General features: G+C 67.2%; 57 protein-coding genes and 2 pseudogenes (2 of these 59 only partly in view). 24 read left to right on the top strand and 35 right to left on the bottom strand.

All coding sequences use genetic code 11. The annotated features are described in order from the left end of the window. Together ACQCSZ_RS21380 and ACQCSZ_RS21375 are read right to left on the bottom strand one after the other, a co-directional pair. Positions 1-147, bottom strand: the start of a protein-coding gene (locus ACQCSZ_RS21380) for a Gfo/Idh/MocA family protein (protein WP_427008414.1). 924 nt of this gene lie to the left of the window's left edge; 147 of the gene's 1,071 nt are visible here — the first part of the coding sequence; the start codon lies at positions 145-147; its stop codon lies off the left edge, out of view. 342 nt (positions 148-489) lie between these two features. Then, entirely contained in the window at positions 490-1,425 is a 936-nt protein-coding gene (locus ACQCSZ_RS21375; RefSeq protein ID WP_427005624.1) for a diacylglycerol/lipid kinase family protein, read from the bottom strand. A 220-nt stretch (positions 1,426-1,645) separates the two neighbouring features. Here ACQCSZ_RS21375 and ACQCSZ_RS21370 point away from each other — a divergent pair, with 220 nt between their 5' ends. Next, positions 1,646-1,876 carry a hypothetical protein gene (locus ACQCSZ_RS21370; RefSeq protein WP_427005623.1) on the top strand — a complete coding sequence of 77 codons (231 nt, stop codon included), beginning with the start codon at positions 1,646-1,648 and terminating at the stop codon, positions 1,874-1,876. A gap of 18 nt (positions 1,877-1,894) precedes the next feature. On the opposite strand, the gene ACQCSZ_RS21365 is transcribed toward ACQCSZ_RS21370, so the two are convergent. From ACQCSZ_RS21365 to ACQCSZ_RS21310, 12 genes are all read right to left on the bottom strand, one after another. Beyond that, positions 1,895-2,698 carry an IclR family transcriptional regulator domain-containing protein gene (locus tag ACQCSZ_RS21365; RefSeq protein WP_427005622.1) on the bottom strand — a complete coding sequence of 268 codons (804 nt, stop codon included), beginning with the start codon at positions 2,696-2,698 and terminating at the stop codon, positions 1,895-1,897. Between the two features lie 118 nt (positions 2,699-2,816). Continuing rightward, positions 2,817-3,500, bottom strand: a complete 684-nt coding sequence (locus tag ACQCSZ_RS21360; protein WP_427005621.1) for a 3-oxoacid CoA-transferase subunit B — start codon at positions 3,498-3,500, stop codon at positions 2,817-2,819. A gap of 1 nt (position 3,501) precedes the next feature. Continuing rightward, positions 3,502-4,161 carry a 3-oxoacid CoA-transferase subunit A gene (locus ACQCSZ_RS21355; protein WP_427005620.1) on the bottom strand — a complete coding sequence of 220 codons (660 nt, stop codon included), beginning with the start codon at positions 4,159-4,161 and terminating at the stop codon, positions 3,502-3,504. A 3-nt stretch (positions 4,162-4,164) separates the two neighbouring features. After that, positions 4,165-5,379 (bottom strand): thiolase family protein, encoded by a 1,215-nt coding sequence (locus ACQCSZ_RS21350; RefSeq protein ID WP_427005619.1) that lies wholly within the window; start codon positions 5,377-5,379, stop codon positions 4,165-4,167. Positions 5,380-5,477: 98 nt separating this feature from the next. Then, the gene (pcaC, locus tag ACQCSZ_RS21345; protein ID WP_427008413.1) at positions 5,478-5,945 is read right to left on the bottom strand and encodes a 4-carboxymuconolactone decarboxylase; all 468 of its coding nucleotides are present in this window, start codon (positions 5,943-5,945) and stop codon (positions 5,478-5,480) included. 26 nt (positions 5,946-5,971) lie between these two features. Beyond that, positions 5,972-6,775, bottom strand: a complete 804-nt coding sequence (locus tag ACQCSZ_RS21340) for an alpha/beta fold hydrolase (protein ID WP_427005618.1) — start codon at positions 6,773-6,775, stop codon at positions 5,972-5,974. Next, complete coding sequence (locus ACQCSZ_RS21335) at positions 6,768-8,240, bottom strand: lyase family protein (protein WP_427008412.1); 1,473 nt, start codon at positions 8,238-8,240, stop codon at positions 6,768-6,770. Before ACQCSZ_RS21335 ends, ACQCSZ_RS21340 begins: the two co-directional genes overlap by 8 nt. Positions 8,241-8,308: 68 nt before the next feature. Then, the gene (pcaG, locus tag ACQCSZ_RS21330) at positions 8,309-8,905 is read right to left on the bottom strand and encodes a protocatechuate 3,4-dioxygenase subunit alpha (RefSeq protein WP_427005617.1); all 597 of its coding nucleotides are present in this window, start codon (positions 8,903-8,905) and stop codon (positions 8,309-8,311) included. After that, a complete protein-coding gene (gene pcaH / locus ACQCSZ_RS21325) occupies positions 8,898-9,806 on the bottom strand; it encodes a protocatechuate 3,4-dioxygenase subunit beta (protein ID WP_427005616.1) in 909 nt (302 codons plus the stop codon). Before pcaH ends, pcaG begins: the two co-directional genes overlap by 8 nt. A gap of 38 nt (positions 9,807-9,844) precedes the next feature. After that, entirely contained in the window at positions 9,845-11,848 is a 2,004-nt protein-coding gene (locus tag ACQCSZ_RS21320; protein ID WP_427005615.1) for a bifunctional sugar phosphate isomerase/epimerase/4-hydroxyphenylpyruvate dioxygenase family protein, read from the bottom strand. Further along, entirely contained in the window at positions 11,848-12,729 is an 882-nt protein-coding gene (locus ACQCSZ_RS21315) for a shikimate dehydrogenase (RefSeq protein WP_427005614.1), read from the bottom strand. Before ACQCSZ_RS21315 ends, ACQCSZ_RS21320 begins: the two co-directional genes overlap by 1 nt. Before the next feature lie 162 nt (positions 12,730-12,891). Continuing rightward, positions 12,892-13,776, bottom strand: a complete 885-nt coding sequence (locus ACQCSZ_RS21310) for an IclR family transcriptional regulator (protein ID WP_427005613.1) — start codon at positions 13,774-13,776, stop codon at positions 12,892-12,894. Between the two features lie 223 nt (positions 13,777-13,999). On the opposite strand from ACQCSZ_RS21310, the gene ACQCSZ_RS21305 reads away from it, so the two are divergent. Continuing rightward, entirely contained in the window at positions 14,000-15,319 is a 1,320-nt protein-coding gene (locus ACQCSZ_RS21305) for an MFS transporter (protein ID WP_427005612.1), read from the top strand. 72 nt (positions 15,320-15,391) lie between these two features. Here ACQCSZ_RS21305 and ACQCSZ_RS21300 read toward each other — a convergent pair whose 3' ends face one another. Next, positions 15,392-16,468 (bottom strand): ATP-dependent DNA ligase, encoded by a 1,077-nt coding sequence (locus ACQCSZ_RS21300; RefSeq protein ID WP_427005611.1) that lies wholly within the window; start codon positions 16,466-16,468, stop codon positions 15,392-15,394. A 189-nt stretch (positions 16,469-16,657) separates the two neighbouring features. Between ACQCSZ_RS21300 and ACQCSZ_RS21295 the strand changes: the two genes are divergently transcribed. Next, on the top strand, positions 16,658-16,894 hold the full coding sequence (locus ACQCSZ_RS21295) for a hypothetical protein (protein WP_427005610.1): 237 nt from the start codon (positions 16,658-16,660) through the stop codon (positions 16,892-16,894). 4 nt (positions 16,895-16,898) lie between these two features. On the opposite strand, the gene ACQCSZ_RS21290 is transcribed toward ACQCSZ_RS21295, so the two are convergent. The 6 genes and pseudogenes from ACQCSZ_RS21290 to ACQCSZ_RS21265 all read right to left on the bottom strand — a co-directional run bounded on the left by ACQCSZ_RS21290 (position 16,899) and on the right by ACQCSZ_RS21265 (position 20,948). Continuing rightward, positions 16,899-17,177 carry a MoaD/ThiS family protein gene (locus ACQCSZ_RS21290; RefSeq protein WP_427008411.1) on the bottom strand — a complete coding sequence of 93 codons (279 nt, stop codon included), beginning with the start codon at positions 17,175-17,177 and terminating at the stop codon, positions 16,899-16,901. An 18-nt stretch (positions 17,178-17,195) separates the two neighbouring features. After that, complete coding sequence (locus ACQCSZ_RS21285; protein ID WP_427005609.1) at positions 17,196-18,329, bottom strand: WD40/YVTN/BNR-like repeat-containing protein; 1,134 nt, start codon at positions 18,327-18,329, stop codon at positions 17,196-17,198. A 157-nt stretch (positions 18,330-18,486) separates the two neighbouring features. Continuing rightward, positions 18,487-18,740: pseudogene (locus tag ACQCSZ_RS21280) on the bottom strand (transposase); the annotation flags it as partial. Positions 18,741-18,837: 97 nt separating this feature from the next. Then, positions 18,838-20,010, bottom strand: coding sequence for an exopolysaccharide biosynthesis GT4 family glycosyltransferase EpsE (gene epsE / locus ACQCSZ_RS21275; RefSeq protein ID WP_427008410.1), 1,173 nt, complete (start codon positions 20,008-20,010; stop codon positions 18,838-18,840). Then, positions 19,979-20,664, bottom strand: a pseudogene (locus tag ACQCSZ_RS21270) (hypothetical protein); the annotation flags it as partial. The pseudogene ACQCSZ_RS21270 and the gene epsE, both read right to left, overlap by 32 nt. A gap of 83 nt (positions 20,665-20,747) precedes the next feature. Next, positions 20,748-20,948 (bottom strand): hypothetical protein, encoded by a 201-nt coding sequence (locus tag ACQCSZ_RS21265; protein WP_427005608.1) that lies wholly within the window; start codon positions 20,946-20,948, stop codon positions 20,748-20,750. Between the two features lie 140 nt (positions 20,949-21,088). Here ACQCSZ_RS21265 and ACQCSZ_RS21260 point away from each other — a divergent pair, with 140 nt between their 5' ends. From ACQCSZ_RS21260 to ACQCSZ_RS21245, 4 genes are all read left to right on the top strand, one after another. After that, positions 21,089-21,607, top strand: coding sequence for a universal stress protein (locus ACQCSZ_RS21260; protein ID WP_427005607.1), 519 nt, complete (start codon positions 21,089-21,091; stop codon positions 21,605-21,607). Positions 21,608-21,880: 273 nt separating this feature from the next. Further along, on the top strand, positions 21,881-22,225 hold the full coding sequence (locus ACQCSZ_RS21255) for a metal-sensitive transcriptional regulator (protein ID WP_427005606.1): 345 nt from the start codon (positions 21,881-21,883) through the stop codon (positions 22,223-22,225). 66 nt (positions 22,226-22,291) lie between these two features. Then, positions 22,292-22,522: a heavy-metal-associated domain-containing protein gene (locus tag ACQCSZ_RS21250; protein WP_211877338.1), complete on the top strand. Its 231-nt coding sequence runs from the start codon at positions 22,292-22,294 to the stop codon at positions 22,520-22,522. Positions 22,523-22,599: 77 nt separating this feature from the next. Continuing rightward, the gene (locus ACQCSZ_RS21245) at positions 22,600-24,933 is read left to right on the top strand and encodes a heavy metal translocating P-type ATPase (protein ID WP_427008409.1); all 2,334 of its coding nucleotides are present in this window, start codon (positions 22,600-22,602) and stop codon (positions 24,931-24,933) included. A 119-nt stretch (positions 24,934-25,052) separates the two neighbouring features. Here ACQCSZ_RS21245 and ACQCSZ_RS21240 read toward each other — a convergent pair whose 3' ends face one another. Together ACQCSZ_RS21240 and ACQCSZ_RS21235 are read right to left on the bottom strand one after the other, a co-directional pair. Beyond that, the gene (locus tag ACQCSZ_RS21240; RefSeq protein ID WP_427005605.1) at positions 25,053-25,325 is read right to left on the bottom strand and encodes a DUF2277 domain-containing protein; all 273 of its coding nucleotides are present in this window, start codon (positions 25,323-25,325) and stop codon (positions 25,053-25,055) included. A 78-nt stretch (positions 25,326-25,403) separates the two neighbouring features. Next, complete coding sequence (locus ACQCSZ_RS21235; RefSeq protein WP_427008408.1) at positions 25,404-26,387, bottom strand: EamA family transporter; 984 nt, start codon at positions 26,385-26,387, stop codon at positions 25,404-25,406. A 159-nt stretch (positions 26,388-26,546) separates the two neighbouring features. Between ACQCSZ_RS21235 and ACQCSZ_RS21230 the strand changes: the two genes are divergently transcribed. After that, positions 26,547-27,089 (top strand): CGNR zinc finger domain-containing protein, encoded by a 543-nt coding sequence (locus ACQCSZ_RS21230; RefSeq protein WP_427005604.1) that lies wholly within the window; start codon positions 26,547-26,549, stop codon positions 27,087-27,089. A 58-nt stretch (positions 27,090-27,147) separates the two neighbouring features. Here the strand turns inward: ACQCSZ_RS21230 and ACQCSZ_RS21225 are convergent, their stop codons facing one another. From ACQCSZ_RS21225 to ACQCSZ_RS21215, 3 genes are all read right to left on the bottom strand, one after another. Beyond that, positions 27,148-27,516, bottom strand: a complete 369-nt coding sequence (locus ACQCSZ_RS21225; RefSeq protein WP_427008407.1) for a hypothetical protein — start codon at positions 27,514-27,516, stop codon at positions 27,148-27,150. Positions 27,517-27,601: 85 nt separating this feature from the next. After that, on the bottom strand, positions 27,602-28,195 hold the full coding sequence (locus ACQCSZ_RS21220) for a hypothetical protein (protein ID WP_427005603.1): 594 nt from the start codon (positions 28,193-28,195) through the stop codon (positions 27,602-27,604). 80 nt (positions 28,196-28,275) lie between these two features. Further along, on the bottom strand, positions 28,276-29,619 hold the full coding sequence (locus ACQCSZ_RS21215) for an MATE family efflux transporter (RefSeq protein WP_427005602.1): 1,344 nt from the start codon (positions 29,617-29,619) through the stop codon (positions 28,276-28,278). Positions 29,620-29,816: 197 nt separating this feature from the next. On the opposite strand from ACQCSZ_RS21215, the gene ACQCSZ_RS21210 reads away from it, so the two are divergent. Next, the gene (locus ACQCSZ_RS21210) at positions 29,817-30,251 is read left to right on the top strand and encodes a DoxX family protein (RefSeq protein ID WP_427005601.1); all 435 of its coding nucleotides are present in this window, start codon (positions 29,817-29,819) and stop codon (positions 30,249-30,251) included. A gap of 89 nt (positions 30,252-30,340) precedes the next feature. Here ACQCSZ_RS21210 and catC read toward each other — a convergent pair whose 3' ends face one another. Continuing rightward, entirely contained in the window at positions 30,341-30,619 is a 279-nt protein-coding gene (gene catC / locus ACQCSZ_RS21205) for a muconolactone Delta-isomerase (RefSeq protein ID WP_427005600.1), read from the bottom strand. Positions 30,620-30,701: 82 nt separating this feature from the next. Continuing rightward, positions 30,702-32,090: a short-chain fatty acid transporter gene (locus ACQCSZ_RS21200; RefSeq protein WP_427005599.1), complete on the bottom strand. Its 1,389-nt coding sequence runs from the start codon at positions 32,088-32,090 to the stop codon at positions 30,702-30,704. A 214-nt stretch (positions 32,091-32,304) separates the two neighbouring features. On the opposite strand from ACQCSZ_RS21200, the gene ACQCSZ_RS21195 reads away from it, so the two are divergent. Together ACQCSZ_RS21195 and ACQCSZ_RS21190 are read left to right on the top strand one after the other, a co-directional pair. Continuing rightward, on the top strand, positions 32,305-33,234 hold the full coding sequence (locus tag ACQCSZ_RS21195) for a LysR family transcriptional regulator (protein WP_427005598.1): 930 nt from the start codon (positions 32,305-32,307) through the stop codon (positions 33,232-33,234). 97 nt (positions 33,235-33,331) lie between these two features. Next, positions 33,332-34,330 carry an acyl-CoA thioesterase gene (locus tag ACQCSZ_RS21190; RefSeq protein ID WP_427005597.1) on the top strand — a complete coding sequence of 333 codons (999 nt, stop codon included), beginning with the start codon at positions 33,332-33,334 and terminating at the stop codon, positions 34,328-34,330. A 55-nt stretch (positions 34,331-34,385) separates the two neighbouring features. Here the strand turns inward: ACQCSZ_RS21190 and dnaB are convergent, their stop codons facing one another. Both dnaB and ACQCSZ_RS21180 read right to left on the bottom strand, forming a co-directional pair. Continuing rightward, complete coding sequence (gene dnaB / locus ACQCSZ_RS21185; RefSeq protein WP_136321266.1) at positions 34,386-35,765, bottom strand: replicative DNA helicase; 1,380 nt, start codon at positions 35,763-35,765, stop codon at positions 34,386-34,388. Between the two features lie 345 nt (positions 35,766-36,110). Further along, positions 36,111-36,374 carry a hypothetical protein gene (locus ACQCSZ_RS21180; RefSeq protein ID WP_427005596.1) on the bottom strand — a complete coding sequence of 88 codons (264 nt, stop codon included), beginning with the start codon at positions 36,372-36,374 and terminating at the stop codon, positions 36,111-36,113. Between the two features lie 114 nt (positions 36,375-36,488). Between ACQCSZ_RS21180 and ACQCSZ_RS21175 the strand changes: the two genes are divergently transcribed. Both ACQCSZ_RS21175 and ACQCSZ_RS21170 read left to right on the top strand, forming a co-directional pair. Beyond that, entirely contained in the window at positions 36,489-36,956 is a 468-nt protein-coding gene (locus tag ACQCSZ_RS21175) for a hypothetical protein (protein ID WP_427005595.1), read from the top strand. A gap of 3 nt (positions 36,957-36,959) precedes the next feature. Then, complete coding sequence (locus ACQCSZ_RS21170) at positions 36,960-37,532, top strand: hypothetical protein (protein ID WP_427005594.1); 573 nt, start codon at positions 36,960-36,962, stop codon at positions 37,530-37,532. A gap of 26 nt (positions 37,533-37,558) precedes the next feature. Here ACQCSZ_RS21170 and ACQCSZ_RS21165 read toward each other — a convergent pair whose 3' ends face one another. Next, positions 37,559-38,185 (bottom strand): FMN reductase, encoded by a 627-nt coding sequence (locus ACQCSZ_RS21165; protein ID WP_427005593.1) that lies wholly within the window; start codon positions 38,183-38,185, stop codon positions 37,559-37,561. Between the two features lie 225 nt (positions 38,186-38,410). Between ACQCSZ_RS21165 and ACQCSZ_RS21160 the strand changes: the two genes are divergently transcribed. Then, positions 38,411-38,833, top strand: coding sequence for a DUF1801 domain-containing protein (locus ACQCSZ_RS21160; protein ID WP_427005592.1), 423 nt, complete (start codon positions 38,411-38,413; stop codon positions 38,831-38,833). Positions 38,834-39,015: 182 nt separating this feature from the next. Here the strand turns inward: ACQCSZ_RS21160 and rplI are convergent, their stop codons facing one another. The 4 genes from rplI to rpsF form a co-directional block, all read right to left on the bottom strand. Then, positions 39,016-39,468 carry a 50S ribosomal protein L9 gene (rplI, locus tag ACQCSZ_RS21155; protein WP_427005591.1) on the bottom strand — a complete coding sequence of 151 codons (453 nt, stop codon included), beginning with the start codon at positions 39,466-39,468 and terminating at the stop codon, positions 39,016-39,018. Positions 39,469-39,485: 17 nt separating this feature from the next. Continuing rightward, complete coding sequence (rpsR, locus tag ACQCSZ_RS21150) at positions 39,486-39,725, bottom strand: 30S ribosomal protein S18 (RefSeq protein WP_003800144.1); 240 nt, start codon at positions 39,723-39,725, stop codon at positions 39,486-39,488. 125 nt (positions 39,726-39,850) lie between these two features. Then, on the bottom strand, positions 39,851-40,435 hold the full coding sequence (locus ACQCSZ_RS21145; protein ID WP_211877301.1) for a single-stranded DNA-binding protein: 585 nt from the start codon (positions 40,433-40,435) through the stop codon (positions 39,851-39,853). A gap of 56 nt (positions 40,436-40,491) precedes the next feature. After that, on the bottom strand, positions 40,492-40,797 hold the full coding sequence (gene rpsF / locus ACQCSZ_RS21140) for a 30S ribosomal protein S6 (protein WP_427005590.1): 306 nt from the start codon (positions 40,795-40,797) through the stop codon (positions 40,492-40,494). A gap of 289 nt (positions 40,798-41,086) precedes the next feature. Between rpsF and ACQCSZ_RS21135 the strand changes: the two genes are divergently transcribed. The 10 genes from ACQCSZ_RS21135 to ACQCSZ_RS21090 all read left to right on the top strand — a co-directional run. Continuing rightward, positions 41,087-41,770, top strand: coding sequence for a DUF1345 domain-containing protein (locus ACQCSZ_RS21135; protein ID WP_427005589.1), 684 nt, complete (start codon positions 41,087-41,089; stop codon positions 41,768-41,770). Between the two features lie 337 nt (positions 41,771-42,107). After that, positions 42,108-44,831 (top strand): AAA family ATPase, encoded by a 2,724-nt coding sequence (locus tag ACQCSZ_RS21130; RefSeq protein WP_427005588.1) that lies wholly within the window; start codon positions 42,108-42,110, stop codon positions 44,829-44,831. A gap of 442 nt (positions 44,832-45,273) precedes the next feature. Next, positions 45,274-45,930, top strand: a complete 657-nt coding sequence (locus ACQCSZ_RS21125; RefSeq protein WP_427005587.1) for an acetyltransferase — start codon at positions 45,274-45,276, stop codon at positions 45,928-45,930. Positions 45,931-45,962: 32 nt separating this feature from the next. Continuing rightward, a complete protein-coding gene (locus ACQCSZ_RS21120; RefSeq protein WP_427005586.1) occupies positions 45,963-47,105 on the top strand; it encodes a DegT/DnrJ/EryC1/StrS family aminotransferase in 1,143 nt (380 codons plus the stop codon). Positions 47,106-47,112: 7 nt separating this feature from the next. Then, positions 47,113-48,669, top strand: coding sequence for an oligosaccharide flippase family protein (locus ACQCSZ_RS21115; RefSeq protein WP_427005585.1), 1,557 nt, complete (start codon positions 47,113-47,115; stop codon positions 48,667-48,669). Positions 48,670-48,770: 101 nt separating this feature from the next. Further along, entirely contained in the window at positions 48,771-49,979 is a 1,209-nt protein-coding gene (locus tag ACQCSZ_RS21110) for a glycosyltransferase (protein ID WP_427005584.1), read from the top strand. Positions 49,980-50,142: 163 nt separating this feature from the next. Then, on the top strand, positions 50,143-51,051 hold the full coding sequence (locus ACQCSZ_RS21105; protein ID WP_427005583.1) for a DUF6492 family protein: 909 nt from the start codon (positions 50,143-50,145) through the stop codon (positions 51,049-51,051). Then, positions 51,048-52,319 (top strand): glycosyltransferase family 1 protein, encoded by a 1,272-nt coding sequence (locus ACQCSZ_RS21100; RefSeq protein ID WP_427005582.1) that lies wholly within the window; start codon positions 51,048-51,050, stop codon positions 52,317-52,319. The genes ACQCSZ_RS21105 and ACQCSZ_RS21100 overlap by 4 nt, the downstream gene beginning before the upstream one ends. Beyond that, a complete protein-coding gene (locus ACQCSZ_RS21095; protein WP_427005581.1) occupies positions 52,316-53,758 on the top strand; it encodes an O-antigen ligase family protein in 1,443 nt (480 codons plus the stop codon). Before ACQCSZ_RS21100 ends, ACQCSZ_RS21095 begins: the two co-directional genes overlap by 4 nt. Then, a protein-coding gene (locus tag ACQCSZ_RS21090; protein WP_427005580.1) for a chain-length determining protein crosses the window boundary here: on the top strand, positions 53,746-54,411 show its 5' portion. It continues 171 nt past the right edge of the window; only the first 666 of its 837 coding nucleotides appear in the window; its start codon is at positions 53,746-53,748; its stop codon lies beyond the right edge, outside the window. The genes ACQCSZ_RS21095 and ACQCSZ_RS21090 overlap by 13 nt, the downstream gene beginning before the upstream one ends.

The raw sequence follows: 54,411 nt of genomic DNA, 5'->3' as shown, positions 1-54,411 counted from the left end.
GGCGGCCAGCTTGGCGGCCCGGGAATGGTCCATGTCCACGATTCCGGCGAGTTCCCAGTCGGGACTGGCCTTGAAATTGCGTGCCAGGTTCGGTCCCCAGTAGCCGGCGCCGATGACGGCGGCCCGCAAGGGAGCGGCGGCCGCCATGAGGTCCACTTCACTGCCGAAGGGCTTCCCCGGGCGGTTCACTGGACTGCCGGTCGGCCGTAAAAAAAGAAGCGTGGCCGATAATCCGGCATTGCTTCCCGGTGGACTGAAGTACATCCCGCCATGGCCAACCCCCCAGGCTGATCGGTGGTGGCATCGATTGATGCCACCACCCATCCAAGCCGGAGGATGCCCTGCCGGTCACGAGTGACCCATACTTGGCTTTGCGGCCAGTCCCGCTCCGCCGCGCCCGGGTACTACTTGGGCGGCCACGGACCCGTCAGGGTGGGGTCCGTCGGACATGCGCAGCCACCGGGCGCTGCGCCGCGAAGCGGAGCCGGCCTAGACGGCCATTCTGATCTTGAGCGCGGCCGGCTCCACCGTCACGGTCAGGTGCGTTCCGGCGCCCACATGGTCGCCGTCCACTTGGAACTCCTGTTCGTGCTCCAGGGTGATCTCGGCCGATTTTCCCTGGAAATACTCGACGGATTCCGTCTCGCCTTTGTTGCGGCCGAAAATGCCGGCGATCACGCCGAGCCAGCCGAGCCGGCCGCGCGGCGCCAGGATCAGCAGGTCAAGCACGCCGTCGTCGGTTTTTGCCTCGGGGAAGATTTCGACGCCGCCCACGAGGCGGCCGCAGTTGCCGACCATGACGCTGCGGATCCGGCGGCGGACCGGCTCCCCGCCGTCGACGCTGATCCTCGCCCGCACGGGCTTGCCCGGCAGTTTGCGGATGCCGGCCTCAACGTAGGCGAGCCAGCCCATGCGGTCTTTCAGCGCGTCCACGGTGTCGGCCATGATGGCCGCGTCATACCCGAGTCCCGCCATCACGAGGAACACCAGTTCGTCTTCCCGGTCCAGGGTTGCCTTGACCACGTCCAGGGACTTTTCGCTGCCGTTCAGGACGTCGAGGCATGCCGCTACCGGGTCGCTGACGTTGATGCCGAGGTTGCGGGCCAGCAGGTTGCCGGTGCCCAGCGGAACCAGGCCCAGGGGAGTTCCGGTACCCGCGAGGATCTCTGCGACGCAGCGGACCGTACCGTCGCCGCCGGCGGCGATGACGACGTCGACCCCTTCATCCAGCGCCTGGCGGGCCTGCCCGGCGCCCGGGTCTTCGACGGTTGTCTCCAGCCAGAGCGGCTCGGTCCAGCCCTGCGTCTCGCAGAGCCGGTAGATGGCCCCCTGCAGCGCCGCACCGGAGGATTTGATCGGGTTGATGATCACGGCGGCGCGCCTGGACTGTGTTTTGCCATCAGGCGCGGGGTTGTTCTCTGGCATGGCGTCCTTCGGGGGCGGGGAGGCGGGTGTGTCCGGAACTGAAATCCTAGCCGGACTCCGGCCGTAACCTCAGCACCGCGGGGGCGCGAATCGTGGACGTTCCGTCCTCGGGGTCATTAGACTGGCCGTGCTTATGTACTGTGGAGCACGCGGGCACAATCTCACTGCCCGTCCGGACCAGCTGACGGGCCACGCTCCAGGCGCGGAATGCGGGGGAATCATGACCGAACCAGAGAACTACTCGGCCGAGGCCGAGGCATCCAGCATGGATCCCCATGACTGGGGGCGGGCGATGGCCTTGGCGGTCACCCGGCTCGCCGAGCAACTGGCGCCCGGGGACAGCGAGGACGCCCATGCCTCACTCGTAGGCAGGGACCTGCGGCTGCTGATCAGCGACGACCCCGCCGGGGTCAGGATCACCATTTCGACGGGGCCCATCGCGGGCTCCTGACACCTGCCGGCGGGGCCGCTACCGCCCCGAGGACAGGTCCGCCGAGATGAGTTCCGCGGTGGCAACCGTCGCCGCCCGCACTGCCGCCAGGTAGCTTTCCGGATCAGGCTGCGCGCCGACCGTTTGGGCCTGCAGGGAGACGTTGATGGCGGCCACGACCTTCGGCCCGTCATGGACCGGGGCCGCGACGGACATCAGCCCGAGTTCCAGTTCCTGGTTCAGCAGGCACCAGCCCTGCGTGCGGACGGTGTCCAGCTCCGCCAGCAGCGCCTCCCCCGTCCCGAGGGCCCGCGGGGTGAGCGGCCGGATCTCGGCGGCCGCAAGGTAGTCCTGGAGCTGGGCCGGCGGGAGGGCAGCGAGCAGTACCCGCCCCATCGACGTGGCGTACGCCGGGAACCGCGTGCCGACGGTGATGCCGACGGTCATGATCCGCTTGGTCGACACCCGCGCGATGTACGCGATGTCGGTACCGTCGAGGACGGCCGCCGACGTCGACTCCCCCAGCTGCAGCGCCAGCTCCTCCAGGTGCGGCTGCGCGAGCTGCGGCAGGGACAGCCCGGACAGGTAGGCGTAGCCGAGCTGCAGCACCTTGGCGGTCAGCGCGAAGATCTTCCCGTCGGTGCGGACATAGCCGAGCTCCACGAGCGTGTACAGGAACCGGCGTGCGGTGGCGCGGGTGAGGTCGGTCCGTGCCGCCACCTCCGTCAGCGTCATCTTCGGATGGTCCGTGTCGAACGCCCGGATCACGGCCAGTCCGCGCGCCAGCGACTGCACGTACTGGTCGCTGGCGGCGGGCGCGCCGCCCTTTAATGCCTCAATCATTTCTCACCTCATGGTCTCGCACCACTTTATCCGCGCGAACGTACACTTCAGGCCCTTTGCCGCCGTTTTGCGGGCCTGACGTGTACGTTCGCGCAGCGGGGCGGAAGAGGCCGGCCTGTCAGCTTCCGACGGCGGACGCGGCCTTGAGCGGCACCGGCACCATCGCCTGCAGCTCCGCCAGCGTGCAGCCGAAGGTTTCCCGCACCTCGACGCCGTCCGGGCCGGTCAGGAACACTGCCTTGTCCGTGTACACGCGCGTCACACAGCCGATCCCGGTCAGCGGGTAGGTGCACGTCTCGACGAGCTTGGACACGCCTTCACGGGTCAGGAGCGTCATCATCACGAAGACGTCCTTGGCGCCGGTGGCGAGGTCCATGGCCCCTCCGACCGCCGGGATCGCGTCCGGGGCGCCGGTGTGCCAGTTGGCCAGGTCACCGGTGGCGGAGACCTGGAAGGCCCCGAGCACGCAGATGTCCAGGTGCCCGCCGCGCATGATCGCGAACGAGTCCGCGTGGTGGAAGTAGGACGCGCCGGGCAGTTCGGTCACCGGGATCTTGCCGGCGTTGATGAGGTCCCCGTCGATCTGGTCCCCGGTGGCTTCCGGGCCCATGCCCAGCATGCCGTTCTCGGTGTGGAGCGTGATGTTCTGCTCCGGCTCCAGGTAGTTGGAGACCAGGGTGGGCTGGCCGATGCCCAGGTTCACGAAGGAGCCCGGCTTGACGTCCCGTGCGACCAGGCGGGCCAGGTCATCGCGGCCCAGGGGCGTCTCGGAGGTCTGGATGGACGTCTGGGTGCTGCTCATTTCAGGCCACCTTCACAATGCTGTTGACGTAGATTCCGGGGGTCACGACGATCTCCGGGTCGAGGCCGCCCGTGGGGACGATCTCGGAGACCTGGACCACGGTGTGCTTGGCGGCGGCGGCCATGATCGGGCCGAAGTTGCGGGCCGTCTTGCGGTAGACAAGGTTGCCCCTGCCGTCGGCCTTGAGCGCCTTGATCAGGGCGACATCGGCGTGGATGGGGGTCTCGAAGACCTGGCCGCGGCCGTCGATGACCCGGGTCTCCTTGCCCTCGGCGAGCATGGTGCCGTAGCCGGTGGGCGTGAAGAAGCCGCCGATTCCGGCGCCGGCGGCGCGGATGCGCTCGGCCAGGTTGCCCTGCGGGACGAGTTCCAGCTCGATCTCCCCGGCCCGGTACTTGGCGTCGAAGTGCCAGGAATCGGACTGCCGCGGGAAGGAGCAGATCATCTTCCTGACCCGGCCCTCCTTGATCAGCAGCGCCAGGCCCTGGTCGCCCTGGCCGGCGTTGTTGTTGACCACGGTGAGGTCCGTGGCGCCGCAGTCCATCAGGGCGTCGATGAGTTCGAACGGCTGGCCGGCGTTGCCGAACCCGCCGATCATGACGGTGGAGCCGTCCTTGATGCCGGCGACGGCCTCGCCGACGGTGTCTACGAAATTCAACATGCTTTAGCCCTTCTCTGTCTTTGCCGACGGCGCGGCAGTAACGTTTTCCAGCACGACGGCCAGGCCCTGGCCGACGCCGATGCAGATGGCCGCGACGCCCCAGCGCTGGCCGGAGGCCTGCAGGCTGCGGGCGAGGGTGCCGAGGATGCGGCCGCCGGAGGCGCCCAGCGGGTGGCCCATGGCGATGGCGCCGCCGTGCCGGTTCACGATTGCGGGGTCGATGCCCCACGCGGTGATGCAGGCCAGGGACTGCGCCGCGAAGGCCTCGTTGAGTTCGACGGCGCCGACCTCATCCCAGCCGATGCCGGCCTTGGCGAGGGCCTTGTTCGCGGCCTCCACCGGGGCGTAGCCGAAGAACTGCGGATCGTTGGCGTGCGCGCCGCGGCCGGCGATCCGGGCCAGCGGCTCCATCCCGAGCATCCCCGCGGCGTTTTCGCTGCCGATCCAGGCGGCGGAGGCGCCGTCGGAGAGCGGGGAGGCGTTGCCGGCGGTGACGGTGCCGTTCCCGGTGCGGAACACGGTCTTGAGCCCGGCGAGCTTTTCGGCCGAGGAGCCGGCGCGGATGCCTTCGTCCCGGACCAGGTCAGTGCCGGGGACCGGGGTGACGAGGTTGTCGTAGAAGCCCTCGTCCCAGGCGGCCGCGGCGAGGTTGTGCGAGTTCGCGGAGAATTCGTCCTGCGCCTCGCGGGTCACGCCGTACTTCTCGCGGAGCCGTTCGGTGGCCTCACCCAGGGACACGGTCCAGTCCGGGCGCATGGCCTTGTTGACCAGCCGCCAGCCCAGCGTGGTGGAGACCAGGGTCATGTCCCCGGCGGGGTAGGGCTTCTCGGTCTTGGGCAGGACCCAGGGGGCGCGGGACATGGATTCGGCGCCGCCGATCAGCATGAGCTCGGCGTCGCCGGTGTTGATCTGGCGGGAGGCGATGATGGCGGCGTCCAGGGAGGAGCCGCAGAGCCGGTTGACCGTGGTGCCGGGGATGGAGACCGGCAGGCCGGCGAGCAGGGTGCCCATCCGGGCGATGTTGCGGTTTTCCTCGCCGGCGCCGTTGGCGTTGCCGAACACCACCTCGTCGATGCGTTCGACGTCGAGCTTCGGGGCGCGCTTCACGGATTCGCGGATCACGTGGGCGGCGAGGTCATCCGGGCGGACGGCGGCCAGTCCGGCGCCGAACTTGCCGAAAGGGGTCCTGACGGCGTCGTAGATGTAGGCCTGGTTCATTCTGCTCCTCTGATTCTGTGTCTGCTGTCGGGGTCAAGGGTCCCAACTAGCTCGCAGTTAATGTCGTTTTGAGGGCCCAAAACGACATCTACTGCTACCTAGTTGGGTGGGACGGCGGCTTCGTCGATCCCGGTGCTGTCCAATGCCGGGTTGTCCATTTGCTGGAAGACCTGCTGGGCGGTCTTGAAGGCGGTGTTGGCGGAGGGGACCCCGCAATAGATGGCGGTCTGGAGCAGGATTTCCTTGATGTCGTCCCTGCTCAGGCCGTTGGTGATGGCCGCGCGGATGTGCATGGCCAGTTCTTCCCAGTGTCCGTGGGCCACCATGGCGGTGATGGTGACGGCGGAGCGCATCTGCCGGGTCAGCCCGGGGCGGGTCCAGATGCCGCCCCAGGCGATCCTGGTGATCATGTCCTGGAAGTCCCCGGTGAAGGCGTCCTTGTTGGCGTTGGCGCGGTCCACGTGGGCGGCGCCGAGCACCTCGCGGCGCACTGCCATGCCGCCGTCGTAGATTTCCTGGCTGGTGGCGTCCGGCTGGACCACACCGTTTCTTTCCGGGCCGGACAGTCCGGGGATGGCGGGGATGGCGGGGCTCACTTTTCGTTTCCCCCGATGAACGTCCGGAGGAGGTCGGCGACAACGCCGGGCGCCTCGAAGGGCGCCAGGTGGGCCACGCCTTCCAGCGGCACGGCGGTGGCCGTCCCGCCGCCAGCAGTGATCCCGGCAGCGATCTCTTCGGCGAACGGCGGCGGCGCGACGGTGTCCTCGACTCCGGCCACGGCGAGCACCGGGACGCGGATGCTGCCGAGCTCGTTCCGGACGTCGTAGCCGGCGAGGGCTTCGCAGCAGAAGGCGTAGCTGAAGCGGTCGGCATCGCGCAGGGTGTGCAGCAGGCGGCCGCTGAGCTCCGGCTCGCGTTCCATGAAGCCGGGGCCGAACCAGCGCTCCGCCGAGCCCTGGATCATCACCGGGGTGCCCTGGGCTCGCACGGTTTCGGCGCGTTCCAGCCAGCCCTCGGGCGTGCCGAGCTTCGCTCCGGTGCACTGCACGGACAGGCTCTTGAGCCGTTCGCCGTGTTTGATGCCCAGCTGCAGCCCGGTGGCCCCGCCGAGGGAAACACCGGCGTAGTGGAACCGCGCGCCGGGCGCGATCGAATCGACGAGCCCGATCACGGCGTCGGCCAGCTCCGGGACGTCAAAGGTTTCCGTCGCGGCCGGCGAGATGCCGTGGCCGGGCAGGTCCCAGGCGACGACGTCGAAGTCGCCGCCGAGCAGGGCACCGGCCCGGGCCCACAGCAGTGAGGACGTCCCGAGGGACGGCCCCACCACCAGGAGGGGCTTGTCGCCAAGCGGGCGCTCGGGCGAAAGCAGTACTGCCTTGATCGTTGGTCTAGCCACGGGAGGCTCCGTTCAGGTCGGGATTCAGTGATGGTCCGGCGTCGGCGCGGGCAGCCGTGCCGCCGGCGTAGTCCGGGTAGGCCGCGAGGATGCGGCGGGAGATTTCGGCGGCCTGGCCCAGGTAGCCGGCCGGGTCCAGCAGCTCCTCGAGGCGGGTATCGGAGAGCTGCTCCGCGGGCACGGCCGCGCGGAGCAGCCGCCGGTAGGTGGCTGCCTGCCCGGCGGCGGGGGCCTGGAGCGTCTGGTCCACGATGGCCTGCAGCTGCTGCTTGCCGGTCCGGCCCGCGCTGTCCGCGGCGAGCAGCGGCGCCACGGCGGCGGACACTCCCTCGCTGAGCAGCAAGGGCCCGGACAGGTCCAGGTTGCGGCGCATGGCCGCCGGGAAGAGCTGCAGGCCCTCGGCGAGCTCCCTGAGCTGCCCGGCGGCGCCGAGGACCAGGCGGAGCAGCTGGCGGAGGGCCGGCCACTCGGTGTGCCAGGCACCGTCGGGGCGTTCGTCGTTGAAGTTGGCGGCGGCCAGGTGCAGCTGGGCGGCCAGGGCGGGTGCCTGGAGCGCTGCGCTGCGGACCAGCACGGAGAGGACCGGGTTCTGTTTCTGCGGCATGGCCGAGGAAACCCCCCGTCCCGCGGCGCGCGGCTCCGCAAGCTCCGCCACTTCCGGACGGCTCAGGAACAGGACGTCGCCGGCGATTTTGCCCAGCGCATCCGTCACCGCGGCCAGGGCATCGCCCAGGGCGGTGACGGCCAGCCGGTTGGTGTGCCACGGCCCCGGGGTGGCGGCCAGCCCCAGTGCGGCGGCGAGGCGGTCCGCAAGGTCGAAGGGGGTCACGTCTGAGCCCTCGGTCAGCGCGGTGCCGGCTGCCAGCGTTCCGGCCGCACCGCCGGTCTGGACCGGCAGCTCAAGGGCTGCAAGGCGGCGCGCCGCGGCGGCCACGCCATGGAACCACTGGGCTGCCTTGAGCCCGAAGGTGAAGGGCAGCGAGTGCTGGGTCAGGCTGCGGCCCACGCACAGCGTGCCGGCGTGCTGTTCGGCGAGTGCGGCCAGCGCCGCCGCCGTCCGCTGAAGGTCGGCCTGGAGTGCCGGAAGGGCGTTGCGGGCCAGCAGCATGAGCGCGGTGTCGAGCACATCCTGGCTGGTCAGCGAGGTGTGCACCGCCTTCACCGCCCCCACGTTGTCCGTGTCCAGGGCTTTGACCTGGGCGCGGAGGTCGGCCAGCAGCGGGATCACCGGGTTGGCGCCCCCCTGCGCGCGGACAGCGATGCCGGCGGTGTCATAGCGGTCCACCTGCGCGGCGGCTGCCACCACCGCGGCGGAGCCGGCCGGGGCGAGGGACGCCTCTTCCAGGACCGCGGCCCAGGCGGCCTCGACGGCGAGGATCGCCCCGAGGACTGCCCCGTCCCCGGTCAGCGCCGCCACGAGGGGCGACGCCGACACGGGGCTGAGCAGGCCGACGTCGCCGTGCAGGCCACTATCGCTATGCAGGCCGATATCACCGTGCAGGCCGACGTCGCCGCCGGAGCGGTGCGGATCAGTCACTGCGCGGCGCCCCCGGCATCCGGTCCTTCAAAATCCAGGAAGACGGTTTCGCCCTCGCCCTGGAGCCGGATGTCCCAGGTGAGGCCACCGTCGGCATCCCGGCGCGCGATCAGGGTCCGGCGGCGATCCGGTGCAAGCGAGCGCAGCAGCGGGTCCGCGGCCAGGGCGTCCTCGTTTTCCGGCAGGTAGACCCGGGTGAAGAGCCGGTTCATCAGGCCGCGGGCGAAAACCACCACGGAGATGAAGGGCGCCGCACCGGCCTTGGTGGGCCCGGGGTTCACCGTGGTGAAGGTGTACACGCCGGTGTTGCCGACGGCGCTGCGGCCGAAGCCGGTGAAGGTGTAGCCGTCCCGCACGAGGGATCCTGTGCGGTGGGGGACGTTGCCCTCGGCGTCCGCCTGCCAGATTTCCAGGATCGCGTCCGGGATGGGGTGGCCGGCGCCGTCGTACACGGTGCCCTGGAGCCGGATGGAGCCCGGGGTGCCGGGGGCCAGCAGCTCGCGGTCCTTGTTGTAGGGCAGGGCGTAGCCGTAGAAGGGTCCTACGGTCTGGCCGGGGGTCGGAGTCAGTCTGGTGGGGGTGGGGTTACTCATGGTCATCTCCGTCTGCTCCCAGAGCCTCGTTTTCGGTCCAGGTCCGCTTGGAGCCGGTCAGGACGATGTCCCAGTTGTACGCCAGCGCCCATTCGGGCGAGGTCTGCTCGTGGTTGTAGGTGGCCACGAGCCGGTCCCGCGCGTCCTGGTCCAGGATCGACTGGTAGATCGGGTCCAGCGGGAAGAGTTGGTCACCGGGGAAGTACATCTGGGTGATGATCCGCTGCGTGAATTCCTGCCCGAACAGCGAGAAGTGGATGTGGGCCGGGCGCCAGGCGTTGAGGTGGTTCTTCCACGGGTAGGCGCCGGGCTTGATGGTGGTGAAGCTGTAGGAGCCGTCGGCGCCGGTGATGCAGCGGCCGACGCCGGTGAAGTTGGGGTCGATCGGTGCCGGGTGCTGGTCGCGCTTGTGGATGTAGCGGCCGGAGGAGTTGGCCTGCCAGATCTCGACGAGCTGGCCGGCCACGGGGCGGCCGTCGCCGTCGAGCACGCGGCCGGAGACGATGATGCGTTCGCCCAGCGGTTCGCCGTTGTGCGCGATGGTGAGGTCCGATTCGAGGGCGTGCACGTCCATGTGCCCGAACGCGGGAGAGTACAGCTCGATGGTCTCCGGGTCCGCGTGGTGCAGGTCCTTGGTCGGGTGGCGCAGGACGCTGCTGCGGTACGGGGCGTAGTCCAGCCGGGGCTGGGTTTCCGCCGCGGCGCCGTTCCTGAGCGCCTGGGCGTAGGCGTCGCCGATGGCCTTCATCTCGGCGCTGAGGTCCGCCTGCGACTCCGCGGCCGCATCCAAGGCAGGGACGGCACTGGCGTGGGTCTTGGGTGCGGCTTCCGTGGCGTCGTCCGAGACGTCTTCGGTGATCGGGTCGGCGTTGAAAATGTCGATGGTGACTTCTTCAGGCACAGCAGCCTCCTTTCATTTCGGTGGTGGTTTGGGTTGGGTCAGATGGTGAGTTTGAGCTGGTGCAGGTGGTCGTACTGGACGGCGTGGCGCACCGGGGCGTTCGGTGCGCCGTAGCCGTCGTAGGCCCCGCGGCGTTCAACCATTTCGAAGAACACGCTGCCCACGGTGGCGGTATAGAAGTGCAGGAACTCGCCGTCGGCGTCGCGGTCATAGAGCAGGTTGAGCTCGCGGAGGGTGGCCAGAAAGTCCGGATCCAGCCCGAACCTCGCGTCCAGGTCCTCGTAGTAGTTCGCCGGGATCCGGAGGAAGTCCAGGCCGCGGTCCCGCGCGGCGCGGGCCGTGGCCACGAGGTCGTCCACCGCGAAGGCAATATGTTCCTGGTACGTCCTGCGCTGGCCGGTTCCGCCTGCGGGGCCCGCGCCGTGCTGGAGGAGCGGAGCCAGGTTCAGGACGAGGCGGACGCCCCGGTCCCCGGTGAGCATCACCTGGGACCGGACCAGCCCGGTGGGGCTGGCGACCTCCGCGTACGGCTGCGGTTCCAGGGCCAGGGCGCTCGTGTAGAAGAGCACCGCCTCGTCAAAGTGCTGCCAGGGCTGGGCGAGGTTCACGTGGTCGATCACGGCGCCATGGCCCGGGGTGGCGCCTACGGCGGGCGGGACGTCCAGTCCTTCACCGAATTCGCGGGTCCACGCGGCGGTGCCGTCGGGGCTGCCCTGGCACAGGAAGATCTCGGTGGAGTCCGGGGCGGCGAAGCCCTGGAAGATTTCCTCGTCGGCCTGGCTCTTGCGCGGCACGGCCGGGGCCTTGAGCTGCTGGGCCCGGGCGGCGGCAATCACCGGGGAATCGACGTCGAAGCCCAGGGCGGAAATGGCCGGCGCGATGGCGGTGCCAGGGTTTCCGGTGCCGGAGGCGGAGTCGGCAGTGCCATCGCCAGCCGGGGGCTGTTCGTTGATGATCACGCGCGCGTGGCCCATGGTCCACAATTGCACATTCTTGGTCCGGTGGCGTCCGTTGAACGCGAACCCCAGCTGGCCCAGCAGGGTTTCCAGGCCGGCGGTGTCCGCCGCCCTGACCTCTGCGAAGTTGAAGCCGGCCGGCTCTGCCACCTGCGGCAGGGTGGCCAGTTCCATCGGATAACGACGGCGGCCGGCGGCCCTGGTGGCCCCGCCGGATCCGTCGCTTCCGCCTGGTCCGTCAACGTCGGGGGCCGGGACGGGGTTTGCCTCGAGCCACTTGGCCGTTTGCTCTTCAAGCCAGATCAGGGAGCGCATCGCGTCCACGGCCGTGCGCTCGACATCGGACTGCCGGAAGACGTCGTTGAAGACCTCCAGCGACACCGGACCGGCGTAGCCGGCCCGGACGACGTGGCCCATGAACTTGGCGAGGTCGAACTGCCCTTCGCCCGGGAAGACCCGGTAGTGCCTGCTCCAGGAGAGCACGTCCAGGGACAGTTTGGGGGCGTCGGCAACCTGGACGAAGAAGATCTTCCCAGGGTCGAAACCCTCGATCGGGGCGGTGTCCGCGTCCCGGGAAAGGATGTGGAACGAGTCCAGGCAGGCGCCCAGGTTCGGGTGGTCCACCATGTCCACCAGGCGGTGGGCGTGCCCGTAGTCGTTGACGTACTTGCCCCAGGCGAGGGCCTCGTACGCCACCTTCATGCCGTGGTCCCCGGCGAGGGCGGCGAGCCGGGCGAGCTGGGAGGCGCGGAGCTCGTCGTCGTCGATGGCTGCGGTGGCCACGTTGGAGCAGACGAGGATGGTATCCAGGCCCAGCCGGGACATCAGCTTGAACTTGGCCCCGGCCCGGCGCAGGTTGGCGGCGAGGAGGTCCTCGGGAACGCTGTCGAAGTCGCGGAACGGCTGGTAGAGGTCCAGGGTGAGGCCCAGGTCGGCGGCCATCTTCCGGACGTCCTCCGGGCTCAGGGGGGACGTGACGAGGTCCTGCTCGAAGATTTCGATCCCGTCGAAGCCGGCGATGGCGCAGGCCTCCATTTTTTCCCGCAGGGTGCCGGAGAGGCAGACGGTGGCGATTCCGGTGCGCATCAGGCGGCCACCTCTTCCGCGGCCACGAGTTCCAGGAAGTGCGCGCGCATGCGGTCCGCGTCGGCCTCGAGCCCGGTGAAGATCCGGAAGGCGTCGGCTGCCTGGCCCACCGCCATGCGGCCGCCATCAAGCACCTCGCAGCCCTTGGCCCGGGCTTCGCGGACGAGCTCGGTGTCGATCGGCCGGTACACGATGTCCGCCACCCAGTGCCGGGGCTCCACGAGGGACATGTCCAGCGGCACGCCGGGATGGGCGGCCATGCCCACCGGGGTGCAGTGCACGAGGCCGTCGGCCAGCGGCATCAGCCGCGGCAGCTCCGCCGTCGTCCGCGCCGTGACCGTGCTGGCCGGGAAGAATCCGGCAAGTTCGGCCGCGCGGGCCGCGCAGCGTGCGGCGTCGGTGTCCACCAAGTCCAGTTCGCGGACGCCGGCGGTGAGCAGGGCGTAGGCGACGGCGGAACCGGCACCCCCGGCTCCGAGCTGGACCACCCGGTCCAGCTTCGCGCCGGGCAGGCCCGAGGCCAGGGCCGCCGCGAACCCGGAGAAGTCCGTGTTGTGGCCGACGAAGCGGCCGTCCCGGATGATTACGGTATTGACCGCTCCGAGCCGCCGGGCGTCGGACGAGACCTCGTCCAGGTGTTCCAGGACCAGTTGCTTGCAGGGGTGGGTGATGTTCAGGCCGTTGAAGCCGAGCCGCCGTGCCGCGGTCAGGAGCTCCCCGATGGACTGGCCGGGCAGCCCGAGTTCAAGGAGGTCGATGGGGCGGTAGAGGTACCGCAGGCCCTGCACATCGCCTTCGCGTTCGTGCATGTAGGGGGTAAGCGACGGCATGACACCGTCACCCACCAGTCCCACGAGGAAGGACTCTGCTCGATTGCTCATCCGTGTAGCTCCTTTGACAATGGCACGCGGCGGGCGGGGACGCGCTCGGCGTCGCCGGCGGGCCGGGTGATGGGGATTACAGTACCGCAAATGTTCATATGTTGCACTGTTGTTCTTATGACGAACAATTCAGAACGACGGCGGCCACGGCCGGGGCGGTTCTCATCGTTGGGGAAGCCTGGCGGACAGCTCGGCCGCGGCGGATTGAAGCAGCGGAACGAGGGCCACGAGGGCCTCCATGCCCATCCGGAAGACCGGGACGGCGGTGGCCAGCGACGCGAAGGCGTGGCCCTGGGAGTCGAAGACCGGGACGGCGACGGCGCGCATGCCCAGCTCGTTTTCCTCGTCCATCGTGGCGTAGCCGCGGCGCCGGACCAGCTCGATCTCGGTCCGGAAGGCGTCCCGGTCCGTGATGGAGAACTGGGTCAGCGGCTCCAGCTCCAGCCCGTCGACAAGACGGGTGCGGGTGGCGTGGTCCGCGAAGGCCACGAGCGCCTTGCCCACGGACGTGGTGTGGAGCGCGCCCAGATGCCCGGGATCACTCGTGACCCGGAAGGTCTGGGGGCCATCGACCTTGTTCACGGTCAGATGGTGGTCGCCGTCGCGCACGGACAGGATAGTGGCCTCACCGGTCTCGTCCGTGACACGCCGCAGGACGGGCAGGGCGGTGCCGGCGAAACCGTGATGGTTGGAGACTCGTTGGCCCAGCTGGAACACGCGCAGGCCCAGGCGGTAGCGGCGGCCGTCCGGCTCGTAGTCCACGAAGCCGTCCCGGGTCAGGGAGCCGAGCAGCCGGTAGGTGGTACTGAACGGCAGTTCGGCGCGGCGGGAAAGCTCCGCCGCGCTGGCGCCGCGCGGCTCGTCCCCCAGCAGCACCAGCAGGCCCAGGGCCTTGCCCACCATGTCCGTCCGGGAGTCTTCCTTGGCCCCCTTGGCTGCCGTGGCTGCCTTGCCGGCATCCGCCTCGGGGACGGCATCCGCCTCGGGGACGGGGGTCACGGGGGGCGGGGCGGCGCCGTCGAGGTCTGTGTCTTGATTCACACTCATACCCTCATATTGCCACATCGTGAGAACTATTTCTAGATGGTGATTATTTTCTTGACAAGTGACAGTACTCACAGCCATGATTGCTACATCGCACAAGTAGCTTCCACGATGTGGCTACTAGTCCGGGTCTTTCCACGGACCTCCGGCCGCCGCAGACTTAGAGGAACGGCAGCTGGGTACCCCTGATCCATCCGCGACACCGTCGTCACAGCAAAGGAACACCATGAGCCAGACACTTCCGTCCGCGAGCCCGGGCACCGCTGCCCCGGCCGGGACGCCGAAGAAGGCAGCCCTCGCCAGCTTCCTGGGCAGCGCCGTCGAATACTACGACTTCTTCATTTTCGGTTCGGCAGCCGCCCTGATCTTCCCCAAGGTCTTCTTCCCGGACGCCGACGCCAACGCCGCCATCATGTCCTTCGCGACCTTCGGCTTCGCCTATGTGGCCCGCCCGGTAGGCGCCGTCATCCTGGGCCACTTCGGCGACCGCGTCGGCCGGCGCAAGGTCCTCATGTTCACGCTGCTGCTGATGGGCGCCTCGACCTTCGTCATCGGCTGCCTGCCTGACTTCAAGACGGTCGGCTGGTGGGCCCCGGTGCTGCTGGTGCTGGCACGGCTCTGCCAGGGCCTCTCCGCGGCCGGCGAGCAGGCCGGCGCCTCCTCGATGACCCTCGAGCATGCCCCGGACAACCGCCGTTCCTTCTTCACCTCCTGGACCCTGACGGGCACCCAGGGCGGCCAGATCCTCGCCGCCCTCGTCTTCATCCCCGTCCTGGCCCTGCCGGACGAGATCAAGTACGGCATCGGCTGGCGCATCCCGTTCTGGCTCAGCGCCGTCGTGGTCCTGGTGGCGTTCTTCATCCGCCGCACCCTGCACGAGCCGCCGGCCTTCGAGGAAGCCCAGAAGACCGCACAGATCGCCAAGCTCCCCGTCGCCGACCTCCTCAAGCACCACTGGCGCGATGTCCTCCGGGTGATCGCCTGTGCCTTCATCGCCGCCGTCTCCACCGTGTTCGGAACCCTGGCCATCAGCTACGCAAAGACCGTCGCCGGCGTGGACGGCACCACCACGCTGTGGCTCGTCGTCGGAGCCAATCTTGTCGCACTCGGCACCCAGCCGCTCTTCGGCAAGCTCGCGGACAGGATCGGCCGCAAGCCGGTCTTCATATACGGGGCACTGTCCAGCGCGATCCTGACGCCTGTGTTCCTGCTGAGCCTGGAGTCCGGCAGCGTCCCGCTGATGTTCCTCGCCGCCATCGGCTTCTTCTCCTTCGGCTACGCCGCCTCCAACGCCGTCTGGCCTTCCTTCTACGCCGAGATGTTCAGCACCAAGGTCCGCTTTTCCGGCCTGGCGATCGGCACCCAGCTCGGCTTCCTGATGGCCGGGTTCGCACCTGCCATCGTGGCGGCCATGGGCGGCATCAAGCCCGGCGGCTGGGTCCAGATCAGCATCTTCACCGCGGTCATCTGCGTCATCGCTGCCATCTCGGCGCTGACAGCCAAGGAAACGTACAAGGTTCCCACCAAGGAACTCGGCCTGCGCTGAGGTTCCGTGGCATGACGTACGACGGCGGCCCGTCCCTTCCCGGGGCGGGCCGCCGTCGGCGTAGGCGGGCGGTTACCGGCGACCGGCTTCCAGGACCTCGGCGAGGTCGTAGCTGACCGGTTCTTCGAGCTGTTCATAGGTGCACGTCCGCGGATCGCGGTCCGGGCGCCAGCGGACGAACTGTGCCGTGTGACGGAACCGTTCGCCTTCCATATGGTCATATTTCACCTCGACCACGCGCTCGGGACGCAGCGGCGTGAAGGACAGGTCCTTGCCGCCGCTCCACCGGCTGCCCTCGGCATTGCGCGGCGTCCTGGTCCCTTCCTCCTGCCGGGCCGACGCCCACGGATGATCCTCGAAGCCGGTGACGAGCGGCTGGAGTTCCGCAAAAAGTTCCTTGCGGCGCTGCATCGGAAAAGCGCCCACGACTCCCACGTTGGTGAGCGATCCGTCGCCGTCGTAGAGGCCCAGCAGGAGCGAGCCGATCCGGTCCGGCCCGCTCGTGTGCACCCGGTAGCCGGCGAGGACACAGTCGGCGGTGCGTTCATGCTTGATCTTGAACATCGCGCGTTTGTCCGGCTGGTACCGGCCGTCCAGCGGCTTGGCCACGATCCCGTCCAGGCCCGCGCCTTCGAACCGGCGGAACCACTGCCCGGCGGTCTCCCGGTCCCGGGTCGCGGCCGTCAGATGGATTGGCGCCGTGCTGTCAGCGAGCACCCGTTCCAGCGCCGCCCGCCGCTCGGTGAACGGCCGTGCGGTGAAGTCCTCCTCATCCAGCGCCAGCAGGTCGAACGCGACGAACCGTGCCGGCGTCTGTTCGGCCAGCAGCCTGACCCGGCTCGCGGCGGGGTGGATCCGTTGCTGGAGCGCATCGAAGTCCAGCCGGTCCCCGGATGCCCCGACCAGGATGATCTCGCCGTCGACCACGCAGCGCGGCGGCAGATTCGCCTTCAGCGCCGCGACCAGCTCGGGGAAGTACCGGGTCAGCGGCTTGCCGTTGCGGCTGCCGATCTCCACTTCCTCGCCGTCGCGGAAGATGATGGACCGGAAGCCGTCCCACTTCGGTTCGAAACTCACCGGCCCTTCGGGCAGCGCATCCACGGCCTTCGCGAGCATCGGCGCAATCGGGGGCATCAGCGGCAGTCGCATAGTGCCCATTCTTGCCCCACGCCCGTCCTCCGCCAACCCCCGCCCGGTAATAACCCTCGCCCGGCAACAGCACCGGCGCCCAGAACTAACCCACCGCTTACCGCACCGAAACGCCCCCGCAACATCGGCGCGCCACACTGGAGGTGCCGGCAAACAGCAGGCACCAGCTCCAGTCCGGGAGGCCCCGCCATGTTGAAGGAAGCCAAAACCCATGTAACCCGTATCCGGGCCCTCGACCAGCTGCACCGCGGCGACGAGATCGAGGCCCGCCTGAAAGTGGGACCGGACTACGACGACGTCGTGATCCGCCGCGGCTGCGTCCAGGAGACCGCCCCGGGAATCGGAGTCATCTGGATCATGGACCGCCAGTCGGGCTCACGGAAGGCGATCAACGCGGACGAGTGCACGCTCTGGCGGGTCGCCTGAAGCGTCAGCCGCCGGCCACGGACTGGAGGATCAGGACCTCCTGGCCGGGTGCCACCTCAGTCGCCAGGCCCTGCAGCCGCCGGATCTCATTCCCGTTGACGTATATATTCACGTAGCGGCGGATCGTTCCGGTCTCGTCCCGCAACCGCCTCGAGAGCGCCGGATAATCCCGGGTCATCGAGTCCAGCAGCCATTGAACCGTCACCGTCCCGTCCGCGGGCGCAGTCAGGCTCGACTGCCCGCCGGCGAGCGGCTGGAGGACGCTGGGCAGCAGCACGCTGATTCCAGAGGCCACGGCAGTTCACGGCCCCGCGGGGACGCCGGCGAGCAGGTCCGCGGGGACGGACGCTGCCCGCACGCACAGCACGTCCGGCAGGTGCGAGGCCAGCTCGGTGAAGTGGTCGCCCTCGTCGTCGCTGGCGTAGACGCTGCCGCCGCGCGTTCCGAAGTAGACGCCGGCGGGCTCGGCGGAGTCGGCACTGGCGGCATCGCGGAGCACCGCGTTGTACTCGGCTTCCGGGAGCCCGGTGTGGAGCCGCTTCCAGTTCCTGCCGGCGTCGTCGGTCCGGTGGACGGCCAGCTTGCCGTCCGGCGGGATCCGTTCGCTGTCGGCTTTCAACGGGATCACCCAGGCGGTGCCCGCCCGGCGCGGGTGCGTCAGCATGACAAAGCCGAAGTCCGCGGGCAGCCCCTCGGCGATCGACTGCCAGCTCTCGGCGTCGTCATCGCTGCGGTAGACGCCGTGGTGGTTCTGCGCGTACAGGCGGCCGTCGACGGCGGCGTCCGCGGCGATCTTGTGGACGCACTGGCCGAATTCGGGGTTGGGATCGGGCATGAAGTAGGCGGAAATCCCCTTGTTGCGCGGCTCCCAGGAGGCCCCGCCGTCGAGCGAGCGGTAAACCCCGCCGGTGCTCATGGCGACGTGCACCTTCTCGCCGCTCGGGTCGATGACGATCGAGTGGGCGGCGGCACCGCCGTAGCCGGCGCCCCATTCCTTGCGGTGCGGATGGTCCCAGAGCCCCCGGTTCAGTTCGAAGTGCTCACCGCCGTCGGTTGATTTCCAGACCGAGATCGGCTCGCAGCCGGCCCAGACGACTCCCGGCCGGGCTTCGGAGTCCGGATGGATCTGCCAGACACGCTCCAGCGCCGCCTCGGTGTCTTCGGGGAACCGGATGGCGCCCTGCTCGGGCTCGTCCCACGTTGCGCCCAGGTCATCGGAGTGGAAGACCGTGGGCCCCCAATGCTCGGAACGGACTCCCACCAGGATCCGGGTCCGGCCGTCGCGGCTGTCAATACCGATGCTGGGGATTTCACTCATCAGGAAATGCGGGCCGGAAAGGGACCACTCCTTGCGGTCCGGGCTTGTCGCAAGCCAGAGCCCCTTTTTGGTTCCGATCGCCAGGACATAACTCTCTGCGGTAGCCATGCCCTCCATGCAACCACCACCGAAGGACGGCCGCAATGGTTTTCCCGGGGCAGCATGCACCCGCTCCCACAGGCAGCTTCGGTGCGGGACTTTGTCCACGAATTCGGATTGCGCCTCGATGAAGTCCCAGTCGGCCGCCGTCAGAACTTACGCCTCTGGGAAGGGGTGTCCCGTTTCGGAGTATCGCGTGGATGACGTCGCAGCGGCGGCATGCCAGGCAGATGACGGCGGCGTTGTGTTTCTTCGCTTCGGCTCGTTTCCGGTCGTAGTAGGCCTTGGAAACGGGGTCGTGGCGGGAGGCGATCCACGCGGACCCAACAGTGCGTTCCGGGCAGGGAATTCCCCGCGGATGGACGTCCCGGACCGCCGCGTGACCGGTGCGATGCCGGCGTAGGCGGCGAGGTGCCCGGCGGTCCGGAAGCGGCAAGTGGCCCGCGCGGGCAGCGCCTTGAGACACTGACCGCCGCTTCCGCGGTGGCTTGAACGGCTCACCGCAGAGGTCACCCGCGAGGTCGCCTCACAGCGTGCGGGAGGGCTCCGCGAGCTCGAGGAGCACCTGCGCGCTGCTCGGCGCGAGGTCACGTGCTGCCGCGGTCGCAGCGGCGGCGACCGCGAGGGACTCGGCGAGGTCCGGGTCGTGCAAGACCTTGGTGACTGCGCTTGCGAGCGCGGTCGGGTCGGCCACGGGGAACAGGACCCCGTCGACGCCGTCGTCCACGAGCTGGGGGTTGCCGCCCGCGTCTGTGACCACGGTGGGAAGGCCGGCGGACATCGACTCCATGACCGCCACGCCGAAGGGCTCACCGAGGCTGGCCAGGACGAAGACGTGGGCGCCGTGGAGCCGGTCGATGACCTCCCGCTCCGACACTGCACCGAGCAGCTCGACGGCGCCCTCGAGGTCGAGCTCGCGGATCAGCGCCTCGAGCTCGCGCCTGTAGCCCGTGCCACCGGCCTCGTCCTCACCTGCGATGGCGCAGCGCACCGCGAGACCGTCCTGCCGGAGCATCCCCACCGCCCTGATGAGGTCGGCGTGCCCCTTTGCGGGGTTCAGCCTTCCACAGGAGAACAGCTCCGCCTCACCCTCGCCGCGCCAGGCACGGTACGGCGCCGGGCGCCGCAGCCGGCTCAGCCCGACACCCATGCCGCACAGCGGAAGGCGGTCCGGGAGCTGCGGGACAGCCGACCGCAGCTGGCTGCGGAACTGCTCGGTGATGACGATGCCTGCCTCGGCGCCGCCCCACTTGGCCCTCTGGTCCGGGCCGTAGTCGGTCAGCCCGCCGTGCAAGGTGAGGCTGTACTGGCATGCGCCGAAGATGCGGGCGAAGCGCGCCACGTCGGCCGCCGAGGCGCACGAGTGCACGTGCAGGTGGTTCCAGCCCCGGCGCCGCGAGAGCTGCGCCAGCCGTGCGCCCAGCAGGACGGCGGCGAGGAGTGGGCCCCGCTCGCGGAGGCTGCGCTCGCTGCGGAGCACCGCGACGCCGGCTCGCCCCCAGGCCCGGGGTCCGGACGCCACGAGGCGGCCGAGCGCACCCAGCAGCGCGACCACGCCGAGGGGGAAGAGGTAAGTCGTCGCCGCGCTCGCCTCGGCGCTCCAGTCGTGCGCCTGCACCTCGACGGCGGGTGCGCGGGTGCTGACCTGGTCGACGTGCGCGCCCAGGCGTCTCAGCTCGCGCAACTCCCTCCAGAACATGATGTGCGTCTGACCGGGGAATTCCGGCACCAGGTAGCCCAGTCGGGTGGGCGAGCCGGCCCCAGCCGGCGTCGTCGAGTCGGTCACTTGTCGCTTTCCTTCCCCATGGCGGTCCCTGCCCGGCGCGGATGCGTCAGCATGACAAAGTCGAAGTCCGCGGGCAGCCCCTCGGCGATCGAGTGGGCGGCGGCACCGCCGTAGCCGGCGCCCCATTCCTTGCGGTGCGGATGGTCCCAGAGCCCCCGGTTGAGCTCGAAGTGCTCACCGCCGTCGGTTGATTTCCAGACCGAGATCGGCTCGCAGCCGGCCCAGACGACCCCCGGCCGGGCTTCGGAGTCGGGATGGATCTGCCAGACACGCTCCAGCGCCGCCTCGGTGTCTTCGGGGAACCGGATGGCGCGCTGCTCGGGCTCGTCCCACGTTGCGCCCAGGTCATCGGAGTGGAAGACCGTGGGTCCCCAGTGCTCGGAACGTACTCCCACCAGGATCCGGGTCCGGCCGTCGCGGCTGTCAATACCGATGCTGGGGATTTCACTCATCAGGAAATGCGGGCCCGAGAGGTACCAGTCCTTGCGGTCCGGGCTTGTCGCAAGCCAGAGCCCTTTTCGTGCCGATCGCCCGGACATAACGCTCTGCGGTAACCATGGCCCCCATACAACCACCACCGAAGGACGGCCGCAATGCATTTTGGCTGATTTTTTCCGCCGGCGGAGGCAGCGCCCGGGACGGGGCCGGAGTCAGTCGACGAATTCCGACTGGGTCTCGATGAAGTCCCAGTCCGCCTCGGTCAGCACCACCGCCACATCGTCCGGGCCGGGTCCACCGGCCGCCGCGATGCTCTGCCGTACGTCCACTGGCAACTCGGCGGCACGCAGGTTTTCCCGCAGCCACTCCTTGCACGCCAGATCCAGATCCAGCCACCACATGAAGATTTCCACGGCGGTCACCCTTTCCTCGTTCTTCAACGTTATGCCCCCGCGCCGGGGGTGTTCAATAGCCACGCCGCGACGGCGGCCCGTTGCGTAGGAAGACCGGGCAAATCCCTGTTCAGGCCGGCGCCCAGGGGAAAGAATTGAGTATGTCTTCAGCGCGCAACGGCGGCCCGGCTCCCCTGGTAGTGGGCGTGCATCCCGGCCAGCACCCCGAGGTGCTCGAAACCGCGGCGTCGCTGGCCAGGAGCCTCGCCGTCCCGATTATTTGTGCCTACGTCGACGAGGCAAGCTACCTCGCGGAGTGGGATCCGGCACGGTCCGCTCACCGGCTTTCCCAGCACCCGGACACCGACGACGGCGAGATCCGGGCGGTGGCCCAGGGGCTCCGGTCCACGATCGAGGCGGCCCTCGCCGGCCAGGGGGTCGGTTGGTCCCTGCGTACCCTCGCCGGGGATCCCGCCCGGGCGATCGGCAGGCTCGCTGCCGAATCCGGGGCGGCAATGATCATCGTCGGGACACCCGAACGCGGGCTGGGCCACCGTATCTCCGCGGCACTCAACGGCTCCGTGGCAGCGTGGCTGAGCCATCATCAGGACCATCCGGTCCTGATCGTTCCGGCACGGACGCCGGGCCGGACTCCGGACGGCCCGGCGCGGGGCGGGTGAACCGGGCGGGTGAGGCGGCGGGTGAACGGGCGGGTGAACCGGCGGCGAACGCCACAGGAAAATAAAGTGAAAGTACTTACCCGGGGCGCTGGCTTTATCCCTGCACCGCCCAGTAAGCTTGTTTCTGTGGGCAAGGACGCCCGCCCAAAGCTGCTCCGGAGTGCGTATCCCCCAATAACGCACTCCGGAGTTTTTTAATGTCCGGACCGTGGTGAACATGCGATTCGCGCCGAGGCAGTTGCTGGATACCCCTAGGGGGTATATATTGGGTTCATGGACGAGCCCGAAATTACCCACATCGCTGCTGAGGATACGGAAACGCAGCAGCACGGCTATTCCGCCAACAAGGAGGCCTACCTGCGCCGGCTCAAGCGGATTGAAGGCCAGGTGCGCGGCATTGCCCGGATGGTCGATGAGGACAAGTACTGCATCGACATCCTCACCCAGGTCGCCGCCGTCACCAAGGCCCTGCACGCCGTCAGCCTGGGACTCGTGCAAGAACACATCGGCCACTGCGTCCTCGGTGCCGCCTCCGAGCCGGACCCGGATCTTCGGGCCGAAGCGATTGACTTCAAGGTCAAAGAGGCCACCGATGCCATCGGCCGCCTGCTGCGGTAGCGGCAACACCCCATACCAGGCCATCGGGCTGATAAACCACCATCAGTCCCCCACAAGGAGCAAGCCATGAGCACAGTTTCCACCACCGTCAACGTTTCCGGCATGACCTGCGGACACTGCGTGTCCTCCGTGAGCGAAGAACTCGAGGCCCTCGCGGGCGTCGAAAAGATCGACGTCGACCTCAACGCCGGCGGCATCTCCACGGTCACGATCACCTCGGACACGGCACTTTCCTCGTCCGAAATCGGCGAGGCGATCGCCGAGGCCGGCTACCTGGTGGTCGCCAACGAAGCATGAGCACCGGCGCCCCGTCACCAGCCCGCACGCCCCCAGGACAGGGCAGAAAAGGACAGGAAAACACCGTGAGCAGCACCATGGATAGAGATCAGCTGCTGGACCAGCCGGGAACCCGGGTGATCGAACTCGACATCCAGGGGATGACCTGCGCCTCGTGCGTCAGCCGCGTCGAACGCAAGCTCGGAAAGCTCGACGGCGTGGCAGCCTCGGTCAACCTCCCGCTGGAATCCGCCCAGGTCACCGCCCCCGCGGGCGTCACCGACGAGCAGATCACCGCGACGGTGGCCGCCGCCGGCTACCAGGCAACAGTCCGGGCCCCCCGCTATCCCTCCCCGGCGATTGAGCCCTCCCCGGTGATTGAGCCTGTCGAAATCCCCGCCGGTACTGCGGTTTCGACAAGCTCAACCACCGGAGGAGCGGCCGCCACGCTGCGCCCGCGGCTGGTCCTCGCTGCCGTCCTGACCGTTCCGGTGGTGCTGATCTCGATGTTCCCGGCGTTCCAGTTCGCCAACTGGGGCTGGGTTGCGGGGGTTCTGGCGCTGCCGGTCGTCACGTGGTCGGCCTGGCCATTCCACCGGGCGGCGGCCCTGAATGCCCGGCATTTCGCCTCCACCATGGACACGCTGGTATCCATCGGCGTGACCGCGGCGTACGTTTTTTCGGCCTGGCAGCTGCTGGCAGACCCGTTGCTGACGGCTTCCCCTGACATGGCCGGCATGGAAACGCGCTCCGGCGGGCTCTACTTCGAAACCGCCGCTGTCGTGAGCACATTCCTGCTGCTGGGCCGCTACCTCGAGGCCCGCGCCAAACGGACGGCCGGCGACGCCCTCAGGGCCCTGCTGGACCTCGGCGCCAAGGATGCCACCATCCTGCGGGACGGCCATGAACACCAGATCCGCGCCGACCAGCTGGGCGTGGGCGACGTCATCGTGGTGCGCCCCGGCGAGAAGATCGCGACCGACGGCGTCGTCATTGACGGCTCCTCCGCCGTCGACGCCTCCCTCGTGACCGGCGAATCCGTACCGGTGGACGTCGGTCCGGACAGCCCCGTCACAGGCGCCACCATCAACACCTCCGGCCGCCTCCTGGTCCGCGCCACGCGCGTGGGCTCCGAGACCACCCTGGCCCAGATGGGCCGGCTCGTCTCCCAGGCCCAGACCGGAAAGGCTCCGATCGCACGCCTCGCGGACCGCATCAGCGCCGTGTTCGTACCGGTCGTCCTGGTCATCGCCGCCCTCACCTTCGCCGCCTGGCTCCTCCTGACCGGACCCGTGATCAGCGACGCCGAACTCCGCGCCGCCTTCACGGCCGCCGTCGCCGTGCTGGTCATTGCCTGCCCCTGCGCCCTGGGACTGGCCACTCCCGTCGGACTCCTCACGGGAACCGGCCGGGGCGCGCAGCTGGGCATCCTGATCAAAGGCCCGCAGGTCCTGGAGGACACCCGGACGGTGGACACCATTCTGCTGGACAAGACCGGCACCGTGACCACCGGCCACCTCGCCGTCGACGGCACCGAGGCATTCGCCGGCTTCAACGGGACCGGGGTCCTGCGCCTCGCCGGGGCGGTGGAGGCCGCCTCCGAGCACCCCATCGCCCGCGCCATCGCCGCCGCGGCACGGTCTGCCGAAAACCGGAACAGCGACGCCGGAAGGCTCCCCGCCGTCGAGCTCTTCCGTTCCGCCCCCGGCGGCGGCGTCACCGGAACCGTCGAAGGGCGCGTCGTCACGGCGGGCCGCACCGGATGGCTGCGGGAGAACGGCGTCGCCTTCACGGCGGCGCAGCAGCTCGCCCTCCGCGCGGCGGAGGAATCAGGGGCCACCGCCATCTGGGTCGCCGTGGACGGCCAGGCTGCGGGTCTCATCAGCCTGCGGGACACCGTCAAGCCCGGCTCGGCCGCCGCGGTCGCCCGGCTCCGGCAGCTCGGGCTCCGTCCGATCCTGCTGACCGGCGACAACGCCGCCGTGGCCGCCCGGGTGGCCGCCGCCGTCGGGATCAGCCCCGAGGATGTCTACGCGGGCGTGCTGCCGGAAGGCAAGGTCGAGGCCGTGCGGAAGCTGCAGGCCGGCGGCGCCACCGCGGCCATGGCCGGGGACGGCGTGAACGATGCCGCGGCGCTGGCGCAGGCGGACCTGGGCATCGCCATGGGGTCCGGCACGGACGTGGCCATCGAGGCGGCCGACCTGACGGTGATGGGGAACGACCTGGGGCAGGTGGCGCAGGCCATTGAACTGTCCCGCCGGACCCTCGCCACGATCAAGACCAACCTGTTCTGGGCCTTCTTCTACAACGCGGTCGGCATTCCGGTGGCGGCCCTGGGCCTGCTCAACCCGATGATCGCGGGAGCGGCGATGGCCGCGAGCTCCGTGCTCGTTGTGGCCAATTCACTGCGGCTGCGCGGCTTCGGCAAATAGCCAGCCCCGTGACGCGCAACCCGCCCCACGACGCGCGGATTTCGTGACGCTACCCGCATTCAGGTAGCGTCACGAAATCCGTGCATCGCCAGGCGCCAGGCGGTGCCTGGTCGGGCAGTTCAGGCGGCGCCAAAGCGGACAGCGGCCTTGGCATGCGCCTTGGCTGCCTCTTCCGCCCGGTCCTTGGCCGGGGCATGCGTTACCAGCGAATCCAGCAGGTGCGCGGTGGCGTGCGCGATCTCGTGGACGGCCCGGTTGAAGGCTTCCTCGTTGGCTTTGGACGGCTTCGTGCTGCCGCTGATCTTGCGCACGTACTGCAGCGCGGCGGCCTCCACCTCAGCCGTGGTGGCGTGGGGCTCAAAGTTATGCAGGGTCCGGATGTTGCGGCACATATCCCCATGTTAATCCAAGGCCCGGGATCGGGGCCGGCGGCCGCGGCCGCTGGAACCGCCGGCCGAGGGCACCGCAGCTCAGGGAACGGGCTCGACGTCGTTCGCGTGATCCAGCGCCGCCGGCAGCAGGACACCGGCCGGCCGGGGGACCGCGCCGGGCCCGGATGCCGCGCGGAGCTCGTCCACGCGGACCAGCACCACCCCGCCGACGATGAGGAGCCCGCCGAGCAGCTGGATGGGGCCGGGCAGCTCCCCCAGCAGCAGCCAGGCCCAGATCACGGCAAACAGCACCTCGGTCAGCGAGACGAAAGACGCCACCTTCGAGCCGAGGGCCCGCGCGGCGACGATGCCGGAGACATAGGCCAGGACGGTCGCCAGGACCACCAGCCCCGCCAGTGGCATCCACCACGGGGTTATCCAGGGACCGAGCTTCGTGTCGGCGGTGCTGAAGGCCATCGGCAGCAGGCCTGTCGCCGCGGCAAGCCACATCACGACCGCGCCCACCATCAGCCCGCCGGAGGCCAGGACGATCGGCGGGAGGGTGTCGTTCTCCTTGGCCGTGATGAAGAAATAGATGGCAAGGCAGACGGCGGCCGCGATCCCCCACAGGACGCCGATGAGGTCGATCTTCACGGCCCCGGTGAGGTCCAGGACCAGGACCAGCCCGCCGAGGGACAGCAGCGTGCCGGCGATGGTCAGCGGCCGCGGCCGTTTCCGGCTCGCCGCCCAGAGCCAGAGCACGATGATGACGGGTGCCAGGTACTCGAGCAGGAGGGCGACGCCTACCGACAGGCGGGACACTGCGTTGAAGTAGAACAGCTGGCAGGCGGCGACCCCGATGAGGCCGAAGAGCAGGACGGTGAGCCAGTTGTCCCTGAGCTGGTGCCAGCGTCCGCGCAGCGCCGGGATGGCCGGGATCGCCAGGATCAGCGCTGCTCCGGTGAGCCGGGCCGTGACCGCGGCACCGGGCGTCCAGCCTGTCTCCAGCAGCGCTTTGGCGAACGAGCCGGAAAGGCCGAACACCGCCGAGGAGAAGAGGGCCACACCCAGGCCCGAGGCCATGAAGCCTGAAGCCGGGGCGGTTGTTCCAGGACCCTCCTTGGCGCCGGCGGTGACCTGCGCATCGGCGCGTTGGCGTTCGGCAGACACGGGCTGCCTCCTGTCAGGAGTAAAGTAGGGTTATGGTCATGACAGTACGCCCGGTGCAGGTAAGGAGTCAAGATGGTTTTTGCCCCTGACACGGAAATTGCCCTGCGCTCGGTGGTCAACCTCATCAACAGCGCGGCCAACGGTGAGGAGCAACTGTCTACCCCCGGGGATCTGGACCGCTTCCTGGCGGCCGAGGGATTCACCGGTTCCCGGACCCGGGACGCGGCAGAGCTGGCCAGCGTCCACCGGCTCCGCGGCCTGCTCGCCGCCCTCTGGCTCGCCGATGAGGCCACCGCCGTGGAGACCGTCAACCGGCTGCTCAGCGAGGCGCGGGCGCTCCCCCAGCTGGTCAAACACGATCAATGGGATTGGCATCTGCATGCAACCACGCCGGACGCGCCCCTGGCGGACCGGATGAGCACCGAGGCCGCCATGGCCCTGGTTGACGTGATCCGCAGCAAGGAGACGGACCGGATGCTGGTGTGCGCCGCCGAGGACTGCGACGCCGTCGTACTGGATCTGAGCCGGAACCGGTCCAAACGCTATTGCGACACGGGAAACTGCGCCAACCGGGCACACGTGGCCGCCTACCGGGCGCGGAAGGCCGCGTCCTAGCCGCGGCCTAGCCGCATCCTAAGGAGCGGACGCCCCAGCGGACGCCGTTGCGGCGTTCCTAGCCGAGGTCGTCGCGGGGCGCGTCCGGAGCCCCGGGAGCCCCGGAAGCGCCGGGCCCGGGCCGGGTGGAGCCGCCGTGGCCCGTGGCGGGCTTTTTCGAGCTCAGGTTGACACCGGAGCCCTTCCCGAGGTGCTCGGGGTTGTCCTTGTGGCTCATCGAGAGCATGGCGAGCACCACCAGGATCACGATGAAGGCGATGCCTCCGCCGATGAAGGCCAGGTCAAAACGGGGCGAGCGGGCGCTCCCGCCCGAGGCGAAGACCAGGACGCCGACGAAAACCACCACGCCCCAGAACGCGGAGAACATGAGCGGTCCCTTGACCGAGGTCCGCAGGCCGCGCGGTTCTCCGGATTTCTGCTGTGCCAGGGTACTGTCCTCCTGCCGCCAGCGCCCGGCAGGCGCGGCGGGTCTGTTACCGCAATCGTTCTACGCAAGGTAGAACCTGTCGGTACTAGTTTACGGCCTCCGCCGAATTGCCCCGTGCATCGTGCCGCAGCGTCAGGCCGGCCAGCGCCCACAGCACCCCGCTGATGATGGCCCCGCCGCCGGCAACACCGAGCAGCGCGTGGGGGCCCAGGTCCGTGAAGAACGGCAGCGCGGCGGCCGTCCCGAGCCCGATCACGCCGGAGGCGATCCAGTCGCGTGCCAGCACGGAGCGGCCGCGGCCGGTGATGCCGAGGTACAGCTCCGCGGCCGCCGCGAGGCCCAGGCCCAGGGCCGCGATGGTCCCGAAAACGAGCCCGCCGGGAATCAGGGCGACCGCCGCGCCGGTTCCGGTCAGAACGGCACCGGCGGCGGAAAGGATCTTGCCGGCGGGTGGACCGGTCTGGAATCCGGCCTTCTGCACGCTCCAGATCAGCACCACACCGGTCGCCAGCAGGTAGGCCCCGCCGGCCCAGCCCATTCCGGCCGCGGACGGCGCGCCCCAGAACACGGTCAGCGCGCCAAACACGAGCGCGACGGCGGCCCGGACGAGCACCGGCTTCCAAAGGTCTGCGGCGCCGGGCAATGCGGTGGACGCGTCAGGGGCTGCGGGGAGAGTCACCCGTCCAGTTTAGGGCGAAGCGGATCCACTCCGTGCCGGATCAGCCGGCGCGCCAGCGGGAACGCCTCAGCGGGAACACCTCAATGGGAACCGAGCACCATCCAGCGGTCCGTCCGCGCGCGGAGCCCGAGCGTGAGGGCCCGGGCGAGCATGTAGCCGAGCGAGAACGCGGCCCACAGCCAGAGCAGCGCCGCGCCGCCGCCGGCCCCGGACAGCCGGACGGCCAGCAGCAGCGGCAGGTAGGCGGCGAGATTGACGACGCCGGCGATCGCCAGGTACCGCGCGTCACCGGCGCCGATCAGGACCCCGTCGAGGACGAAGACGTAGCCGGCGATCGGCTGGCCGGCGGCAAGCACCCACAGGGCGAGCGTCAGGGCGGCCCGGACCTCGGCGTCGGAGGTGAAGAGCAACCCGGCCCACGGCGCCACCGCGGCGAGCACAACGCCGGTCACGGCACCGAACCCGAGGCCCCAGCGGGTCATGGTGCGCGTCAGTTCGCGGGCCGCGCCGGCGTGCGCGGCGCCGAGCTCCTTGCCGATCAGCGCCTGCGCCGCAATCGCGAGGGCGTCCAGGGCAAACGCGAGGAAGGTGAAGATGGTCATCGCGAGCTGGTGGGCGGCCAGGTTGACGGGGCCCTGGGCGGTGGCCACAAGGACCGTGGCGAGGATCGCGATGCGCAGGCTGAGCGTGCGCAGCATGAGCCAGGAGCCGACCCTGGTCATGGCCCGGATGCCGCGCCAGTCGGGGAGCAGGGAGACCCCGTGGCGGCGGGCATGGCTCCGGACCATCAGCACGTACACGCCCGCCATGGCCCACTGGGCGATGCTGGTGCCGACGGCGGAGCCTGTGACGGACCAGTGCAGCCCGTAGACGAGGACCAGGTTCAGCAGAATGTTCAGGGTGAAGCCGGCGCCGGCCACGGCCAGCGGGGTCCGGGTGTCCTGCAGCCCCCGCAGCACGCCGGTCCCGGCGAAGATGAGCAGCATCGCCACGAGGCCCGGCATGGACCAGCGCAGGTAGTCCACCGCGAATGTCCGCACCTCGCCGCGCGCGCCCATCAGGTCCAGGAGCGGTTCCGCGGCGAGGAACCCCGCCACGGCCAGGACGGCGCCCAGCACGAGCGCCAGCCAGACGCCGTCGCGCCCGGCCGCGAGGGCCCTGGGGAGCTGGCCGTGGCCGACCGCCCGCGCCACGGCCGGGGTGGTCGAATAGGCCAGGAAGACCATGAGCCCCACCCCCGTGTGCAGTACAGCGGACGCCAGCCCGACGCCGGCCAGCTCGGCCACGCCCAGATGGCCCACGATGGCCGAGTCCGCGAGCAGGAACAGCGGCTCGGCGATCAGGGCGCCGAAGGCCGGCACGGCGAGGCGCAGGATGTCCCGCCGGTGCCCGGCGGCCGGCGGCTTTGCGTCCGCTGCGGGCATTGCGGGCGGCGGCACTGCTGGCGGCGGCGGAGAAAGATGCACGGAACCACCCTAACGGGAAGTGCGTCACACTCGGTCTCGTTTAGTTGACATTTCAACCAAATATCGGAAGACTTGGAGTTGAAGCTGCAACCTTAGGGCTGTACACCGACGCCCGGGGCAGCGCCCCTCCCCCAATTCCAGAAAAGGCACATCACATGAACCAGCCAGCACTCACCACCACGGCCCGCACCATCCTGCGCGTCATCACCGGATTCCTCTTCGCCGCCCACGGCTTGCAGAAATTCAACGAATGGACCATCGCCGGCACCCAGGCCGCGTTTACGCAGATGGGCGTTCCGGCCGCCGGGCTGGCAGCCCCGGTCATCGCCACCCTTGAGCTCGTCGGCGGCGTTGCCCTGATCGTGGGCGTGCTCACCCGCGTCTTCGCCGTCCTCCTGGCCCTGGACATGCTGGGCGCCTTCTTCCTCGTGCATGTTTCGGCCGGCGTCTTTGCCGCCACCGGCGGCTATGAGCTGGTGCTCCTGCTGGCCGGCGCCGCCGTGGCCGTGGCCCTGGTCGGCGCAGGAAAGCTCTCCGCGGACCGCGCCCTGTTCGGCCGCGCCAACTCGAAGCTCAGCATCCTCGCGTAGCCCCTCCCCCAAACAACCCAGCGCGCGACGGCGGGCAGTCACCCCAGGGTGGCTGCCCGCCGTCGTGCGCTGTCAGGTTCTGGACCTGCTTAGTGGATGTCGGAGGGATGCTGCGCCAGCGGCGTGACCTCGATGTCCATGTAGGGGAAGAGCGGCAGGCCGGAGAGCATGTCGTGCAGCTCGTCATTGCTTTCCGCGTCGAAGACCGAGTAGTTGGAGTATTCGCCCACTACCCGCCAGATGTGGCGCCACTTTCCTTCGCGCTGAAGGTTCTGCGAGTAGGCCTTTTCCACAGCCTTGATCTCGGCCGCCTTCTCGGCGGGCATGTCTGCGGGAATGTGGACGTCCATGCGGACCAGGTACAACATGGTTCTCTCTTTCGTTCGGGTTCATTCGTGTGGGACTGCCGTGCGGACTGGCCGGGGCCTTGCTGGGCTCTGCCGGGCGTGCCTAGCCCAGGAAGCCCCAGAGCAGGACGGCGGCGATGTAGATGATGCCTACCCAGAACATCATGATCACGGTGTAGCCCATAATGTCCTTGAGCTTGAGCTTGGATAGGGCCAGGGCCGGGAGGATCCAGAACGGCTGGACCAGGTCGTTCCAGGCGTTGCCGAGCATCACGGACATGGCGGTCTGGGCAGGGGAGGCGCCGATCGCGTTGGCGGCGTCCATCATGAACGGACCCTGGATCACCCAGTGTCCGCCGCCGGAGGGGGCAAAGAAGTTGATCAGGAACGAGCTGACCAGGCCCCAGAACGGCAGGGTCTCGGGCGTGGAGATGCTGGTGAAGATGCCCGAGATGGTCAGAACGAGTCCCGAGGCGCCCATGATCGCCATGATGCCGGCGTAGAAGGGGAACTGGAGGATGATGCCGGAGATGGTCTTGATGCCTTCATTCAGCTGGCGCAGGTAGGCATTGGGGGTGCCCAGCAGCAGGATGCCCAGGAACAGGATGAAGAAGTTGATCAGGTTCAGGTCCACGCCGCCGCCGCGGATGAAATTGATGACCACGTACGCCATGCCCAGCGCGCCGATGCCCACCGCCAGGATGCGGCTGTTGTTCAGCTTCGAGGCGATGGTGCTGGCATCGGGGTCCACTGCCTCGGCCTTGGCCGGTGCTGCGGCATGCAGGGCGCGGTCAATCTCGGTGACCGGCTGTCCCGGCTTCGGGTGCAGCATGCCGTTGAGCAGCGGGAGCGTGATGAGGACGGCGGCGGCGGTGATCAGCATCGGGGCGGAGAAGATGGTCTCGGCCAGGGTGATGAGGCCCATCTGCTTCTCCATCGGGTGGCCCGGGGTGGAGATGAGCATGGGGATGGTGGCGGAGAGGCCCAGGCCGTACATGGTGAAGCCGCTGTAGGCCGCGGCGATGATCAGCGGGTAGTGCACGTTCCTGACATGCAGGGCCAGCTTCTTGGCGATGATGCCGCCGATCACCAGGCCGAACCCCCAGTTCAGGTAGGACCCGACCGCGCCCACCAGGGTGGCCACGATGACGGCCGTCCGCGGGGTTTCGACCCGGCTGACGATCGCATCCATCAGCCGGTCCACGACCGGGGCGTTGGCGAGGACGTAGCCCATGGCCAGGATGACGGCCATCTGCGTCGTGAAGGCCAGCAGGGACCAGAAGCCCTTGCCCCAGGCAGCCGTCACGTCGGTGAAGCTCTGCTGCTCGACGACGATGGCCAGGATGACGGTGAGGAACGTCAGGACGATGGCGAAAACGAAGGGGTCCGGCAGGTACCGGCGCATGAGCTCGGTAAAGAAGCCCGCCACCTTCTGCATGAGGCCGGTGCGTTTGACCGCCGGGAATTCAGTCTCGATGACTGTCTTGTTCATGGTTTCTTCCTCTTTGAAATGCCGGAATTCACGGGTAATTCATTGCAGACCGCGGGCATCCGGCTGCCCGGAGGGTGAAGGGAGGCCAGCACGGGCCTCCGGGTAGCAGTGCTTCCCATCACAGGCTCTCGTTAGGCGGCGCACATTCAACATGACAGAAGGCGCCAATCAGCGTCCAATAAAATATCAATAAAGATCCGATAAGGAAATCGTTATGGGCAGCACGATGCACCTGAAATACCTGCAGGCCTTCGCGATCCTGGCGGAGGAACTGCATTTCGGCCGTGCCGCGGAGCGTTTGGCGGTCGCGCAGCCGCAGTTGAGTGTCTGGATCCGGAGGCTGGAACAGGATCTGGGGGTTTCGCTGTTCGACAGGAGTTCACGGACGCTCCGTCTGACCGAAGCCGGGCAGGCGGTGCGGGAGCCCGTTCGGCAGACCCTGGAGAGCGCCAAGCTCATTGACCGTGCCGCACTGCTGGGCGCGGCGGCCGTGGTGGGACAGGTCGCCGTCGGCTACGCGGGGGCAAGCAGCCGGTCGGTGCTGCCGCCGCTGGCCAAGGCGCTCCGCAACGCCGAGCCCGGCATCGAGCTCAAGCTCGTGTCGATGGTCTACGCCGGGTCCGCGCCGGCACTGGTCGCGGCGGGGGTGCTGGACATCGGCTTCTCCCGGCTGCCGGTCCGCAGCATGGAAGTCAACACCCGCATATTTGCCTACGAGCGGTTGCTGGCGGCACTGCCGGAGGACCACCCCCTGGCCGCGCAGGAGACCGTGGACCTCAAGGACCTGGCCGACGAACCCTTCGTCAGCTTCCCGGCCACGCAGGGCGCGACATTGCGGGACGCCACCATGCGGCTGGCCCTGGAAGCGGGCTTTTCGCCCCGGGTGATGCAGGAGGCCCCGGACTCCTATGCCATTCTCGGCCTGGTCGCCGCCGGTGTCGGAGTCACCTTGACGCTTTCCTCGGTGAGCCACATCAGCCACCCGGGCCTCGTCTATCGGGAACTGCAGGGCTCCCCCACGTATCTGGCAACCGTCGTCGTATGGCCAAAACACCATGTCAGCCGGGCCATGCAAGCGGTGCTGGAGCTCATGGAAGAGATTTTCCCGACCCCGGGGCGGCCGAGGGGACGGATTCTGGACTGACAGCCGCATCCTCGACTGAGGCCCGTGTGTGGCGCACGCGCGGCGTTTATGTCCTTTCCCCGCGGCGGGATGCCGGGCCTGTCAGTAAACTCGCAGCATGAGTGAAACAGCCGCCAGTTCAGTGACCCTGCGTTTCCTTGCGGCCCCCACCGACGTCGGCCACAGCGGTTCCGTCGACGCCGGGACGGTGCTGGAGTGGGTGGACAAGGCGGCCTATGCGGCCGCCGTCGGCTGGTCCAAGTCCTATTGCGTCACGGCCTACGTCGGCAACATCCACTTTGCCGATCCGGTCAACAGCGGCGACATGGTCGAAGTCACGGCCACGATCGTCTACACAGGCCGTTCCTCGATGCACATCCGCACCGTGGTCTCGTCCGGCGATCCGAAGGGCGGCCCGGCCACCATGCGCAGCCAGTGCATGGTGATCTTCGTGGCGGTCGGGGCGGACGGCAAGCCCATCCCGGTGCCGCAGTTTGAGCCCGCCACGGCCGGGGAGTTCGAACAGCGTGACCACGCGCTGGCGCGGATCAAGGTCCGTGAGGACATCGTCAAGGCCATGAGCGCCCAGGAATACACCGACGCCGGCACCGCCGAGCGCGTTGTGCTGCGGTTCATGGCCGCCCCCACCGACGTGAACTGGGGCGGCAAGGTGCATGGCGGAATCGTCATGAAATGGATCGACGAGGCCGCCTACGTCTGCGCGTCGCGGTACTGCGGGAAGGACACGGTAGCCGTGTTCTCCGGCGGCGTACGGTTCTACCGTCCGCTGCTGATTGGCGATGTGGTGGAAGTTGAGGCGCGGCTGGTCTACACCGGAACCAAGGGCATGCACGTCGCCGTCCATGTCCGCTCGGGAGATCCGAAGGGCCGGGAACTGAAGCTCACGACCTACTGCCTGACCGTCATGGTGGCCCGCGATGAACACGGCACCTCCGTCCCGATCCCGCAGTGGGTGCCGGTGTCAGAGGAGGACAGCCGGCTGCATGCCCATGCCCGGGAACTCCTGGAAATCCGCGGCCGCGCGCCCGGAAACCGGCTGCCCACCCACCTGCTGGCCGCCAGCGGCCTCGAGCCTTCCCGGCAGCCGGCCGGCTGACAGTCCGCCGGCCGGCCAGCCGGCGCGCTGCAGGCCGCCGCAGCCCGCCGGGCGGCTAGAAGCCGCCGCCCGCGTCGGCGGCCATGTTGGCAAAGCGCGAGTAGTGGCCCTGGAACGCGACCACGATGTCCTTGGTGGGGCCGTTGCGGTGCTTGGCGATCAGGATGTCCGCCTCGCCGGCGCGGGGCGATTCCTTGTCGTAGACGTCTTCGCGGTGCAGCAGGATGACCATGTCCGCGTCCTGCTCGATGGAGCCGGATTCGCGGAGGTCCGAGACCATGGGCCGCTTGTCCTGGCGCTGCTCGGAACCACGGTTCAGCTGCGAGAGGGCGATCACCGGCACCTGGAGTTCCTTGGCCAGCAGCTTCAGGGCACGGGAGAACTCGGAGACCTCCTGCTGGCGGGATTCGACTTTCTTGCCCGAGCTCATGAGCTGGAGGTAGTCCAGGATCACGAGTTTGAGGTCGTGCTGCTGCTTCAGCCGGCGGCACTTGGCGCGGATTTCCATCAGGGACATGTTGGGGCTGTCGTCGATGAACAGCGGGGCGTCGTTCATCCTGCCCATCGTCGTGGCGATCTTGGACCACTGTTCGTCCTTGATGGTGCCCTTGCGGAGGTCCTGGAGGCCGATGGTGGCCTCGGCTGAGAGGAGCCGCATGGCGATCTCGTTCCGGCCCATTTCCAGGGAGAACATCACCGTGGCCAGGTTGTTCTTGATGGCTGCGGAGCGGGCGAAGTCCAGGGCGAAGGTGGACTTGCCGACGGCAGGGCGGGCCGCGATGACGATCATCTGTCCGGGGTGCAGCCCGTGGGTGAGCTCATCAAGTTCGTAGAAGCCGGTGGGTACCCCCGTCAGGCCTTCACCGCGGTGGCCTGAGGCCTCGATCTCGTCCACGGTGGCTTCCATGACGTCCTTGAGGACAACATAGTCTTCGGCGGTGCGCCGCTCGGCCACGGCGTAGATCTCGGCCTGCGCCTGGTTGACCAGATCCTCGACCTCGCCGTCCGCGCCGTAGCCCAGCTGGACGATCTTGGTGCCGGCATTGACCAGCCGCCGCAGCACCGCGCGTTCGCCGACGATTTCCGCGTAATAGCCTGCGTTGGCTGCAGTGGGGACGGTCTGGATGAGCTCGTGCAGGTAGGCCGGGCCGCCGATCCGGTTGATCTCACCGCGTTTGGTCAGTTCATCCGAGACGGTCACGGCGTCGGCGGGCTCCCCGCGGCCGTAGAGGTCGATGATGGCCTCGTAGATGGTCTCGTGCGCGGGGCGGTAGAAGTCCTGTCCCCGCAGGATCTCGACGACGTCGGCAATGGCGTCCTTGGACAGCATCATGCCGCCCAGCACGGACTGCTCCGCGGGAATGTCCTGCGGAGGTTTGCGGCTGCCTTCAGATCCCCGCGTACCCTCGACCGAGTCCAGATGCGTAACTGACAAAGCTGCCGTCCTTCATTGTGTGCCGTGGCGGATATCCGTTCGCCGCCGGCGTGTAAACCATGTGCCTTGGTCTGTGCTGTGGTGCAAAGTGGCGTGTAACCGGGTGCCCCGCCCGGTTAAGTCCTATCAGGCGGCTCCGACAGTATTGTCGGTTGCCGCGATTCCCGCGCCGGATGCCGACCCGGCTGGTCGACGCGGCCCCGTCAGGATGGCGCGCTGCCACGCCGGCCCCGCCCCCGCTTTATCCACAGCCCGGATCCCGTGTCCGGTCAGGACGGGCCGTTGCGCGGACCGCGGTGTGCCGCAACCAGGATTTCCGCACGCCCGGCCCGATACCCCGCTACGTTATCCCCGGATCCGGCCGGCACCAACCCGGCCGGCGCCGCCCCCTGTGGAAAAGCTGTGCACTAGTGCCTCCTGCTTGTGCACAGCCTGTGCAAAGAGCTGTGGATAGAAAAATACTTCAGCACTCAATCCGTCGCTGACCTGCGGAAACACCAGGCTTACCTTGTGGACACAAAAATAGTTTGGCAAGGCTTCATCCACAGCTTGCATCCCGGGGGTGGGGATGAGCGGCGGATTCCGAACCACAAACAGCGCCAATTGCATGCATTTTGTGGCCGGCGTCACGGGCCCGGGCGGAATTGACGGCTGCCACGCTGCCCTGTAGGCGTTCTGCCTCAGGGTGCTGTGGATAACTGCTTTCTGGCATAAGCTCTAGGCATGGGCGATGTACTGCTGGTCATACTGCCTGCCCTCATTCTCGCGGCAGTGCTCTGGGCCGTCGTCACGGCGCTTAAGCCACGGGATTCCGGCATTTCCGACGCGGAGCGCTATCAGCTGGAACTGGCCGTGCGCTCACAGGCCCATTACGCAGCCCAGGTCCGGGCCGCAACGGCGGCGCGCGCCCGGGTGGATGCGGCCACCCGCCCCAGCCAGAACGAGCAACAGCAGTCGCAGCAAGCGGAGCACGCCCGCACCTCCCTGCGTGCCCGGACGGGCACCGCGCCGGCCGCGGGGCAACCCGGATATCAGGGCCCCGTCCTGCCCGGCGGCCAGCTCAACCCCCAGTTCGCCCTGCAGCTCCAGTCGCTGGCCCGCAACGGCAAGAGGATCCAGGCCGTCAGGCTGCTGCGCCACGCAACCCATTCAGATCTCCTGACCGCCCAGAATTATGTAGATCGGCTGTAGTACATGGAATCCCTGCTCATTCCCGTCCTGATCCTGGCGCTCGTCGGCGCCGGCGTGCTGCTGGCAGCCCGGGCCCTGAGCCGCCGCGGGAGCCGGCCACGGCCGGAGGCGTCCCCGCAGCCCAACCGCGACCCGGCGGAGCTTGCCCGGGGAGCCGCCGCCAGGCTCAACGAGGAGCAGCACCGCCGCCTGTACGCACTCATTGCGCAGGGACAGGCCATGGCCGCCATCAAGCTCTACTTCGAGGCCACGGGGGAGGGCCTCCGCGCCTCCCGCGACGCCGTCGGCGCACTGGCCGCCCATCCGCAGCCCCTCCCCACCTCAGCTCCGCAGCAAGACTCCCCCGGGGATGAAGACGACACTCCCCAGCGTTTCCCGTACCGCTACCGCGCGATCGCCAGCAAGGGCGACGTCACGCGCGAGGTCAGCAGCAACATGCTCAACGATGAGATCTACGGCAGGATCCGCACCCTGGCCAAGAGCGGCGATACCGAGGCGGCCGCGACAGCCCTGACACGCCACTCGGACATTTCCATGAAACAGGCCCGGGAATTCATCGCACTGCTCGACGACTGAGGAGATTCCCCGATCGGCCCCTCTTGCTAGTGCCCGCCGGAGATCCCGGCGAGCAGCTGCTCGAAGGGAAGCGATTCCAGCGCTGCCGGCTTCTGCTGCGGTTGCGCGCCCTCCAGCAGGCGCGCGAACTCGCCTGACGCCCGGTCGATCCGCACCGAGAGCGGCGAGCCGCCGTCGTCGGTATTTCCCCAGTCCTGCGGGCCGGCGAAAACCGCCGTCGCGGCGATCCGGGTGCGCAGGTAGGTGAACAAGGGCCGCATGGCGAAGTCCAGCACCATCTGGTGCCGGTCCGTGCCCGCCGTGGCGCCGAGCAGCACGGCCTTGCCGGCCAGGGACTTGGGGTCCAGGACGTCGATGAACGACTTGAACAGGCCGCTGTAGGAGGCGCTGAAGACCGGGCTGACCGCGATGATGCCGTCCGAGGCGTCGACGCCGGCGATCGCCTCCGCCAGGCGCGGGGCGGCGTAGCCTGTCACGAAGTTGTTCGCGATATCCACGGCGAGGTCCCGCAGTTCCACGACATCGACGGTGACCGCGTAGCCGGACGCCGAGAGCTGGCGCTGCGCCGAGGCGGCCAGCTGATCGGCCAGCAGGCGGCTCGACGACGGGACGCCGAGGCCGGCGGAGAGAACGGTGATGCGGCGGGTTTCCATGAAGTGCTCCTGGTGTAGACGGATCAAAACCATAATACATGCGTTTGCATCTATCTACACAAGCAGCGGGCGGGGGCTTTTATTCCCGCCCTCCGTTGCCCTATCACTTTTGGTCCCTCAGCGGCCGGACTGGCAACCACAACTGATAGCGCAACCAGGGTGCACCGTTCGACGCCGGTGCCGGCCGCGGCTGACAGGGACGCCGCCGTCTGCAACACTGCCCTCATGGCTGAAAACAAAACCCAGGCGACGGGCGCCTCCGTGGACGAGTTCCTTGCCGCCGTCGAGCATCCGGTCCGCCGCAGCGACGGTTCCCGCCTCCTGGCGCTGATGTCCGGGATCACCGGACAGGAAGCGCAGATGTGGGGGCCAACGATTGTGGGGTTCGGCCGCTATCACTACCGGTACGGGAGCGGGCGGGAGGGGGACGCAGCCGCCGTCGGATTCTCCCCCCGGAAGGGCGCCCTCTCGCTGTACGGCCTGACGGCAGCACCGGAATCGGCCGGGCTGCTCGGCAGGCTCGGGAAGCACAGGACCGGCGCGGGCTGCCTCTACATCAACCGGCTCGAGGATGTGGACGAGGCGGTGCTGGCGGAGCTGATCCGGACCGGCAACCGGCACATGACCACTGTCCTGCACGACGGCTGAGCCCCACGGGACTACTGCAACGCGGGGTCACTTACGGCCCATACGGGGCCCGGCAATGGGCGCGATGTGACCCCGCGTTGGATTAAAAGGCAGAAGGCCCCCGCCATCGGTTCCCAAGGGGAATCCGAAGGCAGGGGCCTTCCGGCAGTCCAGGGCTGCCTGGCCAGGCGGTAGTCGAAGGACTACTTGCCCGGGACCACGTCGAGTTCGATCACAGCGGCAACGTCATCGTGGAGACGGACGTGAGCCTGGTAGGAACCGACCGACTTGATGTGTGCCGGCAGTTCAACCTTGCGCTTGTCGATGCGGCCAAGGCCAGCGGCCTCGACGGCGTCGGCGACGTCGCCCTGCTTGACGGTGCCGAACAGGCGTCCGCTCTCGCCAGCCTTGACGATCAGCTTGACCGGCTTGGCGGAGAGTGCAGCGGCCTGCTTCTGGGCATCTTCCAGGGAAGCGTGCTCGCGGGCAACGCGGGCAGTCTTGATGGACTCAACCTGCTTCTCGCCACCCTTGGACCAGGTAAGGGCGAAGCCGCGGGGCAGCAGGAAGTTACGTGCGTAACCGTCCTTCACCTCGACAACATCGCCAGCAGCACCGAGACCGGTTACTTCGTGGGTCAGAATGAGCTTTGCCATGTTAGTTAATCCCTTCCTTAGCCGCGGCCAGCGCCGGAGTAAGGCAGCAGAGCAACTTCGCGGGCGTTCTTGATTGCCTGGGCGATCTTGCGCTGTTCCTGCACCGTGACGCCTGTGACGCGACGGGCGCGGATCTTTCCGCGGTCGGAGATGAACTTGCGCAGCAATGCTACGTCCTTGTAGTCGATGACAGTGATGTCAGCGGCCTTCAAGGGGTTGGACTTTGGTTTGGGCTTACGGAGTTCAGCCTTAGCCATCGTGGAGCTCCTATTCGATGGAGCCCGTGGATATTGATCCACGGGATGGTGGTGGTCCGGCGTTGTCTGCGCCCGGAAGCCTGGCGGCGTCCCGGCGGTTTCCGTCGCCGGACCTTAGATGTTTTTTAGAAGGGAGGTTCGGAATCCGGGCCGTTGCCCCAGCCGCCGCCCGCATTGCTGACCCCGGGCGTGGCCCAGGGATCTTCCTGCGCGGCGGGCTGGTTGCCGCCCCATGTTCCGCCGGTGTTGCCGCCCTGGTTTGCACCCTGGCCGCCACCGAAACCGCCGCTGTTGCCGCCGCCGAAGCCACCCTGGGAGCCGTTTCCGGCACCCCCACCGCTTGAGCGCTGGGTACGGTTGACCTTGGCGTTGGCGTAGCGCAGGCTCGGGCCGATTTCGTCGACCTCGAGCTCGATAACGGTGCGCTTCTCGCCTTCTTTTGTTTCGTAGGAACGGCTCTTCAAACGGCCGGAAACGATCACGCGCATGCCCTTGGTCAGGGATTCGGCGACGTTCTCGGCTGCTTCGCGCCATACCGATGCGCGGAGGAACAGGGTTTCCCCGTCCTTCCACTCATTGGACTGGCGGTCGAAGGTGCGCGGGGTGGAAGCGATGGTGAAGTTCGCTACTGCCGAACCTGACGGCGTGAACCTCAGTTCCGGGTCACTGGTGAGATTACCGATGACCGTAATCGTGGTTTCGCCTGCCATCTACTGCCTCCTTGTTCGTTCCTGCGGGGGTAAAGCTTGAAAATCGGGAGCTGAAATTACTCAGCGACGACCTTCTGCACTTCGGGGCGGGTGACCTTGGTGCGCATGATGGTCTCATTGAGGCTCAGCTGGCGGTCAAGTTCCTTGGCGGTAGCCGGCTCAGCGGTGAAATTCACCACGGCGTAGATACCTTCAGTCTTCTTCTGGATTTCGTAAGCCAGGCGACGGCGGCCCCAGATGTCAACCTTTTCGATGGTTCCACCATCGTTGGTGATGACATTCAGGAACTTCTGAAGCGTTGGCTCAACGGTACGCTCTTCGACCTCGGGGTCGATGATTACCATCAATTCGTAAGGACGCATATGTGAACCCACCTCCTTTGGGCTAAGCGGTTACGGCATTTCCGTAACAGGAGGTTCATTTGCGGTGCCGTGCGTTGCAGGGTCACCGGAACGGTGGCGCGGCGCAGCACAGACTTCAATATCTTAGTGCATCCGGGCTGGTTTCGGCGATTCCTTGCCTACTGTAGGCGCAGCGCCGGCGCGGCGGGAAGCAGCGCAGCCAGCCATGTGGATAACGGCCGGGCCGGCCGGTGCGCGGGCGGAAGTCCGGTGCGCGGGCGGGGGATGGTGGCTGTGCCATGATCAGGGAATGAACACCGGATCACCGTTCCGCGCCGCCGTCCGCACCCGGCGGAGCCGCCTGCGCTTCGCCGTCATGCTCCTGGCGGGGCTGCTGGCAGCGGCGGCGGCCGGCCTGTCCGGGCATTGGGTGCAGGCCCCGGCGGTGGGCTGGAGCAGCGCGGCGCTGACCTACATTGTCTGGGTCTGGCTGGTGATCGGGCGGCTGGAACCCGCGGAGACCCGGGCCCACGCGACTGCCGAGGACCCGGCCCGCGGCACCACGGACCTGCTGATCCTGGCCGCTAATGCCGCCAGCCTGGCGGCGGTGGCGGCGGTCGTCGTCGACTCCCACGGCAACGCCGACGGCGCGTCCCGGCTCGGCGGCGGCCTGCTCGCGCTGACCTCGGTGGCACTGTCCTGGATGCTGGTCCAGACGCTCTTCACGCTCCGCTACGCCGAGCTGTACTACAGCACGGGCAGGAAGGCCGGGTCCGCGGTCGGCGGCGTCGACTTCAACCAGAGCCGGCCGCCGCAGTACACCGACTTCGCGTACCTGGCAACGAGCCTGGGCATGACCTACCAGGTCTCCGACACTGCCCTGCAGAACCATGGCATCCGCGCCGAGGCGCTCAAGCACAGCCTGCTGTCCTATGTGTTCGGCACGATCATCCTGGCCGCCACGATCAATCTCGTGATCGGGCTGGCTGCATAGGGCGGCTGCATCGCTCTCCTTGTTGTTTTGCCGCGGACAGGCCACGGACCATTCCGTATTGCCGCCCAAGTGTTTTGGGAACGCACTACTCGTCTTTTACGAATCCGCTACTCGATTATCCGTGCGCCATCGTGCCCCGGCAGGCCCCAAGCTATATTGGCATCAGCACAGCCATCTGGTCAGGGCTTCCGCTCCAACCCGGAGCGTTATCCCGGACCTTTGTTTTGCAGAAACAGTGGCCTGTGGAGGATAAACAGGTCAGCCGGGCTCCATTGTTTCGACCAAAAGCATGAAGCCCTGGCTGAACGGTCTCTTGGGGATGAAATTGGGGGGGCCCATGGTTTTGTTCGGCCGAGACAAGGAACTCGCACGTGTCCTGGCGCTGATCCGGAGCTCCCGGGAATCCGCCATGGCAGTCACCGGAAACCACGGGAGCGGAAAGTCGTCGCTCCTTGCGGAAATCCCGAAGTTGCATGGCCACCGCACGGTGGCTTTCCGTGCCAATCCTTCAGAATCCTCCTGGCCCTTTTCCGGCCTGACCGCGCTGCTCAACGGAATTGACGACGCCATGCTCGGACCGGCCATTGAATATGTGACCGACACCCCGGCCGGAGAGACGGACCTTTCGGCCGTGTCGTCGCTGCTGCTCGCCGCGCTCCGGCATCAATCCGCAGTCAGGACCGTGGTGGTGGTGGACGACGCCGACGAACTGGACTCCGCGAGCCAGACGGTTCTCGGCTTCCTGGCCCGGCGCCTGGCGGGTACGGGAATCGTGCTTATTGTCAGCATCCGCCGCGAGGCTCCTGAGAGCCCCTTTGCCCGGCTTGCTTCGCTTCATTTGCCGGATCTGAGCCACCGCGACACCGTGAGAATGCTCGAATCGATGTCGGCGGGACAAACCGGAACTGCAGCCCTGCACGCTGTCGCTACCGCCACCGAGGGGAATCCGCTGGCATCGATTGAATTGTTCAATGCACTGGCGCAGCGCCAATTGCAAGGCCAGGATGCGCTGCCCGTCCCCTTACATTGGACGGGGAGTTTCGAAATCGATCTTGCCGGAATGATTTCGGGGCTTTCGCCCCGTGCACGACGGGCTCTTGAGATCCTTTCCCTTTCATACCGCAGCAGCGTCGGCGTCCTGGAAGGGATGGCAGGCGACCTCTGGCCCGGGGTGGACGAAATCCTCTCCGCCGGGATCGCGGTCCGTTCCGGCCCCTACCTGAGAATCCAGAACCAGATGCTGCGGGCCCACGTTTTCTCGGCAATGTCACCCGAGCAACGGTCCGCCGATCATCAGGCGTTGGCCGCCATTGCGGACACTGCGGATCCCCTGGCGTGGCCCTGGCACGTGAGCTATACGCCCGAGGCGCGGCGGGACACGTCGTTCAGCCTGCTCCGTTTTGCCGTTGAACTGGTGAGGGCCGGGGAAATGCAATCCGCGGTGGAGTATGTCGAACGGGCCCTCATGATCAATCCCTGGGAAGCGGAAACAGCCGCCCGTCTCGGTACGATCGCGGAGGTCCTGTTCAGCAGGGGCGAGTTCGTCCACGCGAAACGCTACCTGGACTGGGCACAACGCATCACGAAAAACCGGGCCCTGACCCTTCGCCTCACGGGACTCGATTTCCAAATCGGGCTGATGCAGGGCCATTCCGTCAGGCCGAGCATGCTGCTGCGCCTGATCACGGAATTCGGGCATCATGATCCGGCCTTCTCCGCCTGCCTTTTGTCCATCGGCGCTATCCACATGGCGGAACGCTGGCAGATCGAGGACGCCGAACGTCTGCTTGAGCGCGCGGAGCAATTCCGGGGCTCGGCATCCGGCGAGGCCCGGGCAGTGAACCAGCGTGCCAGGCTGCTGACGGACGCCGTGAAGGGGAGCATCGAACGGATTTCGCGGGCGGCTGACGGCGGCGGCAACAGCTCGGTGGCGTCCCTGCTTCTGAAGGGGCGCGCCCTCAGCTACGCCGAGAACTATGAGGGAGCACGTGACCTCTTCGCCCTCGTCCGGAATCTGAGCGCGGTCAGTGATGCGAACTGGAGCGAGACCGCCCGCTACTTCGCGGCCGAGAATGAAATCCGCGCCGGGAATGTTCGCTCTGCGATCGCGCTGATAGACGAAATCTCCGGTTCAGTAGCGAGCCAGCAATACCACCGCGGAATGCGCAACAATCTGCTCCTTTGGCGCGCCTATGCAGTGGGAGACGAAGTGGAGGCCCGGTCCCGCCTCGCGGAAGCTCAACGGGTCGCCAGCGCTGACACTCCACCGCAAGCCGCGGCGCAGCTCCTGGCGTGCCAAGGGCAGTCTGCGCTGATGCACGGCGACCTTCAGGAGGCAGGTGCCATGCTCGCCCGGGCTGCCGAGATCGGCATGGACTTCGCCAATCCCGCCCTGCTGCGCTGTGAGTCCGATCTGGTCGAAGCACTCGTCAGGTCGGGCCATCGGCGCGAAGCCGCCCGGACGCTGACAAGGCTGGAATACCGGTCAGCCGGCCTGAAATCCCGGTGGCTTAGCATGGCCGTGTCCCGTTCACGAGCCCTGGTGGCGGAGGGCGAAGCGTCTCTTGAACTCTTCGTCCAGGCATTGGAGACCTGCCAGAAGGACGATTCCGTCTTCGAGCGGGCCCGGACCCTGCTCTGCTATGCCGAGCGGCTGAAGGGTTCCGGCAGGCCGAAGGACGCAAAGAACGCGCTACTGAGGGCAAAAGCGCTCTTCGAAGAACTGGGCGCCGACGCGTGGACGCGGCAAGTGGACACGCTGCTTCTCGGCGACCGCGTCGAAGCCGTTCCGGAAATCCAGAACCGGGCCCTGCTGCTGCTCTCGGACCACGAACGCGAACTGGTGCAGTTGGTGGCCAGGGGCCGGCGGAACAAGGAAATCGCGGCATCGCTGTTCGTATCTGTTCGGACAGTCGAAGTGCGCCTTACGGGGATATATCGAAAGTTGGGGGTCCAGTCACGGTCCCAACTGACGTCCCTGACATCGGCCCGGGAGCCGCTCCCGGCCACCGGGCCGGTACGCGAGACGTCCCCGCGCGAGACGTCCCCGGTGGCCGTCTGAGGGACGGCCTGCGCTCCGTGCCCGGAGGTGAAATCCCGCAGATCCCGCACACTTCCCGCGGGTCGCCCACATCGGGACTTCCGTTCCCGTTTTTGGCCGTCCGCGAGGGCTAGCTTGGCCAGGAGGGCAACGAAGTCCGGAACAGATCGGTTCCGGACCCGACGGTTCGGCGAGAGAGGCAGACGGGGACAAAGATGGTTCCAACGGCACGCCGGGACAGGATCCGAGGCGGGATCCTGCCTGTTTTCCCCGTAGATCCCCTGCCGGGCGGGACCGTTCCCCGGACCGCCCCTTCGAGGTTCAATCCGGCCGCCTCCGGCCGGATTGCCGGGTCCGTTGCTGCACAACGGACCTACGAAGAAGAGCCGGCCGCATCTGGGCCTGACGGAACCCGGGTTCCCATGCTGCCGGACTTCTTCGACAACAGCAGGCGGGTGAAGTGATGAGTGAGCTTTTGCTGATCGGCGCGAGCGGCCTGGCACGCGAAGTGCTTGCCACGGTGCGCAGCAGCGGGCAGTACGACGTGGCCGGTTTCCTGGACGACGATGAGGAACTGTCCGGGATCGACGTCGACGGCGCGCCTGTGCTGGGACCCGTCGATGACGCGGCCGACTACCTGCACGCGTTCGTGCTGGTCTGCCTGGAGTCCGGCCGGGCCCGGAAGACCGTGGTGGACCGCCTGGCTTCCCTGGGTGTTGCGCCGATGCGGTACGCGACGGTGATCGACCCGGCGGTGCGGATGCCTGAGGGGTGCCGGATCGGCCGGGGCAGCATCCTGTTGCAGAACGTGACGCTGACGGCCTCGGTCACCCTGGGTTCGCATGTGGTGGCCATGCCCGGCGTCACGTTCACGCACGACGACGTCGTGGCGGATTTCGCGACGTTCGCCGCCGGGACTTCCCTGGGCGGTGGTGTCCGGATAGGCCGTGCCGCCTCCCTCGGCATGAATTCCAGTGTGCGGGAACGGACATCCATCGGATCGTACGCCACCGTCGGCATGGGCGCCGCCGTCCTGAACGATGTTCCCGAGGGCGAGACATGGGTCGGGGTCCCGGCGCACGCCGTCGGCCGCGGAGGTTTCAACCGGGCATTCGCGTGAACCACACGGCAACTGCAGAAGGGGCTTGAATCATGAACTTTCCGGTATCGATCCCGCTCGTCGACCTGGGAGCACAGCAGGAGGAAATCGCCGACGAGGTCGAAATCGGCCTGAAGGAAGTCTTCGCCCAGACCTCCTTCGTTGGCGGCCCGCCCGTGGCCGAGTTTGAAGAGGCCTACGCGGAGTTCCTTGGCGTCCGCTACTGCGTCGGGGTGGGCAACGGTACGGACGCGCTGGAACTTGCCCTGCGCGCGTGCGGGGTCCGGGCCGGCGGTGAAGTCATTGTTCCCGCCAATACCTTCATCGCCACGGCGGAGGCGGTGTCGCGGATCGGCGCGACGCCGGTCCCCGTGGACGTGGATCCGGTGCACCTTTTGATCGACCCCGCACGGGTGGCTGAGGCAGTGGGACCCCGGACCCAGGCCATCGTCCCGGTCCACCTTTTCGGCCAGACGGCCCCGGTCGAACGGCTGGAATCCCTGGCGGCAGCCTGCGGGGCGGCCATCGTGGAGGACGCTGCCCAATCGCAGGGCGCAACCCGGCACGGACGCTTCGCCGGCACCCTGGGCCATGCCGCCGGCACCAGCTTCTACCCCGGCAAGAATCTGGGTGCCGCCGGCGATGCCGGAGCAGTCACCACGAATGATCCCGATGTTGCGGCGCGGGTGCGCCTGCTCGGCGCCCACGGCAGCAGGGTCAGGTACCAGCACGAGGCGATCGGGATGAACTCCCGGCTCGACACCCTGCAGGCCGTGGTCCTGAATGCCAAGCTGCGACGGCTGCACGGCTGGAACGAACGACGGCGGGAGGCCGCCGACCGGTACGCGTCGCTGCTGGCAGGGCTGCCCGGCGTCGTCCTGCCGGCCACCGCCGAGGGCAACGTCGACGTATGGCACCTCTACGTCATCCGGGTGGAGGACCGCGACCGGGTCCTGGCCGAGCTGCAGGCGGCAGGTATCGGTGCCGGCATCCATTACCCGGTTCCGCTGCACCTGAGCCGGGCCTACCGGGAACTGAATCTCGGCCGCGGTGCATTCCCGGTGGCAGAGCAGGCCGCCGGCACCATGATCTCCCTGCCGATCTATCCGCACATCACGGAGGCGCAGCAGGAACGCGTGGTGGGCGCACTCCAACGTTCGCTCTATCCCGCAGCGCTACATGGGGGGGCAAGGTGAGCACCCCATGACCATAAATTCAAGCAAACACCGGGCCAGGAAAGATCAGTTGCCCATCCTGACCACACAACCCATGGTGGAATCCAATCTCACGGCATCGGTGAGACGGGGTGCCATCTGGTCCGCAGGAGCCACCATCTTCCTGCGCCTAGGCAACATCCTCCTTATGGCGGTCGTCGCCCGAATTGTCTCCCCTGAGGAACTGGGCATCTTCGCCTTAGCCGTCACAGTGCACGCTGTAGTCGTCACGATGGCTGAACTTGGTGTTGCCAGCGCCATCGCCCGGTCAGACCTTGATGTGGACAAGATTGCACCGACGATTGTCACTATCTCAGTTGTGGGCAGCTTGGTCCTCGCAGTCCCGATGGCTGTATTCGCGGATCAGCTCGCCCAATTTGTTGGCAACGAAGATGCCGGTAATGCGCTAAGAATCCTCTCAATTGGCGTCGCTTTGATCGGACCCTTGGCGGTTCCCGGAGCACTGTTGCAACGCGAATTCAGGCAGAAGATCCACTTCTGGGCATCAGCCGCATCGTTCATTCCTGGCAGTGCCACGTTAATTGTCCTTTCCATCTTGGGAGACGGAACAGAGGCGTTCGCATGGTCCAGAATCGTTGGACAGTTGGTCACGGCTGGAGTCATCCTCGCTTGTTCTTCCCGTTTGTACCTACCCGCACTAAACAAGTCTCTGCTACGACCCCTTCTCGCCTTCGGTCTGCCGCTTTCAGCAGCTAATCTCTTGAGCCAGGTCCTTCTAAACGCAGATTATGTCTTCATTGGACAACTCTTGCCGGCAGCAGATCTCGGAATTTACTTTCTGGCCTTCGGCATCGCGATGTGGCCCACGGCCGTGATCGGATCCATGCTCAACAGCGTCGTTCTCCCTGCAGTGTCCGGAGTCCTGCGTGACGGAGGCGACGTGGCGGTGGCGGTGGTGCAAGGCGCGCGGACTATATCGTTGGTCGTTTTCCCTTTGGGTGCTTTCCTTTTTACATTCGCCGATCAACTTATCTTGACCATCTACGGACCGGCATGGGTTTCCGCCGGGCCCGTGCTGTCCATCCTGGCGGCCTATGGGGTGCTCTTCGTTTTTGGGCTGTTTATGGCAAACATCATGATCGCCATGGGCAAAACAGTGATCCTTGTCGGCGTCCAGGTGGCAGCCCTTGCCGCCCTCATTCCGGCACTTTGGACGGGCATAACCCTTGGGGGCCTTGTGGGCGCCGCCATTGCCCACATCGTGGTCATAGGTGCCGTCACCTCGCCCGTCTACCTTCTGGGCCTTCGCCGATCTACGTCTGTACGGCTCAGCGTCCTCTTTAAGGCAATTCGGGCTCCGGCACTGTCAGCGGGAATCACGGCCATCATCGCATGGATTATTACCCTCCCCTTACGAGGCACCGGGCTATCCATCCTTTGTGGAGGATTCGTGGGCTTGGTTGTCTACACCATGCTCAACCGCCAAGCGCTGGCCAACCTGCTACCCGGTACTGCAGGAGACCTTCTTCGCGGCCCCGCATTTCGTTCAACTTCTTGGCTAGCCTTATGGAGGAAAAGACTGTGAGAAACGGCTTCTATCCCAGGGTTCGGGATGCTGACGATGCCCTCAGAGACAGCGTGCGAAACCAAGAATCTCTACGCTGCACATCAGTCCAGAAGCGTCCAATGCGAATCGGCATCGGCCTTGCCGGATTGCAGTTCGGTGGCTGTCAGATCAATGCACTTGATCTTGCTAAGGAACTGACCAGACGGGGACATGAAGTGGTCGCATTTGCCATTCACGATACGCCTCTGATCTCAGTTGCACCCCTGGCGGACAAACTGGGCATTGCGCTCCATATCCTTCCCGTCGAGAAGAACCCGTTTCGACAGGCGCGGCATGTGGCCAAGCTCGTAAGCGATCATCGACTCGACATCGTGCATGTCTTCGGAGCATGGCTCGCCGAGCCGACCACGCTCGCGCTACGGTCACGGCCGGAAACAGCGCTCGTGGTGACCAATTGGACAATGGACAATATCAAGGGCCTGCCACCGATGACCCCCTTGATCCTCGGGACCGAGTCCTTACAGGAGGAGGCAGCCCACGCGGTGCGCTCAGCACCCGTGTGGGTGCTCGAGCCTCCCGTCGACACGACCACTGACCAGCACGACGAGCGAGCCCGTTCCGCGTTTCGGGAGCAGTGGTCCGTAAACGGCACGACGACCTTGCTTGTCATAGTCTCTCGCCTGGACTACAACATGAAGGCCGAGGGGATTGCCGATGCGATTCGGGCGATGGAGCTTTCGCCGGATCCCACACGCCAGCTTGCAGTAGTTGGTGGCGGCGACGCCCAACACGCGCTTTCCCAACTGGCGGACGAGGTAAACACCGCTCTCGGTTGGCGCGCCGTGGTTATGACCGGACCTTTGGAAGATCCCAGTTCGGCCTACAGTGCCGCCGACCTCGTCCTTGGCATGGGCGGCGCGGCTCTCAGGGCCCTCGCCTTCCAGAAGCCACTAGTGGTACTAGGTGAAGATGGATTCTCAAAACCGTTCACCCCCGAGACCGTTGGCTACTTTCTGCATGAGGGCTTCTATGGACGCGGCAACATCCACGATCCAGTCAACTCCTTGCATACGAGTATCGTGTCCACGCTCGCACTCGCCCGGTCCAGTGATCTTGCCCATTGGGGGCGCCAAGTCCTGTTGACGCGTTTCTCGCTTTCGAGAGCGGCCGACAGGCTGTTGACGATTTATGACATTGCCCTCAAGCGAACCACGAGCCTTCGCCGGGCGGCAGACGCAACATATGTCTCAGCCCGATACCTTGCGGGACGCTCGCGCCACGCATGGCAGGTCGTGACGCGAATTTCTCAACCGGGGGGTATGAAATGACGATCAATCTCGTCCGCCAACCGCCTAGACTGCCTACCCCGGCCGCGGCCCAAGACCTGTTGATGGAGGAGGCCTACCTTCACCGGCGACTGGTTGCCGGCCCATTGATGGCCCTCTTGCCCGGAACCGCCTTGAACAGGACATTACAGAAAAGGAGGCATCAGTGGCGACCGGAATGAAGCGCCTGGCCGTTGTCACGCCCAGTTACGGGCCGGACAGCGAACTCTGCCGCGACCTGAACCGCTCCGTCCTGCGGTGGACTCCGGAGGACGTCCGGCACCACATCATCGTGCCCAGGCGGGACCTGCCGGTCTTCCGGATGCTCGCCAATGACCGGACCACCATTCACGATGACAGGGAATTCCTGCCCTCAACCATCCGTCGGCTGCCGCTGCTGAACATATGGATCAACACGCGGCGGCCCTGGCATCCCGTGCGCGGCTGGATCACGCAGCAGCTGATCAAGCTCGCTGCCGCGGCGGCACTGGACGCTGATGCGGTGCTGCTCATGGATTCGGACATGGTTCTTGTGGCCCCCACCGACCTGGCGTCGTTCCAGCATGACGGCAGCCTTGCGCTGTACCGGCACCCCGGGGCCGTCCACGCGGGCCTGCCCCGGCACCGGCAGTGGCTGAAGTCTTCGCACGGTCTGCTGGGCCTGGACGCGCCCGGGCCTGAGGACCTCACTGACTACATCTGCTGGCCCTGCGCGTGGGATCCGGAAACGGTGCGGTCCCTGCTCCGGCGGGTGGAGGATGTCCAGCAGGTCCCCTGGCAGACTGCCTTGGCTTCGCAGCTCCATTTCTCCGAAATGATGCTGTACGGCGCCTACGTTGACGGTGTCCTTGGCGGGTCGCCAGCTACGACTTCGTCGATGAACAGTGTTGCCTACTCGGCAGAAGCGCCGTTGGGCCTTGACGAGATCAGCGCGCTGCTGCACAGGGCCGGCACCGTGCAGTCCGTGATGATCTCGGCCAAATCCGGGATCTCCTACGACGTACGGGCGCAGGCCCTGCAGGAATTCGCGGACTTCGTGTCCGGCAGTGGCACCATCGCTGGCCGTGCAGGATGACGGCGATCCAGCACCGCGTCAGCGGGTTGTTGAGGGTCCTGAAGACCCAGGGGACAGCCGGCGTGGCCACGGCTGTGGCCAAACGCCTGGTGAACAGGATCAACGAGCACGTGGACCTGGCCGCTGCTGAACTGCCGGTGCGTCCCGAGGACCTCGCCGACTCCAGTGCCCTGCCGCCCGCCACAGCGAGGACAGCCGGGGGCAGGAAATTGCGGATCGGCTGGGTGTGCGCACCGCCCTCGGCCGGTTCAGGCGGCCACACCACCCTGTTCCGGATGGTTGAAATCGCCGAGCAGCGGGGCCACGAGTGCACCCTGTTCCTCTACGACAAAAATTCCGACGATGTGTCCCGACACGAAGCTGTCATTAGGGAGCACTGGAAGAACCTGAAGGCGGGCGTCCACAGCGCGACTGCCGGGATGGCCGGCATGGACGCGGTTGTTGCCAGTTCCTGGGGGGCCGCCCACGTGGTGGCAATGCGTGCTCCGAAAACGGCCAGCAGGTTCTACTTCATCCAAGACTTCGAGCCTTACTTCTACCCGCGGGGGGCGCTCTACAGCTTCGCCGAGGATACGTACCGGTTCGGGTTCACCAATATCGCCCTCGGCGAGATGATCGCGACCAGGCTCCGGACGGAAGTCGGCATTGAACCCGACGCCGTCGTGCCCTTCGGCTGCGATGACGTTGAGTACAGGCTGTTGCCACGGGACGCCTCGGCATCACCACGCTCCGGCGTGGTTTATTACGCGAAACGCAACGTGGACCGCCGGGGGTACCTCTTGGCCAGGCTCGCCCTCGAAGAGTTCCACGGGGAGCACCCCGACCAGGAGATCCACGTGGTCGGCGACCGGATTTCAAACTGGTCCATTCCGGTCAACAACCACGGATCCCTGACCCCAAGGGACCTGAACGTCCTCTACAACCGGACCGTTGCCGGACTCGCTCTGTCCTTCACCAACATCAGCCTTGTCCCGGAAGAGCTGATGGCAGCAGGAAACGTCCCGGTGATGAACGACCACGAGTTTTCCCGGGCGGTCCTGAACGCCCCGCACGCAATCTGGGCGAAACCCACACCCCGGGCGATCGCCCGCGCTCTGTCCAATGCCGTCACGGCCCCGGACATCGACGGACGGGCCCGGCTCCTCAGCGCACCGGGCGGCCGCGGATGGACAACCACGGCAGTGCTGGTGTCCCAGACCATCGAGGCGGTCTGCGCAGATCCAGGCACCAGCCGGCCCGAAGCCTGGGTTCTGGAGCCGCACAAATGAACAGGGCAGGCAAGGGCCAGCCGGGACGGGCCGCCCGCGGACGCCGTTCCCGTCTGCCTGCCGCCGTCCAGGCCACGACGGGGGTTCCGTTCCTTATTCGTGCCATGGCTTTTTGCATCTTCTTTTTTCCGTCCTCGATGGTTTTCAAACCCATTGGGGCCGCCGGAACCGTACCAATGATCCTGGCCGTCATTGTTTTTGGACTGTGGGTTTGCAGCAGCATCTTCGGCCTGCATGATCCACTCCGGGTCAGGCATCCCGGCCGCCTGGCGGTGGGCATCCTCTTCCTGGCAACCAGCGCGTCCTATGTAGCCCTGTACGCCGGCATCACCGGCGGCAGCACGGAGGTGGCCCGCGCATCCGGTGACCGGTGGATGATACTGTTGCTGGCCAGCTTAGGCATCGTCATAGCCCTGGGCGAAGTTGTGCGAAGCATGGACGACGCCATTGTCTTCATCCGGGCGCTGCTGGCCGGCGCCATCTTCTGCTGCCTGGTCGCAGCGGTCCAGTTCTTCTTCCATTTCAACCCGATGGAATGGTTCCGCATCGCGATGCCCGGCTTTGACTACAACGGCGGCGACACTCCATTCCAGTCACGTGGAGCTCTGCTCCGCGTTGCGGGCAGCACGTTCCACTCCATCGAACTGGCCGTGGTGTCCGCGATGCTCCTGCCCCTGTCGATCTGGCGTGTGATCTACGACCAGCACCGGCCACTGATACTTCGACTGCTGGGCCCTGCCCTGTTGATCTTCGCCATCGCATCCACCGTCTCCCGCTCCGGGATCCTCGGGCTCATCACCGGCCTGGCGATGTTCATTCCCCTCCTTCCGCGGACGCCCCGGCTGTGGGCGCTGCTGGCGGCACCACTGGTGCTGGGAGCCCTCTTCCTGGGGGTGCCGGGGCTGGTCAGCACGCTCACTTCTACCGTGACGTCGTCGGATTCCGACCCATCCATCACGACCCGGACCAACAACTTCCCGCGGGTCGAGGCGATGGTGTCCGACCGCCCCTGGCTGGGCCTGGGCCCGGGCAACTACGTTGCGGATTCGGCGATCCACATCCTCGACAACCAGTACCTCAACGCGACCGTGACTCAAGGCCTGGTAGGGCTGGTGGCCATTATCGTCTATCTCGTTTTGCCCGGCGTCAGCAACCTCATGGCCGCGCGCAGCACACGTGATCCCCAGCTCAGGTCATTGGCCGGTGCCGTAGGGGCCGGAGCTATTGTGGCGGGTGTCTGCTCCCTGACGTTCGATTCAATGTCGTTCCCGGTCTTTGCCCTCACCTACCCGGTCCTCGTGGGATTGGGCGGCGCCGTGTGGCTGATGATCAGGAACGAGACAAAGTCCACCGTGCGAGACGAGTTATATCTGTCCCCGCCTGTCCCAGACGTAGGAGCAGGCCGACCCCCCAAAGGAGAAGGCCCATGGACCCGATAGCAGTTTTCAGGACCATATGGCAGCACAGGATAGTGGCGGTTCCGATCGTCTTACTGACAGCCCTGGCAGGCATCTACGTCTTTCAGTTCGCGCCCCGGTCATACGAGTCGTCCGCGACATACGCCATGATTAATCCGGACATTCCAACCGAGTTGGATGTGGTCAAGAACCCCCAACTGGGCAACCTTAACCCCAAGAACCCCTACCTGCGTTCATCCGATCCCTCCCTAATTGTCCAGGTCATGCTGACGAAGATGAATGCCACCTCAACGGCGGACCTGCTGGCCTCTCAGGACCTGGGTGATCAATACACTGTCACCCGGGGCGTCGGCGGCATCAACGGCTTCCTGGTGGACATCACCGGCGAGGGCGAAACACCGGAAAAGTCCATCGCCACAACACGGGCCCTGGGTAAACTCCTGCAGCAGTACCTCTACGATGCCCAGAAGGTCAATGGGGCCGACGATGCCTACCTTTTTTCCTCTATTGTGGTGGCCACCCCTGATAAAGCGGCAGAACAATTCTCAAGCAGGCTTCGGGCACTCATCGTCGTTTTACTGTGTGGCGCGGTGATGATGTTCGGTGCCGTGTCGGTTGCCCGTTCGATGGCCGTGGCCAGGAAACGGCGGAAGCTGTTATCCGATGAACCGGAA

Origin of the sequence: Pseudarthrobacter sp. H2 (assembly GCF_050157045.1) — a bacterium.
Taxonomy (GTDB): domain Bacteria; phylum Actinomycetota; class Actinomycetes; order Actinomycetales; family Micrococcaceae; genus Arthrobacter.
The sequence above is the reverse complement of the archived record's forward strand: the minus strand, read 5'-3'. Positions and strand labels throughout refer to the sequence as shown.

Excerpts from the sequence above, each read along its gene's own strand:
- ACQCSZ_RS21375 (WP_427005624.1), bottom strand. The coding sequence starts at position 1,425 with ATGCCAGAGAACAACCCCGCGCCTGATGGCAAAACACAGTCCAGGCGC.
- ACQCSZ_RS21370 (WP_427005623.1), top strand. The coding sequence starts at position 1,646 with ATGACCGAACCAGAGAACTACTCGGCCGAGGCCGAGGCATCCAGCATG.
- ACQCSZ_RS21365 (WP_427005622.1), bottom strand. The coding sequence starts at position 2,698 with ATGATTGAGGCATTAAAGGGCGGCGCGCCCGCCGCCAGCGACCAGTAC.
- ACQCSZ_RS21360 (WP_427005621.1), bottom strand. The coding sequence starts at position 3,500 with ATGAGCAGCACCCAGACGTCCATCCAGACCTCCGAGACGCCCCTGGGC.
- ACQCSZ_RS21355 (WP_427005620.1), bottom strand. The coding sequence starts at position 4,161 with ATGTTGAATTTCGTAGACACCGTCGGCGAGGCCGTCGCCGGCATCAAG.
- ACQCSZ_RS21350 (WP_427005619.1), bottom strand. The coding sequence starts at position 5,379 with ATGAACCAGGCCTACATCTACGACGCCGTCAGGACCCCTTTCGGCAAG.
- pcaG (WP_427005617.1), bottom strand. The coding sequence starts at position 8,905 with ATGAGTAACCCCACCCCCACCAGACTGACTCCGACCCCCGGCCAGACC.
- ACQCSZ_RS21320 (WP_427005615.1), bottom strand. The coding sequence starts at position 11,848 with ATGCGCACCGGAATCGCCACCGTCTGCCTCTCCGGCACCCTGCGGGAA.
- ACQCSZ_RS21315 (WP_427005614.1), bottom strand. The coding sequence starts at position 12,729 with ATGAGCAATCGAGCAGAGTCCTTCCTCGTGGGACTGGTGGGTGACGGT.
- ACQCSZ_RS21310 (WP_427005613.1), bottom strand. The coding sequence starts at position 13,776 with ATGAGTGTGAATCAAGACACAGACCTCGACGGCGCCGCCCCGCCCCCC.
- ACQCSZ_RS21305 (WP_427005612.1), top strand. The coding sequence starts at position 14,000 with ATGAGCCAGACACTTCCGTCCGCGAGCCCGGGCACCGCTGCCCCGGCC.
- ACQCSZ_RS21300 (WP_427005611.1), bottom strand. The coding sequence starts at position 16,468 with ATGCGACTGCCGCTGATGCCCCCGATTGCGCCGATGCTCGCGAAGGCC.
- ACQCSZ_RS21295 (WP_427005610.1), top strand. The coding sequence starts at position 16,658 with ATGTTGAAGGAAGCCAAAACCCATGTAACCCGTATCCGGGCCCTCGAC.
- ACQCSZ_RS21285 (WP_427005609.1), bottom strand. The coding sequence starts at position 18,329 with ATGGAGGGCATGGCTACCGCAGAGAGTTATGTCCTGGCGATCGGAACC.
- epsE (WP_427008410.1), bottom strand. The coding sequence starts at position 20,010 with ATGTTCTGGAGGGAGTTGCGCGAGCTGAGACGCCTGGGCGCGCACGTC.
- ACQCSZ_RS21260 (WP_427005607.1), top strand. The coding sequence starts at position 21,089 with ATGTCTTCAGCGCGCAACGGCGGCCCGGCTCCCCTGGTAGTGGGCGTG.
- ACQCSZ_RS21255 (WP_427005606.1), top strand. The coding sequence starts at position 21,881 with ATGGACGAGCCCGAAATTACCCACATCGCTGCTGAGGATACGGAAACG.
- ACQCSZ_RS21250 (WP_211877338.1), top strand. The coding sequence starts at position 22,292 with ATGAGCACAGTTTCCACCACCGTCAACGTTTCCGGCATGACCTGCGGA.
- ACQCSZ_RS21245 (WP_427008409.1), top strand. The coding sequence starts at position 22,600 with ATGGATAGAGATCAGCTGCTGGACCAGCCGGGAACCCGGGTGATCGAA.
- ACQCSZ_RS21240 (WP_427005605.1), bottom strand. The coding sequence starts at position 25,325 with ATGTGCCGCAACATCCGGACCCTGCATAACTTTGAGCCCCACGCCACC.
- ACQCSZ_RS21235 (WP_427008408.1), bottom strand. The coding sequence starts at position 26,387 with ATGGCCTCGGGCCTGGGTGTGGCCCTCTTCTCCTCGGCGGTGTTCGGC.
- ACQCSZ_RS21230 (WP_427005604.1), top strand. The coding sequence starts at position 26,547 with ATGGTTTTTGCCCCTGACACGGAAATTGCCCTGCGCTCGGTGGTCAAC.
- ACQCSZ_RS21215 (WP_427005602.1), bottom strand. The coding sequence starts at position 29,619 with ATGCCCGCAGCGGACGCAAAGCCGCCGGCCGCCGGGCACCGGCGGGAC.
- ACQCSZ_RS21210 (WP_427005601.1), top strand. The coding sequence starts at position 29,817 with ATGAACCAGCCAGCACTCACCACCACGGCCCGCACCATCCTGCGCGTC.
- catC (WP_427005600.1), bottom strand. The coding sequence starts at position 30,619 with ATGTTGTACCTGGTCCGCATGGACGTCCACATTCCCGCAGACATGCCC.
- ACQCSZ_RS21200 (WP_427005599.1), bottom strand. The coding sequence starts at position 32,090 with ATGAACAAGACAGTCATCGAGACTGAATTCCCGGCGGTCAAACGCACC.
- ACQCSZ_RS21195 (WP_427005598.1), top strand. The coding sequence starts at position 32,305 with ATGGGCAGCACGATGCACCTGAAATACCTGCAGGCCTTCGCGATCCTG.
- ACQCSZ_RS21190 (WP_427005597.1), top strand. The coding sequence starts at position 33,332 with ATGAGTGAAACAGCCGCCAGTTCAGTGACCCTGCGTTTCCTTGCGGCC.
- ACQCSZ_RS21180 (WP_427005596.1), bottom strand. The coding sequence starts at position 36,374 with ATGCAATTGGCGCTGTTTGTGGTTCGGAATCCGCCGCTCATCCCCACC.
- ACQCSZ_RS21175 (WP_427005595.1), top strand. The coding sequence starts at position 36,489 with ATGGGCGATGTACTGCTGGTCATACTGCCTGCCCTCATTCTCGCGGCA.
- ACQCSZ_RS21170 (WP_427005594.1), top strand. The coding sequence starts at position 36,960 with ATGGAATCCCTGCTCATTCCCGTCCTGATCCTGGCGCTCGTCGGCGCC.
- ACQCSZ_RS21165 (WP_427005593.1), bottom strand. The coding sequence starts at position 38,185 with ATGGAAACCCGCCGCATCACCGTTCTCTCCGCCGGCCTCGGCGTCCCG.
- ACQCSZ_RS21160 (WP_427005592.1), top strand. The coding sequence starts at position 38,411 with ATGGCTGAAAACAAAACCCAGGCGACGGGCGCCTCCGTGGACGAGTTC.
- rplI (WP_427005591.1), bottom strand. The coding sequence starts at position 39,468 with ATGGCAAAGCTCATTCTGACCCACGAAGTAACCGGTCTCGGTGCTGCT.
- rpsR (WP_003800144.1), bottom strand. The coding sequence starts at position 39,725 with ATGGCTAAGGCTGAACTCCGTAAGCCCAAACCAAAGTCCAACCCCTTG.
- ACQCSZ_RS21145 (WP_211877301.1), bottom strand. The coding sequence starts at position 40,435 with ATGGCAGGCGAAACCACGATTACGGTCATCGGTAATCTCACCAGTGAC.
- rpsF (WP_427005590.1), bottom strand. The coding sequence starts at position 40,797 with ATGCGTCCTTACGAATTGATGGTAATCATCGACCCCGAGGTCGAAGAG.
- ACQCSZ_RS21135 (WP_427005589.1), top strand. The coding sequence starts at position 41,087 with ATGAACACCGGATCACCGTTCCGCGCCGCCGTCCGCACCCGGCGGAGC.
- ACQCSZ_RS21130 (WP_427005588.1), top strand. The coding sequence starts at position 42,108 with ATGGTTTTGTTCGGCCGAGACAAGGAACTCGCACGTGTCCTGGCGCTG.
- ACQCSZ_RS21125 (WP_427005587.1), top strand. The coding sequence starts at position 45,274 with ATGAGTGAGCTTTTGCTGATCGGCGCGAGCGGCCTGGCACGCGAAGTG.
- ACQCSZ_RS21120 (WP_427005586.1), top strand. The coding sequence starts at position 45,963 with ATGAACTTTCCGGTATCGATCCCGCTCGTCGACCTGGGAGCACAGCAG.
- ACQCSZ_RS21115 (WP_427005585.1), top strand. The coding sequence starts at position 47,113 with ATGACCATAAATTCAAGCAAACACCGGGCCAGGAAAGATCAGTTGCCC.
- ACQCSZ_RS21110 (WP_427005584.1), top strand. The coding sequence starts at position 48,771 with ATGCGAATCGGCATCGGCCTTGCCGGATTGCAGTTCGGTGGCTGTCAG.
- ACQCSZ_RS21100 (WP_427005582.1), top strand. The coding sequence starts at position 51,048 with ATGACGGCGATCCAGCACCGCGTCAGCGGGTTGTTGAGGGTCCTGAAG.
- ACQCSZ_RS21095 (WP_427005581.1), top strand. The coding sequence starts at position 52,316 with ATGAACAGGGCAGGCAAGGGCCAGCCGGGACGGGCCGCCCGCGGACGC.